This is a genomic window from Bacillus sp. RZ2MS9 (genome assembly GCF_001816185.2).
Classification (GTDB): domain Bacteria; phylum Bacillota; class Bacilli; order Bacillales; family Bacillaceae_G; genus Bacillus_A; species Bacillus_A cereus.
Map to the genome: position 1 here is coordinate 2,886,347 of NZ_CP049978.1, position 57,671 is coordinate 2,944,017.

Consider the following 57,671-nt stretch of genomic DNA (forward strand, 5'->3'; position numbering starts at 1 on the left):
GGGAAGAAGCAGGACTCACAAAGAGCCCATTCGTTGCTGTTTTTGATAATATCGGTATTCCATATGCAGCTGATATTATGAACTTTGTTATTCTTACTGCTGTTCTTTCTGTTGCAAACTCAGGACTATACGCTGCTACTCGCATGCTTTGGTCTTTATCAAAAAACGAAATGGCTCCAGCATTTTTAAAGAAATTATCATCACGTGGGATTCCTCTCAACGCTTTAATCATGACAATAGCTATTTCTGCTTTTTCTCTTTTAACAAGCGTCGTAGCTGCTGAAACGGTTTACTTATGGTTAATTTCCATTTCTGGAGTCATAACAATTATTGTTTGGATGTCAATTTGTGTTTCTCAATTCTTTTTCCGCAAACACTATTTAGCTGAAGGTGGAAAATTAGACGACTTGAAGTTCAGAACTCCACTCTATCCCCTTGTACCAATTCTTGGTTTTGGATTGTATGGCATTATATTAGTAAGTCTTATCTTTATCCCAGATCAAAGACTAGGCATTTATTGTACTGTACCATTTATCATCTTTTGCTATACTTACTATCACTTTAAAGTTAAGAAAAGAATTGCAACTAACACTCAAAGTGAAACTAAAATTAGCGAAACTTCGTAATATTGTACGATACAAAAAAGACAACACGTGGCGTTTCACTTCATGTGTTGTCTTTTTTTATTATTTAAATATGAGTTCACCTGAATTTAATGGATTTTTCTCTTCTCCTACAAAAGTAGTAAAATTTTCATTTGAACTTGCTACCTCAGTTGGATTTATCGTATTTCAATTTCGATATAATAATAAATAGGTATATCAGATATAGCTGTACATTATTAGAACTACATTCATTACTCAACTGGTAGTTACCAAGAAAGAAAGGAATGATCATAATGATACAGAACATATACGAGACTCATTTACATGTAAGAAATTTAGAAAAAGCGATAAATTTCTATCAAAACAAGCTAGGATTAACGTTAGCAAGAAAACTCTCCAAAAGAAGAGTGGCTTTCTTTTGGGTCGGAGAAAATAAAAAACAAATGCTTGGACTATGGGAAGTAAATAATATCGAAGACTTTGAGCTGAGACATTTTGCTTTTGGTGTAAATTTAGAGTTTTTAATGACTTCTAAAGCGTGGTTAGAGGAGCGTGGAATAGAAGTGATAGGAAGTCAAGGAAAAGGAAATCAAGAGCCAATTGTCCAAAGGTGGATGCCCGCTGCAAGTGTATACTTTCTAGATTGTGATAGAAATAAATTAGAATTCATTTCTATGTTACATGACAATCCAGATGAATTAGAATATGCATCCTATTTAAGTGTATGGAATGCGGAACACCAAGAAAAATGAATGAAATTTCCGTTCAAGTCTTTTCTAATTTTTTAGATATACTGTTGTACGATCCCCCTTTTGCTATTAATTTTCGTCGGATTTATGAACAGTTATCGTAATGGAACATTCATGATAACTCCAATTGTTAACATAATGCATTTATTGCCACCTTGTATTTGTACTTACGTACTAGCAATTCCTAACCTGCTTCCATTACAATTTGAAACATTTAATTTTTCTTCTTATCTGGCATCTAATCTTTAAACAAAAACTCCCCTTAAATCGAAAATGATTAAGGGGAATTTTATATACGATGCAATTATAGTTCAGATTTCACCCGAACAGAAACATTATTTTTAATTATATTTTTGACATCTTTAAAGCTAACAAAATTGTTACTTTTCTCATCCCAAAGACGGAAACGGAGTGAACGCAAGCTTGTAGCAAGCGTAATTGTTGGTACATTTTTTAAAGGAAGGGTATTGTTGTGTGCCTCTTCTAGTTTATAGTTAGGTACTCTTGGACTTAAATGGTGAACATGATGAAATCCAATATTACCCGTTAGAAATTGCAAAATTTTTGGAAGTTTATAAAAAGAACTTCCCTCCACTGCCGCTTTCACATATTCCCATTCTTTATCTTCTTCAAAATAAGAATCCTCGAATGTGTGCTGTACGTAAAACAGCCAAATCCCTATTGAACCTGCTATTAAAAATATAGAACCATGTACTAAAAGAAACGATTGCCATCCAATTGCCCAGCAAAGCATTCCTACAATAGCAACGATTAAAATATTCGTTAAATAAGTGTTCATACGTTCTTTTTTTCTAGCACCTTTTCGGTTAAATCTATTTTTAAGCAAGAAAACATAAATCGGGCCTAACCCAAACATAACGAATGGATTGCGATATAAACGATATGCTAAACGGAGTCTAAATGGTGCTGCTACATATTCATCTACTGTAAGCGTCCAAATATCCCCTGTACCCCTCTTATCCAAATTACCACTCGTAGCGTGGTGAATAGAATGCTCATGCCCCCACTGATCAAATGGGAATAATGTTAAAACACCCATACACGTTCCAACTATTCTATTTGCACGTCGACTTTTAAAGAATGAATAATGGGTACAATCATGAAAAATAATGAAAATCCTTGTCATAAATCCAGCGGCTAACAGTGCTGGAACTAATGTTAACCAATAAGAAACTGACAAACTTTTATAAGCAAGGTACCATAAAATAATAAATGGCACGATTGTGTTGATCAGTTGCCAAACACTTTTTTTAATCGTTGATTTTTCAAAAGGAGCAACTTGTTTTTTTAAATTTTTAGTATTTTCTAAGGTCATTGTTCTAATTCCTTTCCTTTTTGTTGCTAATTCATATTATAGCACACTATTAGTATCAGGTGTTAAAAGTAGCTATAATAAATATTTTATACTATGAAAATCTCTTTTTTCTTACTCATTACTTACAAATTTCTTACGTCCAAAATAGCTTCTATAATTGGACAGACGGAGCATTTTATGTATCAAAGAAACTTCATATTTTTCCAATAAGTACATAAAAAACAGCGAGTTTTTTCACAAGAAGAAAAAAGCTGCAATCAGTCAGTTTCACCGACTTATCGCAGCTTCTCTTCTTTTTACCTTATTTTATCGATGAAGCCAAACTGCACCTGCAGACTTGTCTTCAGCTTGGCCTACCACTTCAAACTTCAGTCCTAGCTTCGGTAACTTACGTCCTGCATCAGGAATAACGCTGTTGATGTATTGCTTAGAATCATCAAATTTTGTCACTCCTGGTAATCCTTTATAATCAAAGATACCGCGTGTTGGTGAATTTACTTTCCATGCTGGTGTTTGATCAAATGAGAATGCCGCATCGGCAATTTGATAACGCGTACTGCTCTTCACAGTAGGTTGTCCGTTTAATGTCCCTACAATTGCCTCTGGATGAGAATCTACTACTCCTAAGAACCCTTCACCTGGATGAACGCCTACCCAGTTATCTGTAAAGCTTTGATCCGCATACCATACAACCATTCCTGTATTAAATACTGGGCCACGTGCATATTGTAACGCAGTGTCAGAACCAGCGTAATTTCTCCACTCTACATAGTAATTATGTTTTTTCTGTTCAAATCCGTTAGACACAGTAAAGCCTTTTAACGTCATTGCAGGCTGACCTTCTGCATCATCAGAGAAAACAACTTTTCCATCTACAGTTAAGGCTGCATTATCTAACGCAAATCCTTTATAAGCTACTGCAATATCTGTTAAGTACTCAAATTGCAGTTTTACTTTTTTTCCTTTGAATTGGCTTAAATCGTATGATTTATCAACCCACTTACCATCAGTTGTATCCGCGCCGCCTTTTATATCTTTTTCGCCCATTCTATCAATGCGTGTCTTCGTTCCATCTTCTGCAATCGCATATACGTCAAGGAAATCATACTTCGCTTCAAGTTCGTAAAATGCCTTATAATCGAACTTAGCATCCTTTGCATTTGTTAAGTCAAATACTGGTGTCTCAAGTGTTGTATGAATGTCATTTCCTTTTGTACTGTAATAGAACTTCTTACCAAACGCTGATTCGATATTTTTTATATCTTTGTCCGGCAAGTTAACACGAACAATTCCAGGTCGTTTAGATTTTGTAGTACTTTGATCTACATATGTTGCAACACCGATTCCTTTGCTAAGTTTGTCATAATCTACTTCAAGAATATTCGCCCAGTTCCCCTTCATATTCTTTTGGAAAAACTCTTTATTTTGTGGCGAGAAACTCGTTGGCTCTGTTCCTGCAATTTTTCCAGCCCAGCTACCACCACTCATAATAGACCATGACTCAACAGGTTCACCTTGTCCTGAGTACTTTGTATCATATTCATCTGGTAAGCCTAAATCATGGCCATACTCATGTGCAAACACACCAACTGCTCCGTCTTCAGGCTCGATTGTATAATCATATGCAGCCATCTTTCCGCCCCAGTTCGAAACAGAAGATTTCGTGCCATCAATTGCATATGGTTTTGAACCTAATTTTGAACGATGTGACCAAATCGCATCATCTTTCAATTTACCGCCGCCAGCTTCTTGACCAACACCAGCATGTACAACCATTAAATGATCAATAATGCCGTCTGGCTCGTTTTTATTTCCATTACCATTTTGATCGTACTGATCATATTGATCAAAGTCTGCTAAATTTATCCCTTTTGCTACCGCTGCTTTTAATGCTTCTTTCACAAGATCTTTTGGTCCTAAAGGTCCCTTGTTATCATGACCAGTACCCGCATCAGCACCATAATCTGATGCTTTTCCTGGAACAGTAAGCCATTCTGTTACAGTCCCATCAACTGTATAGCTACCACCAGATTGTTCTTCATAATATTGCTTAAATGTGTTAATCTTCGATCCATCAAATAAAGTAAATGGTTCATCACCAAATAACATTTTTTGATAATGTTCACGATTAAAGTCCTTAGAATACATGTATCCTGGCTCTTGATCAATATTGTTATGCTTAAAATCGCTAAATTCTACAAGTAAAACAAGTACTTTATCTTTTCGAACAGCTCCATTGTATTCTTCTTGCTTCGCTGATGTAGTAGGTACTTTTCCATTTAATTTCCCAGGGTTCAATGCTGCACCTTGTCCAGCTACTGGGCCTACTTCAGGCTGCTGCGCCTGTTCATTTTCCCTCATTTTTGCATCTTTTACTTTTTTCATAAAGTCAGAGGCTTCTTGCGTAAGACTATCTCCTGTTAAGATTTCTTTCCCAGGGTTTTCCCCTTTCTTTTTCTCAACATATTTTTCGACAGCTTTTGAAGTCTCAGCTTGTGATGCAGATTGATCAATTACCCCCCGTTGTTTTAGCGCTTCAGCCAAACGCTCCTCCGGTATTAAGTGCTCATCTATTGGTAGAGATGATGTTGGTGTCTCAGCATACGCTGCGTGACCTCCAAAAGCAAACGTACTACTTAGTACTGCTGCTGTTGTTAATACCGCTAATGGTTTTAATTTCTTTTTCTTTTTCTTTTTCAATGTATTTCCTCCCCAGTGTCTGCAAATTATCGTTTTTTGCCGATAACAACATAATATTCGTTATAATACGAATATTCAATCTTTTTCAACAAATAAAATGTTGAGAAATATTTTTTTATGCAGGGTGAAATACATAAGATATAAAAACAAACAGACTCTTCTATAAATAACAGTGAACTTTTATATGTTCTTAGTTACAATCAAAATCCAGTAAATCTGGGATTCATACTTTTTTAATAAAAATAAGAATTAAATATTTTCTATACTATTTAATCTATGGATTACCATATTACTCACTATTCTCATTATTACAAGCTAATAGTGGTTCGTACATCATTATAGCGTGATTCTCTGTTACATATTGATCTTCTATTAACTGTTTCTGTTGATTATATACTTTACGTTGAATCACATTATGTCGTATATAACCGCCCCAGTATGCAGGTTGAATTGAGTGTTCTTTCTCATACACTTCATATTGATAAAGTTGCGGATAGACTGTTCTCCATTCACCAACTAAATGTTCATCTGTCATATAAAGGTGAAGTTGATACAGTTGGTCCGTTTCATTTTTAATTTGTAAATCCAAATAGTTATAGGAACAAGTCGCCCCACTCCCAAACGGTTGAGTGCGCCTAGAGTCAGGAAAGACATCAAAGCTATGACGATATCGTTCTGTTACTGTCAGTGGTGTATGTAAAGTCATCCAATATATTAAATTCGAAAGCTGACAAAGACCTCCTCCAATACCTGTTTGAAAAGATCCGTAATGTAATACCATACCTTCTACATACCCTTTTTTCCTCGTTGGCTTACCTATTAAACGCCAGTAAGAAAATGTTTCTCCCGGTCTAATGACGATACCATTTAGTTTTTTAACAGCAATTTTCAAATTAACAACCTTATTCTGTTGATACCACATATCTACATCTTTGAGCTTACGAAGTAATATCGTTCGGTGCTGAATTGCTGTACAAGGTAGCTTTTCTTGTTGAAACCTTTTTGCATATGTTTTTCCGTCTGCTAACCACTGAATGTACCTCTTTGTAGAGTAATACCACTTCCCTAGCATAATGCGATACTTAGACCGCTGTTTAGGACGTAAGTGCACTATATTCATTTTATTCCCTCTCTCTTTCTTCAACTAAATTCTAATATATTTCTAATTCAATAAATTACAGTTTTCTTAGCTGCATAATAATTTCCGCAAAAAAATAATAAATTTACTCTAGTGGAGATTTTATTTTGATGATTGCTTTATAATTATATAAAACTGAGCTTCAATACAATAAATTGAAATAAACATATTATAAATATAACGGATAACCTTAAATAAAAAATAATGAACATTAAAGAAATTCTAAAGTATTAATATATTTTTCGTAAATATTAATTGATAACACATTAGACTTTACTATATGTATAACTTCTTATTCTACAAAACGAAATTTTTTAATGTAAGAAAAAAATATAATTTCCCTTTAACATTTATACAAGTCTCATATGGAAAACTTTACAAAACAATTCGAACACTTATATTTAGAATAAACACAAAAAATTGCCACCAGTTAACTTAACTGGTTGGCAATTTTTTAACGAGAATGCTTTACAAATAGTTGAATTGCTTCTTCTGGTACATAGCACTTTCCATTGCTCTCTACAATAATACTTCTTAATTCATACCCTTTACCATTGATACGAATTATATTTTTGTTACCAAATAATTGTGCTTCTACTTTATTATGTTTTACTACAAGTAACGGGTTTGCTCCTTCGGTTTTGTCGGCTGTTACAGTTGCACCGATTTTCTTAAAGGCTTGTTCACTCTCTAAAAATATTTTATTCGTTACTTCTTCTAAGTTAAAGCCCATCGCTTTCGCCATCGTCTTCGCAATGTCTGTATTTTGGATTAAGCCTTCTGGTTTTTGAGGTCCATAAGAATGTAAGAATACATCCTCACCTGTATGTCCTCCTGTCGTAAAGCCGATATTTGCACGATTAGCCAATAATGTAGTAAAAATTCGTCCTACATCCATTTTCTTTTTTGCCACTTTTAATTGTTCTTTTTCATCATGAGTTAGATTATCCAAACCGTATAGTTTAGCTACATCTTCTACATTTGATAAATCAGATTTCAGTTTATTTATAGTTCCTTCAAGTGTCATTTTCGCCTTTTTCAATGGATCAATGTATACAGAAACCGGTGTAGTATTGTATCCTTTTGTCGTATTCCTATTCCCTATAGAGATGCCGCTGTTACCATGATCAGTTAAAGCGATGAGCATCGTATCCCCATCTTTCTTCGCAAATTGTAACGCCTTTGCTACCGCTTCATCAAATGCTAATACATCACTAATCATCCCAATTGGATCATTAGCATGAGCTGCCCAATCAGGCTTACTACCTTCTACGAATAAAAAGAAGCCATCTTTATCTTTTGATAATGTTTGAATTGCTTTTTCTGTCATTTGAGAAAGTGTTGGTTGTTCTGGATTTGTTGCTATACGATCCATATCAAACGCAAGAGCATGATGTGAGAAAGAGCCCCAAATTTTATTAGATTTGGAGTTCAATAACGCATCTTTCGTTTCAACGAAATCGTATCCTTTGTCTTGAATCACCTTTACTAAATTTTCACCATCTTTTCGGATTCCATTACTTTTCATAGGTAACAGCGCCGCTTTTCCCCCGCCTAATACGACATCTATATTTTGATATACTTGCTGCTTCGCAATTACGTCAAAATGTTTGCGATTGACATGGTGAGCAGAGAATCCGGCCGGAGTAGCATGCTGAATTTCAGATGTAGCAACAATGCCAGTTGCACGACCAGTACATTTTGCGCCTTCTAATACGTTTGCGACCGGCCGTAACTTTTCTTCTTCTTTTATTGGCTGTAAGCTAGGCGAACTTACAATAGAAGGTAATATACCTACATATCCTGAATTCGATTTATTTCCAGTTGCTAAAGCTGTTGCTGCTGGCGCTGAGTCTGTAATAGCTGATTCCGCCGAAAACGTACGAACACCTCCTGTTACAATTTGATCTAACGTAAGCGGTGCCCCTTTATACCAGCGAGCCAATGTTGTCGCCGTTGAACTCGTTCCGTCCATAACCATCATAATTATATTTTTAGGCTGGTGTTCTACTTTTTTCACCTTAGCTTTGGCCGCATGATAATTCATCATACTTTCCGTACTTAATACGCTTACTATTATAGCTCCCACTAATAGTAACTTTTTCATCTTCACACCATAATTCAACATGATTGTTCCTCCATAAACTTTGCATTCATTTCAATACACCTTATTTCCTTTTCCATACCAAAACCTACATATGTTTTATTAGTTCCCAATTCTCATAAAGCTAACAATAGTTACTTTCTCTTTCTTTAATTAAATATCGATATGTATCATTTATCTTATAAAAAAGATTTAACATCCTTTTCATTAATTACTTGTTTAACAATAAATCCTCGATTAAAAGAAATAAAAATTTATTGTTAAACAATAAATTTCATGTTAAATTAATAAGATATTAAATAAATGAGGTGCTTTTTATGAAACAAGGATCCACACTCTTTTTAAAGACCGTTGTAATTCTGATCGGAATCCCCGTTCTTGCTATGTGCATTTTTTTAGTCCCTAAAATAGGAAATTTCGCCGCAGAATTATATCCAGATATTGCATATATTAAATATCTTGTATTTATCAATTTATACGCAACAGCAATACCTTATTACTTCGCACTGTACCAAACATTTAAGCTTTTAAACTATATTGATAAAAATAACGCATTCTCAGAGCTATCTGTTCAAGCTTTAAAAAATATTAAGTACAGCGCATTGGCAATTAGTGTATTATATGTATTAGGTATGCCACTTTTCTATCTCGTGGCAGAGAGAGATGACGCCCCTGGCATTATTATTATCGGGATGATTATGATTTTTGCTTCAATGGTAATCGCGGTCTTTGCTGCCGTTCTCCAAAGACTATTAAAAGATGCTATAGATATAAAATCAGAAAATGATTTAACGGTCTGAGGTGAATAATATGGCAATTATTATTAATATTGATGTAATGTTAGCAAAAAGAAAAATGAGTGTAACAGAACTTTCGGAGAAGGTTGGAATTACAATGGCTAACCTTTCTATCTTGAAAAATGGAAAAGCAAAAGCAGTCCGTTTTTCAACTTTAGAAGCAATATGTAAAGCATTAGAATGCCAACCGGGTGATATTTTAGAATATCAACCTGAAGATACCGAGTAAAAAGAGTCCTTCATACGAGAAGGACTCTTTTTATTACACATTACGGCGCAAAACTAATTTGACCAGTAAACAATAGGATAATTGCTATGATCCAAAATATAAAAAATGATGAGGACAGTATTAATGAAAGAATAGCAATTCCCTTCTTCTCTGTTCTTTTCGTCATTGTGATTATTGAAAGCATGATACCTACACCTGTAAGGGCAATTGTAATATAATCCCCAACTATATTACCTGCATTGGCTATCCTTGTTGGCGTTATAAAAACGAATAGAAAACACAAAATGCCGATGAGTAAAGATACATAGCTTATTATACTGTACTTCTTTTTAGGAACTATTTCAGTTTTCATACTAACCCCACCCCTTCTATATAGCTATGAGTTCATATTAACATGAATAACCATAATTTAGTTAAAATAAACTGGCCACTTCCTTAATAAAGATGGACGATTATCCTTTAATCTCTAGTAATTATTATATACAGAAAATAAAGTGAAATTTTAATCAGTGGAGGTTTTGTTCACCCTCCACTGATTATTAGTTGAAGCAATCAGGCTGCCCGTTAATGCGGAATAAAATGAAAGAGTTCTAAAAAATAAAGACTGTACCTTTAAAATAAAAGATTCAGTCCTTATTAATAACTTTTTTTATAAAGAAAACTCTCTATCACTCACTATCTTAAAAAACTCCGAGTAATGTGATAAAGAATAATCCGCTACATCACAATTACCTTGAAACATACATGTTGAAATACCTAATTCTTTTGCAGGTAATAAATCTAATTCTCTATCTCCAATAGCTAAATCAATATTATGCTTTTTATGTAAATGATTATAAGCTAAAGAGTTGGGCTTTCGGGGAAAGCCATCGTCAATTGTAACCATATCTACAAAGTATTTTTCCCAGCCGTAATATTTTAAAATGTCCATAACTCCTGCCCTATGTTTATGGGTCATAATCACATTTTTATCTGCAAATTTCAAAACCTCTTCGACACCTGCAAAAGGTTTCATATCTTTTGGCGTGAATTTTCCCTTCAAAACTTTAATCTTTTCTTCCTGCTCGCATGAAATATTATAATACTGAATTGCATGAGAGTATGATATTTTTAAGTTTTTGTATATTTCTTGTTTTTCTACTGAGTCACCTAATATTTCAGAAAGCATTATTGTATATGCAGGATACGTATCAAATAACGTCCCATCAAAATCCCATAAAATATTCATTCTATTCACCTTCTATTTTCAAATCATTGGATGACTAAATCCGCCCTATCCCTCGGCAATTCCGTTTCTAAGTAATAATCCTCTGCTTTCCAATACCTATTTTCAAACTTTGAAAGGTTCTTCTGTGTCTCCTCACTCTCACGTAGAAACCTTGTCTCTCTTGGACAGTCCAAATAGACCATATAATGAAAGAAATCTCTCCATTCTTTTCGCTGCAGAAAAACTCCTTCAATAACAATTACGCCTACAATAGGAATCTGTACTTTTTCCATTTCACATATATCTGTTTCTTCATGAAAAAAAGGTAATTTCAATTTTGTTTCGTGTTGTAGCTTTTGAAAAAATTTCTGCCTTAGCCATTCAATGTCCCATTGTAAATAATAATACTCGTACCATTCTTCATATCCAGTATGATATCGTTTATTACGCTCCACTATATGATCATCAATATGGAAAATATGAAACGGAATGCCTTCTTGTTTCATATTTTCTTTTAAATTGGCTACAAATGTTGTTTTTCCAGATCGACTTAAACCATCTATACCTAAAATGAATCTATTTTCCCTATGCTTCTTCATAATCGTTATAAGTTCGTTTGTACTCATTACTTCTTCCACTCTTCTTTTAATAAAGAATATAAAATGGTATCATGAGCAACTCCATTTTGAATCATATGTTTTCGAAGTAATCCTTCTTCTTGAAATCCTGCTTTACTTAATAATTTTTGAGAAGCTTTATTTTCTACATATACAACAGCAGCAACTCTAATAAGTTGCAATGTTTCAAACCCGTAAGTTAAAATTGCCTGTAACGCTTCCGTTGCATACCCTTGTCCCCAATATGTATCGTCTAATTCATAACCAATTTCAGCTCGTTTATGATGATTATTAATTAAATGAAATCCGCACGTTCCGATTAATTGGCCCGTCCCTTTTTTCTCGATTCCCCAGCGAAATACACTGCCCTCTTCATAACGATTTTTAAACGTTTGAATCGTTGTTTTCGCTTGCTCAATATTTTCAAAAGAATCCATTCCGAAATAACGTATAACTGATTCTTTCGAGAAATATTGGAACAGCGTTTCTGCATCTAATAGTGTAAGTTCTCTTAGTCGTAAACGTTCTGTTTCTAGTTTCGGAAATCCCATCTCTCTTTCTCCCTCTATTCTAATGAACTGCAAATTTCAATATAATTTCCATCTGGATCAGCAATGTAGGCAATTGTTTGTCCCCACGGTTTTACAATAGGTTCAACTAAAATCTTGATTCCTTGTTCTCTAAATTGCTCAATCGTTTCTTGTACATTCTCAACAACGAATCCTAATTCGAAATGAGAAGACTGTAATTCACCTTCTGTAAGCGGTAGTCCTGTTAATTCTTTCACATCTTGCCGCGTATTCATCGCTAAAATGGTAGTTCCAGTATTAAATTCAATATATGTTCCGTGCTCTGCTTTTATAGGTAACTGTAAAATATCTTTATAGAACCTTAAACATGCCTCAAACTTTTCTACATATAAAATGATGTACTTCATTTTCAAATTCATTTTACATCCCCCTTTGTATCTATTCCTAAAATTTCGACAAAAGTCTCATAAAAACCTTGTTCCTTGTAGTAATGAGCAAAAAAAAATGAGGCCGATTTCTCGGCCCCCCAGCTTATTGGCATAAAACAGGAGATTTGGTTTGGACATAACCAGTTCGTACTTTTATTATATTTTATTTTTTCTGAATTTTAAATACATTAAACACCTATTTATATTGAGAAAGTTTTTTGCTTGCATAAAATTAAAGATTTTAAGAAATGATACAAATGGAGGTGTATACATATGGAACCAATGCTATGTCCAAGTTGTAAAACAAACCGTACCCGCTTTAATATTCTTGAGCAACAAGTAAAACCAGTCAAATTAAATCCACAAACTGGTCAAGTAGAAGAAGAATACACAAATGAAACGATGAATGCTTTTCATATGGCCTATCAAGGACCTACATACCGTGTCCAATGCGCTGTATGTGGGCTTGTTGAAAACCCAGAACAATTTATTAAACCTGCTCAAAATCAGTCTTTCTAATAAAAACATGATTATCCCTTATAGAAATAGATTTTTCTATAAGGGATTTTTTCGTTTAATACGGTAAAAAACGTATTTCTTCCTTATTACATGTTAAACTTCGCACTCTTTTGCTAATATTCAAAAAAGGGCAATACATCAAGTAATATTAATATTTAGGATTTCGGATCATTTTAACTAGTGGTTTATTATTAAGAATCATTTCTTATTCATTTATGATTTTTATTTGGTTATAAGATTTTAATACTTAACTAGTAGTTCTACACCTTAATTGCATAGTTTTTATTATGTAAAAAAGAGTGAGCAAATTACGTTTATATAGAAACAAAAGAAGTTGATCTCGGTTTTCCCTCTCATCAACTTCTTTTAAACTCCACTCTTTATTATAATATTTCACTTTTTAATTTTTTGATTTTCCAAGAGAGTCTTATAAAAAAGTACATCCACATACAACCTGAAAGACCTGTCGTAACTTTCGCCCACATTGGCAATCTTGATTCCATCGGGCTTAAAAATAGGTTATACATTGATGGTAATATACTTGCTGATATAATAACAAGGAATAGCAATAATTCATTTAGTTTTTGTATCCTCGTCTCTTTTTCTGAGTAAATATCAGGCAATTCATTAACCTCTTCTACCTCTTTACAAAAATAATTCCATCTTGTGAAACTTGTTACGCGTTTCCAACCTGACATTTCGTATATTTCGAAATACTCTTGTTGTTGTTCTTTCGAATCTCTATAAACCAATCTAAAATCAGCTTTGTATATTACATCTTTTGGCTCAGTTTTCTGAAACGTATACATTAAATTATATTTTTGTAATGCCCAACCTTGCTGATGCATCTTTCGTAAAAAAGCTTCTTCTTTTTCTAAATTCCATGCCGTAAAAAATTTTAATACCCTTTTTATCTCCATCTTCCATTCACTCCCCTAATATACTATTTCCATTCCTTACAGATCTCTGCAATCTGTTATATTCTAGCTCTAACACTTCTCTCCCAAACGGCGTTAACTCATAGCACTTCTTTCTATCTGTAGAGGCAACTTCAACAATTAATTTTTCTTTAAGTAATTTCGTCGTATTCCCGTATAAAGTACCAGGACCGAGCTTTACTTCCCCATTTGTCATCTCTTCTACCATTTGCATAATTCCATATCCGTGCATTGGTTTCACTAGTGATAACAATATGTAATATGTCGCCTCAGTTAACGGAATATATTTTTGCGCCTTCCCATTCATTATAACTACCTCCGATACATCGCCTTATGATATATCGACTTACGATACATCGTATATCGATATTGTATAATCATATTCCAAAATATGCAAGAGTAATTTAATAATTAAATATCCATTTCTTTGAATTAAAAAACCATACAAATTTTCTGAATAATTTGTTAAAATATAGAAATATTAGCTCTTTTATAATGAAAGGAATGGTACATATGATAAATAAATTGAAAGAAAACATCGGATCTGTGTTTGTTGGGAAAGAAAATGTTATTGATCTACTGCTCGTTTCACTTCTTGCTGATGGACATGCACTACTCGAAGACGTGCCTGGTACTGGGAAAACGTTACTGGCGAAAACCATTTCCAAAAGTATTGGTGGTAGTTTTTCTCGCGTTCAATTCACCCCCGATGTACTTCCAAGTGATATAACAGGTATTGAATACTTCAACCCAAAAACAAGCGAATTCGAATTAAGAATTGGACCAGTTATGACAAACATTTTGCTGGCAGATGAAATTAACCGTGCAATGCCGAGAACGCAGTCGAGTTTGTTAGAAGCGATGGAAGAACGACAAGTGACACTCGAAAAACAATCTACGCCTCTGCCGAAACCGTTCTTTGTTATTGCGACGCAAAACCCAATTGAATCACAAGGGACTTTCCCTCTTCCAGATGCACAGCTTGATCGCTTTTTAATTACGATTTCAATCGGTTATCCTACTCCTGAAGATGAGCTACAAATGATGCGACGTTTTCGGAACGATTTACCATTAGAAAGTGTCACATCTGTCATCTCATTAGAAGATATTTTAGAATCTCAAAAACGAGTAAAAGAAATATTTGTTTCGGAACCGTTAGAACATTACATTATTAAACTTGCTCATGCTACAAGAAATCATGATTATATCGCTAACGGTGTAAGCCCACGTGCTACATTAGCTTTAGTACGTGCTGTTCAAGCTTTAGCCTTTTTACGCGGGAGAGAATATTGCACACCAGAAGATATACAATTGTTAGTTCCTTCTGTTTGGAATCACCGTATCGTCTTATCAATGGAAGGTGCATTACGTACGACAAAAAATGATATTATGAAAAGTATTTTAAAAGAAGTTGACGTACCTGTGGAGATTGAGCAAGCATGAATGGACAGCGTGTTGTAACTGTGCCTTTATTTTTTCAACTCCATATTATTCAACTAACCGTTCCAATCGCGTTACTTTTCACATTCTTTTTCCCGCAACGAATGCTTATGTTTCTCTTTTTCTTCTATTATATATTTGCGATTTTTATTTATAAATATGTCGCTTTCATAGAGAAGAAGTTTCAAATCATAAATGAGAAACAAACTACACGGCTTTTTCCTGAGGAATCTGGACAGTTTTTTATTCATTTAAAAAATGGAGCCAGCATACCGCTCGTTAATGGTGTTTGTTACTTTCATTTAAATTCGTCCCTTATACCGCATAAAGAGCAAGGCATTGAACAAATATCAAAAACATTATTCTCTTTCCCATTTTCACAACCCGCACATTCGGCACAAAAATGGGGTTTAACATTAACCGCAACGAAGCGTGGTGTGTTTCAAATTGAACAGTTTGAATGTGTATTAAAAGATCCATTTCATCTATTAACTGTACATTTACCTGTTTTTGATAAATTAAGGACTGAAATTATTGTGTATCCTTCTCCTAAAGAAGTAGCAGGTTTGCAAGAACTTCAGCAACTTTTGAATGGATTTTATCGAACGAATTTTTCTTTTTACAATGATGAAACATCTATTATCGGTGTAAAGCGATATGAGCGTGAGTCTTTCCGCTCTATTCATTGGAAGGCATCTGCTAAAATGCAACAATTACAAGCGAAGCAATATGAACCTGTAAAAAATTATAGTTGGACGATTTGTCTTTCTTTAGCTGCCGATCGTGGATTTGGTTGGAAAGATAATGTAGAAGAACTTATTTCATATGCAACATACATTTTCCAGTACACAACGAAGCACCACATTCCGTTTGAATTGTTTATTAGTGTATTAGCAGAAGGCGGTGCATTACATGTACCGTTAAATGAAGGACAAACACAATATGCAAAAGCTTTAGAAGAATTAGCCCGTATTTCAGATGATAGTACGTTACTTCCGAAACAAGGATTCCTTCATTATGTAAAGAGAAAGAGAGAACGATCGTCTACAATGATATACATTGGTTTACAAAGAAATGAACTCCCTCTTCTCTCGCAGCCAACGTTTCTCATTACTAGTGAAGGGATGGTGGAACCAGTTGAAAACTTGGCTATATCACATTCATGATTTCATTCTGCTCCTCCTGCTTTCATTATTAACAGAAAGAGATGAACTAATTAGTATTGCAATATTTTTAACAACAGGCTATATTGGAGTATTTCTTATTCATAAATTTATGCAGAAAAAAACAACAGGATTTGTAATACTTTTAGTTCTTCAAATCGTTCTTTTCTCTTTATTTTTACCTTTTTCTCTTTTTGGCACAATCATATTACCACTATTTTTCTTTATCGTACATGCGATCGGACCTGGATATCCAGTTCAAAAATCTTTAGGTGGTATTGTATGGTTTGTTGTTTCAGCTATATTTTATGCACCCTTTCCACCGTTGTGGAAACTATTAATGTTAGCCTTGCATCTTATGATTACATTTTGGTTAACCGGGGCAAATCGCAAACAACAACTATTACGTTTTGCTTCTATCATTATGATTGGCTTAATGAGTATATTAATTGTTCAAGTATTTCCTTTCATTCGACTTATTTTTGGTTTTATAACGGAAGTAGTCGCATTAGGCGTCGGCTATGCTTTAATGCCATTAATTAAAGCAGCGGAATTAAAAGATACTGAAGATGTTTGGGCAAATAAAGGACATCTCTTAAAACCCAAAATTGAAGACGGAAAAAAAATTCCTGATTTTGATCCAATACTCATAAATAGCGCTACAATAATAGTCTGTACAGCTATCACTATTTACGTCGTTTGGAAAATAGTAAAAAAACGAAAACATTTAAGTTTACCAAATATGCCCGCCTTCGAATCTACTATCATTACTGATAAAGAAGGAATAAGCCAAAATCGTTTTAAACGAAATAAACCGCCACATAACGAAATTCGGAAGGAAATTTTCAAGCTAGAGAGTAAGTTAACCCCTCCTTTAAATAGAAAACGGGGAGAAACTGTTGAGGCTTGGCTAGAAAGAATAAACGATGAAGAAGATGTAAATATTCAAAGTGATATTATTATAGATGCTTATAATACGGTGCGTTATTCAAATGGTGCAAACACTGTACTTCTACATGAATTTAAGGAAGAGATTCATAAGCTTTATGCATATCAAAAAAGTTTGAAGAAACGAAAGAAATAACGTAACAAAAAGACTCCTATATTTGAACTGAACCCAAAAAATTAGACAAATATATTAAGCAGCTACTAAGGATTGAACTCTGTATTGCACAGGGGACAATCCTTTTAGTTTTGTTTTAATTCTTTTGTGATTGTAGTAATGAATATAAGTTTCTAGTTCTTGCTTAAATTGTTCCATACTTTCAAACTCTTTAAGATAAAGTAATTCAGACTTTAATAAGCCAAAGAAATTTTCCATGACTGCATTATCTAAGCAATTTCCCTTACGGGACATACTTTGGATAACGTTATGTTTTTTAAGCGACTGATGATATTGTCGCATTTGATAATGCCAACCTTGATCCGAGTGTAAAATAGGAGTTTCCTTATCATTCAAACATTGAAACGCCTTATTTAACATTTTAGAAACAAGGGAATAGGCAGGTCTATGTTCTATATTGTAAGCTATAATTTCTCCGTTATATAAGTCTAAAATGGGTGATAGATATAGTTTTTTACCATGTAAGTGGAACTCCGTCACATCTGTTACCCATTTCTCGTTTGGTTTTGATGCGTGAAAATTACGTTTTAAAATATTAGGAGCGAATTTCCCGACAGTCCCTTTATATGAACGATATTTTTTAATCGAACAAGACATTTTAATCCCAGGATATTCATTAAACGTCGAACGGTTTTATGATTTAATGCATGGCCTCGATTACGTAATTCCAATGTAATACGACGATAACCATACCTCCCAAAATTCTCACTAAAAATCTCTTTAATTAATTCTTTAACTTTCTTATATTTATCTGGACGTTTCGCTTGTTTCATCCAGTAATAATACGTACTACGAGCGATATTAGCGACTTTCACAAGGTCAACGACCTTATATTTATGCCTTAATTCATAAATCAATTGCGCTTTGTCTTGGTCTGTGATGTTTTCTTCTTTTGAACTAAGGCATTCAACTTTTTTAAATAGTCATTTTCCATACGCAGACGTTCATTCTCTGCTTGTAGCGCTTCTATAGAACCTTCAAGAAATACTTCGTTTTGTTTTAAATGTTGTAGCTTAGCTTTTTCTTTGGCCATGGTTAGACGCCCCTTTTTCTTTGATTTTAGGGCATCTAATCCTTCTGTTTCATAAGCTACTTTCCATTTTCGGAGTGTTTCGCAAGAAGGAATATTAAAAAAAGCAGCTGTTTCTCTCAGAGATGTCCCATTTTCATTCATATAATGAATTACATCTAGTTTATACTCGAGAGGGTAAGTTGTATAGCGTTTTTCAAACGCCTTTTCCCCTGAAAATTCAAACCGTTTAATCCATTGATAAAGTTCTCTAGGATGAACCCCTATAGAATTAGCAATGGTTTTTCCGCCTTCCGTACCTTCTAGATATCGTTTTACTGCTTGTATTTTATCTTTTGAAGAAAATTTAGCCATAAAAAATGCACCTCCAATTGTTAGTTATGTGTCTAACAATTGGGGTGCACTTCATATTCATAGGAGTCTTTTTATACTTCTACGTTGCTTTTTAAATGGAAGCATTCTTCCCTGCTTCAATTTCTAATGACTCTTCATGCCACCAAAGTGTTTCTTCAGGATCTTCTTTAGCGATTTGGTGTGCTTCTTTTTTCGTTTCTACTGTAGGATATGAACCTTTTAGCGCACGCCCTGAAGTCGTAACGAATAGTACACTAAATACAACTAATCCAATAATACTTACACCTGCTAAATAAAATGCCGGTGCGAGCGGGTTACCAGTTGCATGAACTAAGTATGAACATACGAGCGGTGTTGTTCCACCGAATATCGATACAGAAATATTAAATGAGATCGAAAGTGCTCGATAACGTACATCAGTGAAAAAGAGTGATGGTAATAATGAAGGTAATGTTCCTTCATATACACTTAAGAAGAAACCTAGTACGAAAATACCTGCAAATATAGCTGCAATATGTCCGTTACCTATTAGTAAAAATGCTGGAATTGCAAATACAGTTAAACCAAGTAAACCAATTTGCACAACGCGTTTATTACCAATTTTATCACTTAATTTACCGAAATATAGTGCTAGTGGAATCATAAGTGCCATCGTAATAGAAATAATTAATAAGCCTGTTGTTTCTTCGACTTTAAGTACTTGAGTTAGATAAGAAGGAATATACGAAAGAATCATATAATTTGTAATATTAAAGAAGGCGACAATTACTGTGCTTAATAAGAAGTCTTTTTTGTGATATTTAATAATATCCATAAATGAAAATTGCTCATTGTCTTCAGATTCCTCTTGTGCTTTTTCCATCTCTTCAAAGATTGGAGATTCATCTAGATGACGGCGTAAGTATAAACCGACCAAACCAATTGGTGCAGCTATTAAGAATGGAATACGCCATCCCCAGCTGAGCATTTGCTCATCTGTTAACAATAACGTCAAAATGGTAACAATTACCGATGCAGCAATGTAACCTGAGAGTGTTCCAATTTCAAGACCACTACCGAGTATACCACGCTTTTTATCTGGAGAAGATTCTGCGATATAAACCATTGCTCCTGAATATTCGCCGCCTGTAGAGAAGCCTTGAATCATTCGGGCAACTAAAAGTAGTATTGGTGCCCATACACCAATTTGTTCATAGGTTGGTAGTAATGCGATGAATAATGTAGAAAGTGCCATTAAAATAATAGTAGTACTTAACACGATTTTTCGGCCGTACTTATCTCCTATTCTACCAAAGAATACACCTCCGATTGGTCGAACGAGAAAGGCTGCTGCAAATGTACCGAATGTAAGTACAAGTTGCAATCCACTATTATCAACACCTGAGAAGAATAATTGACTTAAAATTACCGCTAAATACGCGTATAATCCGAAGTCAAACCACTCCATTGCGTTCCCTATACCAGTAGCAATTACTGCTTTCCTGGCTTGTTTAGGATTGACAATATTAACGTCTTGAGGTTCAAAATTTAAATCATTATTTTGTTGCATATAATAAAACAGCTCCTTATTTAATTTAACTTCTTTAAGCACACCTTCTCTTATTGAATAAAATTAATTCGAAGCACTTAAGGAAAAACAACGTCTCCTTATCTGTTATTATTATTTCACATAATTAATTATTTGTCCAATTAAATGCTCTTTTTATATAAAATTAAACCCTGTTTAACTTGTTATAAAATGACGTTTAGCTTATATAATATATACCTTTACACTACAAATGAAACTTTCATTTATTTATATTTATAACGTTTCTATAATTGCTTCCTCTAACTTAGAAATCAGTAACTTTTACTTAAGATTTGCATATATTTAAAAAGTGAACTCATTAACTCGAATTCTGTTTTATTACATTTAACTATAATATTATTATAGTTTTAAAGGAGGCTCTTTTATGTTGGAAATAATACTTTTACTTACTACTGTTTCTTTTCTCTTCATTATTTCTGGATTTTTCATTACCTTAAAACAATATAAAGAAATAAAAAATATAAAGACTATATTAACTACAAAAAAAGAAAATGAGAAAACTACATCCGAAAACTCAATCCCTATGCAATTAGACCTTAGCGTTCTCAATAATTTACTCGCGTCTGGAATAAATAAAGGTTCCAATTCAAGTAATGAAAATTCTAAGTCTGATAAAACTAAATAGTCGTTACGTATATAATAAAATATATATCTCCTATTTTATCTAACCTTATTAATAACTACCTCTGATTAAAAAGGAGACTACTTATGTGTAAAAATCCGATTTCTATTATTATTCGTATACAGCATAACATAAAAGTTTTACCTGAAATTTTGAAAGCCTGTGAACAACTACAGCCTTTAGAAATTATCCTTACTATTAACGGATGTATCGATGATTCCATTGATATTGCACAATCTTACAATTGTAAAATTATCACATTAGAAGAACCGACAGAATCAACTAATTGTTATGTAATTGGTGCCAAAAAAGCAAAAGGTAAGTACCTCTTATTTTTAGATGCAAATTACAATATCCCCCCTTCCTTACTTAAACAATTTCTTCAACCATTACTAGATAAATCAGCTGACTTAGTATTAAACAATTTAGATGATTTTTTTTATCAAAAGCAAAAGCCAACTATAGAAATGATTTGGCAGCAAGTTACGAATCATTTCTTTCATCGTCCAGATTTACATGTTAACTCACTATTATTTCCTCCCTACGCGGTAACAAAGGAAATTCTTGAAGCAATTACTCCAGAAAGTTTATTAAATCCGATATTAGCACAAATGAAAATTATTAAAAATAATTTTCGCATTAGCAATCATTTTAAAATTTCTATACCGCAAATTCCCTCCTTCCCCTCAAAACAACTCATTCGTTATCACCTAGAAGCAATTGAAAATTGGGTAAATATATTACAAGATTCAAGAGGAAACTATACTGATAATAATCGAAGGCGGGATATTATTTTAGAACTTCAAAACGGCGAACAAAGAGCTATATCCAAAATAATTACAGGTAAAGAGTTTTATTCAAATACTTATGGAAATAAACAATTATCCATCATTATCCCTGTTCAAAATGAAGAAAAAACGATAGAATCTATCATTTTTGAGGTGCAGAAATTAAAACCTTTAGAAATCATCATTATTGTTAATGGATCAACAGATAAAACAGAGGAATTGGCGAAGAATTGCGGTGCAACAGTTATTACTTACAAAGAAGCACTCGGCATTGATACCGGACGTGCCGTTGGTGCATATTTTGCAAAAGGTGATATATTATTATTTATTGATGGTGATTTCTTAATTCCTAGTTCTGATTTATTACCATTTGTACAATCTGTTCAAAATGGAACCGATTTAGCTTTAAATAAATTAGAGCACTACTACATGTATCGTGTTCCTTATACTATCGTAACTGCATGTAAGCATGTTGTTAATTTAGCATGTAATCGAAAAGATTTAGGTATGGGCTCCACAACTGCTGTCCCTCATGCTTTTAGTCGAAAATGCATTGATACAATTGGGTTTGATTCTCTTCTTTCACCAACCTTAAGTCAAGTTAAAACAATTTTAGCAGGATTGCATGTACAAAATGTTCATTCTATCGACGTTGACAAGATAAATCGAGTTCGACCAGAAAAACACTTCTCGCAGGAAGGCTACCTTTCATTAGCAACGCAACAAATCATTGGTGATCATATAGAAGCAATTTCTTACCTCATCGAACAAAAAAGAAACACTGAATGCTTTTAATTGTATATTCTTACCACCAAATAATATATGAATTTATTTTAAATATATAGCAAAATAAAAAAGATGGTTGTAACCATCTTTTTTATTTTCACATTAGATCAAAAGAAAAGTAGCAGGCAGGCTTTTCATTTCTGTATCTTTCTTAAGAAGTTTGAAAATAGAGGCTTGTTAATGAAGAGTCAACACTTAAATCATCTTTTAGTGCAATTGAGAAACATGCAACTAATGGTAAAGTAATAACAATTGATCCACTAGGACTAATTACAATAGTAGGACTTGTCCCACATGTGCCTCCACAATCGACTACTGCATCAATTCCACTACCAGGGGTAATTGTAATTTTAAGACACACATCTAAACAAACATTATTCGTAGTACATGCCATAACTCTCCCTCCTTTCTTTTAACAATATATGCAGTAAATTAAATTCGGACACGACTCTCTTACTAAGTCTTATAAATTAGATGTTATTTTATTATTAACTGCATAGAAAATTAACGTTTTATTAAACTATCTAAATCAACTAAAAAACTCAAATCATCCTTTACTGAAATAGAAACACATATAATAAACGGTATTACATTAAAATTAGATAAACATTCATCATTGCACCTTACGAATATTTCTGCCCCACCATTTGGATTGACTTTAGTTTCTAAAGAAATATTAAAACAACTTTTATTGATGCAAGACAAGATATTCCCTTCTTTCTTATATCTAATATCTATTTATCCAAAAATAAAAATACAACTTTATTTACCCTTTACCTTCCATACTTAAAATAAAAAAGATAAAGGCTTCTTCATATATAAAGAAGCCTTTACCTTTTAGTTACTTGTTCATTTACTATCAGTCAGTGAAACATGCTCTTCACTTGTACCTGAGCTAAAAATAATAAAAATTTTTGATTTTAGTTTCATTGCAATACTAAATATCGTCAAGTTGCATAAATGAAATGTTTAAGTTACTCATTCAATAGACAAATTTACCTTTTAAAATAAATCTTTAAAATCCTTATTCTTCAATAAATATGAAAGTCCTTCTAAATGATCCCCAGTAATTCTCAATACAGCTGGTGGATGTCCTATCGTCGCAAAATGCTCTTGTGGCCGAATACGATTTGGTTTCATTACATCTACAAAATGGACACATCCGACTTTATACCCTTCTAATATTGCCTTTACTTGTGCAACACACGCTGTGTGAAGAGTGTCCCAGCCAATTCCCTCTAAACATTTTCTACTAATAGCATGGGGAACAGCAATTGTAGATCCTACCCCTAAATCTTTACGGTTACAAGCAATATTCAAAATATATTTATATAAACTTACAATATATAGAGGAAATCTAAGATTTAAATTTAAATCATTTAAAACCATATCAACACCATCCGCAACAGCTTGCGTTAACGGATGAAGATCTTTTGCTGGAATAGCAAAATCAGCATCAATAAAGAGAAGTATATCCCCTGTGGCTTCTTGTGCACCAATTGCCCGTCCTACATCATGCCCTAATCTTTCTTCATAAACAATTACTGTTGCCCCTGATTGCTTAGCGATTACTTCTGTCTGATCTGTTGACCCATTAATGACAACAATTATTTCTTTCGGTTCAATTTTTCTTGCCTCAAGAATAACTTCTTTAATCGTTGCTTCTTCATTTTGTGCTGGTATAATAATTGATAACTGTTTTCCATTATAAATTGATGAATTCATTCCCCATCCTTTATGGAAACGTGAATAATTCTTTTGTTTTTTTAACTGCTCTATAATTTCTCTTTTTCTTCCTCCATCTGTATAGTTACCTCTATCATCTTTTCGTTGTAACCAACTCTCCAAAGCTTTTATATTTTCTTTAATCTCATATACTTCTAATTTAGTTAATTCATTTTTATAGAAAGAGGTTTCGTTTGCGGGCATATTATTCAAGGAGGTGTTAGTGATGGCTGACGAGGATTGTAGTCGCCACCCTTTCTCAATAAGAGTGACTTGGGACAGAATAGGGTTCTGCAAGATATCATATCCAATGTCTTCAATTGCTTTTTTAGTAATAGCATATGGCATAGATAACATCGAATCATATTTTAAATCCATACGCCCCAATACATCGTTTACTATTTTTCTATACACCATAGCAATACTTGGCCATTCTACTCTCATCTTTTCAAAACATACGGAGTCTATGTTATTTAAGATTACATCCTGTTCCTTTTTCAGTATCGGTTCTATAAATCGCTCTAATTCTACCGAAAAAATAACATCTTCCCCATCTAAAAATAAGACTACATCACCATTGGCGATTTTTGCCCCATGAACTGGTGCTTTCCGTTTACTTTTCTCCTCAATCACAACAACGTTACTTTCAACAAATGTTGGTATAGATTGTATCGCACTCATTCTATCATCAGCTACAATAATAATTTCTATTGGTTTTATATGCTGCACTTTATTTAAAATTTGATTCAATTTTGATTTTTCTTCTCCTAAAACTATAACGACTGATAGGTCCACTTCTTTTTGTTCTTCTTTTACAGTCTGATTAGGTTTTACTTTTTTTATATATTCAATTGTTTCACTCTTCCCTACAGCTGCATGCCCTGCTTTTTTATCAAAATATAAGTCAATTATAATTTGATTTACTTCCGTGTCTTTATCAAGTTGCTCTAATTCAGAAATAAATGGTAGTAAATGATTTTGCACATCAAATTCACACGCGAAATTTTGTAAAAAATAAATATTCGGTACATATTTAATGTGATTAAAAAATTTCACAACATTAATTCTTTCGCCAAATTTCTCCTCAATTTCTTCTCTTGATAAATTTGGATAAGACAAATCGAAAACTAGATTTATTGGTACAGGTATCCATTTTAATAAATTTGTTTGAGGATTATTAATTAAAGCTGTGGAGCCCTTAACGAATCCAGCTAAAATTAAAGACATAAATCCTCCCCCGGAACTGCCATAAAACAACACATTTTTCGAATCAACTTTTAACTTTACAAATACTATTTCTAAAATATTTGCTATATCTTGTAAATAAAATCTATTTAACTCTCCCTGTCCCCAGCCTAAAGATAATTTTCCAAGATATAACGTAGGGTCATTATAATATATAACAGTATCTTCAAATTCATCCATCCAAGAATGTCGATGAAAAATAGGTGGACCAATTGGCTGTTCTTGAAACCCACCTGCTCCGGATCCAAAAACAATAGTGTTAGAAGCATCGGGCTTAATACGAATTAAAAATTCATACGTTACTTTATCCCAATCAACCTTGAGTATAAATGGTTCTGTAATTTGAAAATCCATTTGCCATAATTGTTCATATGAAATGTTAATTTTTTTGTACTGGTCTAACAGTTTAATCACCCTTTCCATCTATTTCAAGATGTTCTATTAAGTAAGAGAGAGCTTCAACGTGATCACCAATTATTCTTAATACTGCCGGAGGATGTCCATTGTGACTTACATTCTCCATTAAACGAATTCTATTCGGTTTTACAACATCAACGTAATGTACACATTCTACTCTATACCCTTGTAATATAGCTTTTACTTGTGCAAGACTAGGGCATAGTAAGCTTTCCCAGCCTATTGCATCTAAACATGATCTACTCATAGCATGTGGAATTGCTACTAATGAGCCATTGCTTAATTCTGGACGATTATATGCTAAATTAAGCATATATTTTACGACGTCTACAACATAAAACGGAGGATGTAACATCGGATTCAAATCATTTAATGCTATGTCTACACCAGCTGAAACTGCTTTTGTAAAATGATGCAAATTACTTCCTGAAACACTAAAATCACCATCAATAAATAAAAGAATATCTCCTGTAGCTTCAAGCGCTCCAATAGCACGTCCAACATTATGACCAAGTCGTTCGTTATATTCAATAATAGTAACACCAAGTCTTTTAGCAATATTAGCCGTTTGATCTGTCGAACCATTTACAACGACAATTATTTCTAGTGGTTCTATTTTTCTCGCCTCAAGTATTACTTGTTCTATAGTCTCTTCTTCATTTTGTACTGGTATAATGACAGAAAGTTGTTTCCCGTTATAAATTGAAGAATGCATTCCCCAGCCTCGATGATACGAAGGATACTGCTTGCTTTCACCTAATCTTTGAATAATATCTCTTCTTTTTCCTGCATCAGTAAAACCTACTCTTCTTCCCTTTTTCTCTATCCATTTGGATATACCAATTAAATATTTTTCCACTTTCTCTTTTTCATTTTCTAATAATTCTTTTTTAAATAAATACCCTTCTTCTTCGAACATTTCATCTTTAGATAACGTTCTTATTGCATATTGATCGTTAATCCGCCAGCCTTGATTCACTATGTTCATATGAGCTAGAACGATATCTTTTATATAATCAAAGCCGATATTTACCACTACTTCTTTCGTAAGTGCATATGGTAATGAAAGTATTGAATTGCTTTTTAAATCTGGTCGACTTAAAATTTCATTTAACATTTTTCTCCAAATAATATCCATATTCGGACATTTACCAACTTCTATAAATTTATCTATTCTGTTTAATACTACATCCGCCTGATTTGTAACAACTGGCTCAATAAAATTCTTCATTTCAGTTGAAGATAATAAAAAATTACTATCTACAAATAACAATACATCTCCTTTTGCTGCCTTTACAGAAGCTTCATACCCATCATAATACGTACTATATTTATCCATCAAAACAATATGGCATTTATGTTTCTTTGCTATTTCATACAAATTACTTCTATCGTTAGGAACGAAAATTATAATTTCAAGAGGATTTAGCTTCCATATAGATTGAATTGACTCTTCTAATATTTGCTCTCTTTCACTATACAAAATAATAACCGTTAACGATTTCATTACACGCCCCCTTTACACATCATGTGACATAAAATATTAAGTATTACCATTTCCTGTGAATTCGCTACTTTATTAACATATTCAAAAGTGAATTATACTGTGTAAAAACAACCGTCTATTTTTGAAAATATAAGTTCTGCACTTACCTCTTTTCTCTTATCATTGTTTGTTACAACTCTCACCATTTAAAAATAAAAAAAGTCCTAATTTCTTTAGGACTCTTTTAAATAAACTTATCAATATTATTAATTTTATATACTACCTTTTTCCATGTTATACCGCGATCTTTTGTAGTAAATATTTCTTTTTTATTACACGCCCAACCTTTACGCCGATTAAAAAAATGCAAACAAAATACATTTTTTAATAATGGATTGCTTGATACTTTAATCCATTTTGCTCCTTTTTTTATTATTTGATACACACTCCCATTTTCACTATTTATAACCCAGCCATAATAGGAACTAAAAAACGAAACAGCCACTTTACTAGTATTTATTGTTTTATTTGAAATATGCCACGAATTCCCCTTATCAAATGAGTAATTCATTAAAAATACATCATCATTCTTTTTAGTTGGTATTACTAATAAGTTATTTTTATAGATTGCTTTATAAGCCATAGCAGTCCCATTATTAATTCCTTCAAGACTTGGAATATCTTTTATAGGATGCCAACTTTCCCCACCATTTATTGTTTTAAATACCGTTGATGTTTCATAATGTTTTTGTAGTGAAATAAACCCAATTAGATCGTTTATAAATGTTATCCCTGAAATACTATCACTAATACTTATATTTTTTATTACTTTCCAAACTTTCCCTTTCGTTTTCAAATAGTATAAATTATGTTCAAATTTATTTGATGCAAGCTTTCTAGATAATACAATCCATATACTATCCATATTCGTAGCATGCAATTGTACTTGAACATCAGTCGATTTCTCCCAATCTTCTTCAACCGGTAAAATAAACTCACTCCACCTTTCTCCTCTATTAACTGTATAAAATATAGCTGGCAATAAATCGTCATTCTTTTTTGTTAAACCATATGCCCAAGAGCTTCGAGCGTTTATTGGATACCCAAATAATACAATTGAATTAAGAGGATTGACAACATCCCATTCTACTCCTCCGTTTCGAGTATATAAGGTAGCCTGCTTTTTATTTGTATATTGAATACTAGCCCAACCATATTTATCCGTTCTCATTTGTAAAGAAGTAAATTGAATATCATTATTTTCCAATATATCACCTCATTCTTATTATTTATATATTCGTATGCTATTATTTTCAAAACGTTCTATCATTAGTTATTTAAACCACCCGCTTTATCTACTATCTTTATACTTTCCCTTTTCTTCACCACTCAAATATAACGAAATTCCTTCTATTTTTCCGTTATCATATACAAACGACTATATTTTACAAAATTCAACTATAAAAAATGCACTCCAATTGTAAACTATCCCCAACAATTAGAGTGCACTTTATATAAAATATAGCTTTTAATTTTTAAGCACTTACTACAGTAGCAACCTTATCCATACAAGTAATAAATTGAGTAATAAATGTATCAATTTCTTCTTTTGTAATTATATATGGAGGAAGTAAACGGATGATATTCCCTTGTGTTACGTCAACTAATATCCCTTTCTCCATTAGCTCTACCTGTAATTTTTTCACATTTTCATTTGTATCATTTAAACTAATTCCAAACATCATACCAGCATGACGTACTTCCTGAATATAATAAGAATTTTCTTTCTGAATTTCTTGTAATTTATCATTTAAATATAGTGACGTTTCATACGCTTCGTGCATTAAACCATCTTCAATCAATGTGTTTAATACCGTTAACCCTAAAGCCGTTCCCATTGATGAATGAGCAAATGTTGTTCCATGATCTCCAGGTGCAAATACATCACATAGCTTTTCACCTACAATAATTCCTCCTAGCGGTATCCCGCCTCCTGCTCCTTTACCAATTTGAATAATGTCCGGTGTGATATTAAAGTTTTGATACGCAAACAGTTTCCCGGTTCTCCCCATACCACTTTGAATTTCATCAACGATAAGTAGTAGATTGTATTTCTCACATAAGTTTTGAACGCCATGTAAATATTCACGCGATAAAGGATAAATCCCCCCGCTTCCTAAAACCGGCTCTAGCATAATCGCAATTGGATTTTCATGAATAATTGTTTCTTCTAATTGCTCTATATTTTCGCGCTCTACTTCATATACAGGAATCGATGTTTTAGGGAAATTTTGATATACACTTTCTTGTCTCGTAAAATGAAGTGCCCCTAACGTACGCCCATGGAAACTATTCTTCAGCACTACAATTCCTTCACGTTCTTCATTCTTATTAGCTCTATATTTATCAATTAATTTCAAAGTTGTTTCTGTCGCTTCCGTACCAGAGTTTGTAAAAAAGACCTTTCCGTTTTTTAATGAGCAATCCACTAATTTCTTTGCATACTCAATCGCAACTGGGTTTAAAAAATGAAACGGTAGATGCAACGATTTTGTAACTTGCTCCATTGTCGTTTGTACAATTTTAGGATGATTGTATCCTAATACATTTACTCCTACGCCAGAAAATAAATCTAAATACTCTTTACCATCTACATCATATAGTTTACATCCTTCTCCTCTTTCTATCGCAACCTTCGTACGACAATACGTAGACATCATATATTCTTTATCTAATTGAAACCAATCCGACATGTTAAATTCCTCCTATTTATTTTCCCTGTTTATTTCTGTTCATTCTCTATAAACTCATGTATAAATTCATTTTTCAGATTAAAATTTTAATAGTAATTTTCTTCACGATATTCATTTTTCCATAATTTCTTCTATTTCAACAGGTCCACTACATACACGTTTTTTTCATCTAGCGGTCTGTTACTACTTTGCATATCATACATAATCAAGATTATAAAATCATATTTAGTAACAATAGACGAAATAAATTTGGAGGCTATATCGATGAATGAAAACTATGATAAACAGGGGCAATCTTTACTAGGGAATCACTTTAATGAAAAAGGCGAACGTAATGAACAAGCTACCCTTCACTCACAAACAGTTGGTTCACGTGGACCTGTTCTAGAGCAAGATAGTGTACTTCACGAGACGTTACAAGAATTTATTCATGAAAAAATTTTAGAAAGACCTGTTCATGTAAAAGGATTTGGTGCGTTCGGTTATTTTCAAACGATATATTCGATGTCTGAACATACTAAATTAAGTTTTTTACAAAATTCTAATGAGAAAGTTCCTGTTATGGTGCGATTTTCGTTAGCTGTTAGTACGAAAGGAACACCGGATACTGCTAGAAATGTACGCGGTTTTTCTACAAAATTTTATACAAAAGAAGGCATTTTTGACCTTTTATGTAATCACATTCCTGTTTTTTCTGTCCGTGATCCGATGCGTTTCCCTGAAACGATTCAAGCATTATTGCCTTCACCTAAAAATAACTTAATAGACCCTAATAGATTTTGGAGTTTTGTCGCTAAAGCACCTGAATCTATTCATTTTGTTGTCCGTTTATACTCTAATAATGGTACGGCCAAAAGTCTTCGCCACATTCCAGGACATAGTGTTAATACATATGTATGGAGAAATGCGGAAGGTAATCGAAAGTATGTAAAGTATCATTGGTACCCGTTTGAAGGTGTACAGTACATTACTAGTAAAGAAGCAATTAAACTAGCTGCCGAAAATCCTGATTATAGCGGGAAAGATTTATATGATGCTATTGAAAATGGTAAACCAGTGGAGTATGGTTTATACGTCCAGCTCATGGATCCGAAAGATGAAGCGCACCTTTCTTATGATCCTTTAGATGACACAAAAGTATGGGATGAACAGACGTATCCTCTCATACCAGTCGGGAAAATGGTATTAAATAAAAATCCTGAAAATTTTATGGAACAAGTAGAAAAAGTCGCATTCTCTCCTTCTAATTTACTGGATGGTGCAGAACTATCAGATGATAAAATGCTGCAAGGGCGCGCTAACATTTACAGTGATTCACAAAGAAGAAGAATTGGTCCAGAATTTCGCAAATTAACGATTAACCAGCAGCAAGATTGGACACCTGCTAATCAAATTACAACCGGTGAAGGAAGGTACGTTGAAGGTAAACTTGAAAGAGCTTCTATAACGAAACAGGATGACTTTACACAAGCTGGTGAATTTTATACGAAGTTACAGCCAATAGAAAAAGAACATCTCGCCGAAAACTTAGCTAGTGATTTGAAAGTTATATCCGATGATATTAGGGAGATCGTTTTGGGGTATTTCAATCAAGTATCAACTGATTTGAAAACAAGCATTGAGACAAAAATGAAAGAGCATTAAGAAGATTAAAACATGCTTTACGAATGAGAATTCAGATCTATATTAATTATTTTCTTATCAAAATCCAATGAGGTTATTTAATTTAAAAATATAAAGCCAACATATCCCTGTTCTATAATTAGAACAGGGATATGTTGAATTAGTTTAATGTTTAACATTACATACTTTATTTCGCTAAAAAATGTAATAAGTAGCCTTTCAAAACAAACTATAGTAAACTATTTTACTTGTACCGTATAATTCCCTGTTCCACCACCATACTTATATACACTTAAGTAATATTTCCCTGGCTTTGCATTATAATTTCCAAGCAATTTGTTCCCATCACGTTTTGTTGCATAAGCTACATAATTATTTAAATCTGATTCAGAATATAATACCCAGTTCAATCCAAGATTTTGTTCGTTCGTAACAGAAATTTGTAAATCTTTTTGATCCTTTACATCAATAACAAATTTATCCCCCTGATCTTGATCGCTCAAGGTTCCTCTTAACAAAATATTCAAAGATAGTGGGTTTGCTGTTTCAAATGAATTATTCGGTTCTTTTTCTACAGCCGTACCTTCTTCCGTATTCACTCCGCTAAACACAACATCATATTCAAATTGCCCAGCATTATTTACACGGTAATTTACAAAATAAGCAGTCAATGTTTTATATCCAGTCCACTCTTTTCCTGAGAGACGTTTCAACATATCATTTGTTGTTTCATTCATCACTTTCCAGTCCTCAACTTCTCCTTTAGCCGCACTTCCTGTATATGTCCCCTGTAGTGTAAATGTATTAAAGAATTGTGATTTATTCTTTGTTACTTTCACATCTTTTAATTTCGCTTCATTCGTAATATCTGACGTAACGTCCGAAAGCGATTTTGGATCATGCTGAGTTAAATACTCATCTGATACTTGTGGAATTGTATACTTATCACGATTATCAATAAGCATTTGCATATAAGATTGATATTCTTCATTTAACTTATTATCTTTGCTTAATGTAGCACGGTATTCATCGTAACTTGAAACATCATTTGCGCGAATTAAATCATGTACTTTATCGAACATTTCTGGGCGCTTATTATACATATATGATTGCAGTGCAAACGAATAATTATAAAAATCCCACGTTCCATATTTCGCATTTAATGTTTGTGATGCTGTATAACGTTTTGCAGGATCATTAGATAACCCACCAATTATACTTTTTCGTGGTACTACACTATCTAATCGCGTTGCACCTGCAAAGAACTCTGCATTCCCTTCTTCAAACCATGTTAAACGTTCATTTTGATACATTTCCCCTTGGCCCCATAATCCCTGAACTTCGTACCTTCCCTGTAAGTAGTGCGTAAATTCATGGCGGAACAATTCTTCCAGACTATAAATACTTTGCTCTGGTGTACGTTCATATGTAAAGAAAGTCCCTGTCCCTTCAATATAAATCCCACCATTATTCGTTTCATATCCGTACAGTTGACGATTAAATTGATACTCATCTGGGCTATTATAAATAACCATCGTTAACACATCATCAGCATGTCCACTTTCAAGTGGTTTATCGCTACCAACTGTACGATAAAATTGAGAACGCACCTCTTTTGCCGCCCAGTATAGACGTTTAATTTTCTCTTCGCTAACTTTATCCCCAGCTTTAAAGACAATTGCACCATCATCAAACGTATACGTTTTCGGTAAATATTTCTTTTTACCCTCTTCTCGAATTTGATCTAAATTTACAGTTTTTCCATTCGCATCTATTCCTCCATAATTTGTAGTAATTTGTTCTGCCGCAACAAAGTATTGCTCTCCTAAATATGGATAAATTCGCATTGCATCTGTAACAACTTGTTGTCCTTTTGTGGGCGTGCTATGAAGCTTGCCCAATCGGCCAGCATAGTAAATTCCATTATTAATTAACCATCCGTTTTTATTTGTTACTGTACCAAGTAGTGCAAAACGATTTATTTCATTAATAAAGTTATCAATATTTCGATACCACATCGTATCTTTTGGCTCTTTGCCAGTCGTGTACATATCCGTCTGAATATCAAAGTCAATTCCCTTCATCAACTCATATATAGCGTCTCCTTTTGTTCGGTCTTCAATGAAAGTTGCAAGATTATCGTTATATTGTTTAAAAATTTCACCTGCATATAAAACCGTTTCAACATCTGCTGATGCATTTCCAATTAATTTTCCATATGATGCAATTACTTTATTTTGTTCTGATGTACCAAGTTTGAAATTTGGATTTTTTGCAATTGTTTTTAAAGCTGGTAAACATTTATCATGGTAGCTACGCTCATTTAGTTTGCTTAATTCATCATGGTAAAAACCTAAATAAAACGCTGCACGTAGAGCTTCTACTAATGTTTCAATCCCTTTTGAATCATCTTGCGTATAAGCTTGTCCTTGTTCTGCTAGTTTATTAATAATCGCTTGCATTCGGTTATCATCTTGATAGAATTTAAGACTATCACTATTAAACTGAAATAATTCTGGAATTTGATACCATTTAATTGTCACAAGAAGATCAGTTAATTGTTTATTATTTAATTGATTTAACTCAGCCATCGAATACTTTTTTTCTTCAGCTAACGGCTTAATATTATCGGTTGGTGCTAGTGGACGCTGCGATAAATCCGCTAATTTTAACCGTTTTGTAAAAGATTCATTTTCTTGTACTTTTGAAGGGTGCGCCAATTCATCAACAGATTTCTGTATTCCTACCGGCTCCATTTGTAATACGTTCTTCACATTTTTCTCTTTTGTCTCTGCTTGAATTTGCAAACCATTACATGTTATTGTCACTAGTCCAACACCAAGAATCCACTTAGAAATTTTCGAATATTTAACCATACCATTGCCCCCTAATGATTTAAATGAAAATTCAGAATTTTAAAATCAAAAAAACCACTTATTTGTATGTATTTACAGTTCCCCTATAAATACAACTATGATTAATAATGCAATAGTAGCTTGTTTTATACTATTACGAGTACAGATTCCTTACATACAATCTCCCTTCCTTACATGTAATACAAGCAAAAACCGTGCCAATCATATTTCTTATGAATAGCCAACATTCTTTTATAAATACTGTAGAATAAAATATACATAGGTGTTTCGGCAATGTATAAATCATTTGACACAAAATCTAATGTTTATGAAGAACAAATTCATTGAATGTTATAAATTCATTAGGCAGTAAATAATCCCCAATTATTAAATCTCTCAAAAAAAGGTAAACAAACATATTCCATAAAGCTAATATGTTTGTTTACCTTTTTCTATTTCAAATCAACAGCAAACTATCGTTGAATAAAATAGCATGAATAAGTATTTTGTTATTCATTTCTCTTTTTCATATAATCTTTTTCACATTGCAACGGCTTGAATTTCACTTTTTTCCCTTTCTTCTTTTTCGTTTTTATAACGAGCCATTCCCCTTTTTCAACGTCTAGTTTTAGGCTTTTCATTACATTGATATTATCTTGTTCTTTATAAAGTAAAAATGCTTCTTGCGCCCTCACAAATAGGCTGGGCTGTTCGCTAAATCTACCACTATCATAAATTTTAGTTAGCGAAGTATAATAAGAATCATTTTCCTTTCCACCATACATCAAATGGGCAGCCTCCAGATCTCTTTTACTTACTTCCCAAAAACTATGTTCATCAATATTTAAATTAAATGTGGATTTAATGTCCTGTATTATATTCTTCACATACTTTTCATCTCTAACTTTTCTTTCTTCGAGACAATCCGAAGATAACTCTGGTGCATCTGATTGGGAATGTACAACGTGTTGTATCGATACACACAGAATAAATACGCTTAAAATGTAAAATATTTTTTTCATATTTACATATCACCTCAAATGATTTAGATACTATATCATTTGAGGCTTACAATATTCTTATGCTAATAATAAGAAAGATCCTATAAAATAAAATTTTTATAGGATCTTTCCTTTTAATATTGCTTTATCAAATTCACGGGCGGGGCAACTACCTTACTACTTTTCACATCATATAATCCTATAGGTGTTACTCGTATAAAAGGCAAGTGCGTCGCAGAAAAGAATAAAATTGTAAATGCTGGATCATCATACGCGTAGCCACGCTCTTGTAGTAATTTCACCATCTGTTTCTCTTCCTGTATTAATTCTCTCATTTTTAAATTAGACATAATCCCGAGCAATGGTAATGCTATTTCGTGTAACACTTCATTGTTTTCTACTATGACCATTCCACCACCGAGATCTTTTACTCTACGAAAAGCTGTAAGCATATCTTCTTTTCTTTTTCCTATAAGAATGATGTCACCTGTACCAGAATAAGAGCTAGCAAGCCCACCTAGTTCTTTTGCAAAACCTTTCACAGCTATATTCACTTGCCAACTGCCATCACGAGCAATCATCATAAGGAAACATTCATCATGATCTGTGGACAATTCATCACAGTCTATATTGATTTCACTAGTGTATGGTTTTGTAATAACGTTATTTAATAAGTGTATCCCCGTTTTATTAGAGAAAATCATATCCTCTTTTTCTATTGACCAATCTAATGATAATGGAGTTACTTTATGTTTACTCCAGTCTATATGTAATGCCTCATGTGTATTTACACCGTCACGCTTCACCCATTTCCCCTTTGCAAGGACACTAATTGGTACTGGGTTTTCTTTACTTTCTAAAATATTGATATTAGCAATTCTACCTGTCGCAATCGAACCATGTACATGTTCCATATTATAATAACGAGCAATATTATAACTTGCCATATCGTATGCATCTATTACTGGCACTCCTTGTTTTATCGCGGTAGAAATCATAACGTTTGTCATTCCATTCTCATAAAACGAAGGATGTGAGCCGTCTGTTGTAAAAAAGAATCTATCAAACTGCTTTACGCCTAGTTCCAACAATTCTTTCAGTAAAACTTCTAAATCTGGGCGGATTGAAGAATTTCTTAGGGAAACAGTGTAACCTTGCATAAGACGAGTGAAAGCTTCCTGCCCTGTCATCGCTTCATGATCACAATCTGTACCTAACAGTTTTAACTTCGCTAAAGTCGTTTCAGATGCACCTGGAAAATGTCCTTCTACTTTCTTCTGCAATCGCTTCGTTTCCTGCATCCAAGTTAACATTTCATCATCGCCATGTAATAGTTTTGGCCACGCTGTTAGTTCGCCGCCTTGAAGAACTGCTTTATGCTTAAGCCATTCTATTATTTCTTCACGATTAAATAAAGTTTCCCCATTTTGCAATTCAGTTTGTCCATCAAAACGACACCACCAATACATACTTGCTGGAATCTTTTCAAATTCATCTAATAAACGAAATGCTTCTTCACGTTGTAATGTGAAAAATAAAGTTAAATTATCATTAATAAAAGTTGTTGTCCCAAACTGCATCGCATGATTCGCTAAAGTTTCAGGGTTATATAATTGATATGGATGTGCATGAGGTTCTATGTAACTTGGAACTACATACTTTCCATCACAATCAATGACTTCACATTCATGCAGTTGCACTGGCAGCTTTTCCCCTACATAAACAATCCGGTCATCATAGATCCAAATATTTGCTTGCATCCACTCGCGCATATAGGAATTTAAATAAGTTGCGTTCTTACATAAAATGTGCGGACTTCTTTTACCATCTATTACTTCAACATGCTCTCGTAATTGTTTATTACTCCATTTATAATGATTTTCTCCCATTGTATTCAACTCCAAATCAACTCATAATTATTTTGATTAAAACGAGAAATAATTAACTAACTAAAGTATTTTCCATTCATAACTCCCCTATTGGCGCCCTTATATCCTTCATTATATTTAATAATTTTAAAAATAACAATTTTCAGAACTACATACCTTTTTTATCCAAAATAAAAAGAATGTCATGTAACTGACATCCTTTTTATTTTTATCGTAAGCATTAAGATTGATTTTCACTTTGAAATACACTTGATGCCATATCATAAATGCAACTACTGTCCATAGTTGCGAACTTAAAAAAGCACCTCTTTTAAATATAACTATAACAAAATTCCATTCACTTTCTTTTCATCTATTTATTAAATTCAATTTGCATCATTTTATTAAACTGCGGAACAATATCGACCCCACCTATAGAGTTGAGACTGATAGCCAATGTATGTTTGCCTCCAATTACTCCCCCAGCAAAAGTTGTAAATCCAGGAATTCCTCCTCCATGCCCCCAAACTGAAACACCGTTTGGAAGTTTAGTCTCATAGATTCCAAGACCGTATGCGTCACCAACCCCTTTTCCTTCTATAGGAACTGTAGTAAGCATTTCTTTTAGCTCGCGTTCCTTCAGTAACTTACCACCGAGTAAAGATGAAAAGAACTTATTTAAATCATCCGCATTAGAAATCATATCTCCAGCTGCATTAGCTAAACTCGGATTATAATAAGTAATATCTTTCAACTCGCCTGTTCCTTCCATTTTTACATATCCACGAGCATGATTCTTTCCTGGGATGACGGGTGAATTTCCTGGTAAAAACGTATTTGATAGGTCCAAAGGTTCAATAATTCGCTTTTCGATTTCTTCCGCATAACTATTTCCAGTTATTTTTTCAATAAGCATTCCTAGTATTACGTATCCTGTGTTTGAATACAACCAGTCTTTTCCCGGCGAAAAATCTGGAGGCAGCGAAAGACCTATTTTCACTATTTCTTCTGCTGTATACGTTTTTTTCGAATTCATTATGTCCGCGTCTTTTGACTTTAAGTATTCAGCGATACCACTCGTATGATTCAAAAGTTGTCGTATCGTAATTTGATTACCATCATACCCATTTCCTTGCACGAGACCTGGTAGCCACTTTTCAATTGGATCGTCAAGTTGTAAGCGATTTTCTCCTACTAATTGAAGCACAGTCGTCGCAGTAAACGACTTCGTCACACTACCAATCCGAAAGCGATAATCCGAATTCACCGGTTTCTTTGTACTTAAGTCCGCCACGCCAGCAGTAAAACTACTAGTTTTTCCGTTATTAGACGCCTTAGCTAATATTCCTACAGCACCAAGCTGTACTGTTTCCTGCATTACTTGTTTCCAGCCATTACGATTCTTTTGATCATGTACTTGTGACGAACTAGAAATATTTTGAGTTGACTCTGCAGTCACAGTAAAACCAGGTGTGAATAGAGCAGTACCCGCTAATAAAACTGCAAAACTTGCTAACTTAATTGAATTACATTTTTTCATAAGGCTTTCTCTCCTCCATTAATATCGGATTGATTCAAGCTATACTTTCATCCTATATGATAAATCTCTCTTTTTTCTTATCCATTCCTTACGAAATACTTACGTTTAAATTTAAATACGGTAAACTGAGGAAGCGTTATGCATGCAAATAAAAAGAGAACATGTTTTCATTTTTTATGTAAACATGTTCTCTTAAACATTTAAAATTCTATATCAACTTTTCATCCTATTCTTTACACAACTAATTTATATTCCTTTTTACCAGCCCGCACTAGCATTCATACCATTTCCAATAATAGAAAGTAATAGCGGCCATAATACTGGTCCTAGTGTAAGAAATACATTTAGAAGTATGAGCATTCTATATCCAACGGTGAAATTGTGATTTTTACGATTAACAAATACTAAACTGATTAATGATATTATAGTTGTTAAAAATAATACTAACATTAGCAACCAATACCACACCATTAAACTAAGACTCCATGGTGTTAATAGCTCATGTATGATACAAAATGAGATTCCTAATACAGAAAAACTAAAACTAGTCACCGCTGTTTTTATAAGCCATTTATTTATTTTTTTATCGTATGTATTTTTACAATATAAATCTATTAAAGTATATAAAGATAAATATGCCATTAATACACCTATCCAAGACAATAACCAGTCTCCGTCCCCTTTGAATAATACGTACAGTAACCAACACATACCTACTGCTGAAAAAACAAAGGAAATAAGTATGCTTTTTAATACCGATTTCATTACATTTTCACACCCTTAAAAAATCAAAAATTAATTATAATTTATAAAAATTAAGTATAGGTTAACATGTAATGAAGTATAAGTAAATAAAGTTAATTTTGTTTATCTATTTAAATACGGTTTCATATAAGAAAATAATTCATGTTAATCAAATTTCCATATAAAAAAGAAAAGGTGAATATTTATGTATCCACCTTCCCATCTCCCTCTACCCACTTCATTATTTCTTCCACATCTAAATCCGTATACGTCTTTTCACCATAACGAACAGACTCATATAACGAGATAATATCCCTTGTTCTACAAATTCTTTTTAACCATTGTTGCATCGTTTCATAGGATCTTCTCTGTTCATGAAATGGTAATGTTCTTTCCCATTCAACTAACGTTTTTCTTATCTTATCTGTCGGTAACGGCTGTTCTAACTGATGAATGACTTTTTCATTCTTTATGCTTCTTACCGCAGTTTGCTTTGTAATCAATTCTTTCTCCTGTACTATTTCTGTTTTCGTCAAATTTTTCCTAATATACTTGTAGATGGCATATATAATTGATATTGCAATTATCACATAAAAAGCTATAGTAATCCATATATTTGAAAGAACAGAAAGCACGTCACTCCATAGACTTTCTCTTTCGAAAGGTTGAAATTTTTTACCCGTTTTCGTTCTTATACCTGTATCTTCTACTTCTTCATATTCATCTTCATCTATTTTGGAATCATCGAAATTTTCACCTATACTAGTAAAATCATAATTTCTTTCCGATATTGTCTTAGTCTTACTGAAAAAACGCTCTTTTACTATGTCTTGTACATACACAACACCTTGTGATAACGTTATCGCACTAATCGCAAAGAAAAGTATGATTAAAGTTCTTACACTCCATAACTTCACTTTCATATGCCGCTTCTTATTCACCATGACATAAGCCCCTTCTTATTCTTTCATTACAATCCATTTATTCGTTCTACTGTATTTCTTTGGTGAAGTACCGATAATTAAAGGAACCGCATCCAGTTCCTTTCGACGAAAGCCTGCTGTGTAAAAGTAAGAAGAAGATATAGGCGTATCTTGGTCTGATATCGAGGCAAGTACCTTTAATACATTTTGCAAATGTTTCCGATTATCCCCATTTTTTATATGTAGCAAACCGTTATCTTTTACACTATTGATCCATACTTCAAACGAACAGTTTTGCATAAGAAGTTGTTTGCATATACCTGCTGTTAATTCAATTAGTTGCTCTATATCATTTCGCAAAGAAACACCACTTTTATTTTGCAAGTTGAGATAAATCGCGTATTTATCACATTGTGTTCGCTCATACTTTTTCGCAGTTATCGTCCCTGTTTTCGCTGTTGCACTCCAGTGGACGGAACGAAAATCTTCATTTTCATAAGACTTTACTCCCATTACTTTCGTTTCATCATATAAGGGTGAAGACATCGCTTTTCGAAATCCTCGTGACCATTCTTGTAATTCAGGAACTTGTATTTTCGGAACAGCTGGTAAGACTAAATAAGAGGGCGTATCAACTTGTTTATATGTTATATGGTTCGTTATAAATCCAAAGAGATCAGTAATAACAATTTCAACTTCTTCCCATTTCGCGATGCCTCTTTTTAACGCTACAGCTTGCAAATCAAATGAAACTGACTCCCTTCCTTTTAAATTAAAATTCATATAATAATTTGAACCTGTACTATGATTTTTGTTTATTTCATCATGATTCCAAGTTAGCTTATTTTCACATTTAAATCGAAATACGATATTAAGAATAGGAAATATCGACTTGTTTGAAATTTTCATTTTGCACATATTCGTTTCACCTATAAAAACATTCGAATTCCCTTGACTGTATTCCCATTCAACACGAGATACTTTACGTATATATACATGCATAGCACCTATTAAAATTACATATAAAAATACGAGAGATAAAAACAGTAGATTACTTGAAAATACACTTAAAATAACGGCTACAACTGACATAACCCCCATTACGAAAGGCTCCGCTAAAGGTGTATACACAAGCTGTTGATTCATCGTACATTCTCCACTGGCACACTAATCGTATGAAGAATTTCTTTCATAATTTGTTCTTTCGTCGTTTTCATCTCTCCCTCAATCGTTAACGTTAAACGATGAGCACAAACTGATGCAGCGAGCGTCTTAATATCATCTGGTGTACAGTAATCTCTTTCATTTAATATTGCCCGTGCTTGAATTGCTCTCATAAATGCCAACGTTCCCCGAGGGCTTACACCAATTTCAATTAACTCATGGTTACGAGTTGCTTCAATAATTTCAAGGAGATAATCTTGCACATCATTCCCTACTAACACTTCTCTTGCACGCTTTTGCATCGTAATAATTTCTTCACTTGAAATAATAAAATGTAACGTTTCTAATGGATCATTCATTTGAAACCGATTCATCATTTCCTTTTCAGCTTCTCTCGTAGGATAACCTTGGCGTATTGTGAGTAAAAACCGGTCTAACTGAGCATCTGGTAACGGAAATGTGCCCGCTGATTCGAGTGGATTTTGCGTTGCTATAACTAAAAAAGGTTCTGGTAATGAATGTGTCTGTTTCGCAATTGTAACAGTACGCTCTTCCATAACCTCAAGTAACGAAGATTGTGTTCTCGGTACAGCTCGATTAATTTCATCCACTAATACGATATTTGCAAAAATGGGTCCTAACCTTGTTTTAAAATCCGATTCCTTTACATGAAAATATTCAAGACCAATAACATCTCCAGGCAAAGTATCCGCTGTAAATTGTATTCTTTGAAATTTAGCGTCCACACTTTTAGCCAAACTTTTCGCTAATGTTGTTTTTCCTGTCCCAGGTACATCTTCTAATAAAATATGTCCCCTTGCTATAAGAGCTATAGCTGCCAGTTCAATCGATTCATCTTTTCCTATGATAACTTTCGAAATATTATTAGTAATCTTCTTTAATGTACTCATATAGTATCTTCCACCTTTTAATTATCTAAAAATTAAGAATTTTTTCAAATTATAACATGTAATTCGAAGATGAAATAGAGTGAAAATGAATCTTTTATTTTTTCTTCATTGCACGCAAAAAAGCACCTATTGTCGTATATTGACAATGAGGTGCTTAACTCAATCCAACACCCTTCTTTCCCTCTAATTTTTAGTAACGATACATCCTTTTTTCTGCCACGCATGCATTGTTTTCAATTAACTAGTAAAATGCATTCTAATATTACATATAATAAAAAACATTTCGATTTGTTCGTTATAGAACTTCCTCTACATCGACACTCTCTATCTTTACTTCATACATATTTGGGATACTTGCTTCTTTTGGTACCCATGCATAATAATTTTGATCATTTTCTAATATAAATTGAACTAACTTTGTTTCTGAAACATTCCAGAAATTTTTAAGATTATCAATGTAGTCTTCTAAATCTTCTTTATAGTCCAGTTGTAATATATAATCTCTTACCGTCAGGGCAAACACAATTAAACTTCCTAATAGATTTTTTTGCTCATTTTCTTCTTCATACTCTTGTGATAAGAACCACACTTGACCTATTCCTATCGTTTTTTTGTATTTTTCATAAAAACTACTATCATCCATATTCTCATAATCATGTATTAATTCATTGACCAATGAATGCCATTTTGGCGGAATAATATTTTCCAATGCAGGATTATGTTCAATTCCTTCTACTATATCCTCGATTTCTTCTGTCTCATCTTCATAGTGATATTCACTTAGGTCTATATGCTTGAATTTCATTTCATTTTTGTAATGTGCCAAATCATATGGATAGTGATTATTATCTTTTAAACATGTATCATCAAGTTCCAAAATTTTCGCAAGCGCCGCCGTTTCAAAACTCCAATATCCTACATATCCAGGTTCTTTATGGGCATTTTTCCATTCATAATCATAATGGCCTTTAAACCATTCTTTCTCCATATACGTTTGCAATCTTTTAGACGCTTCTTTTTTATCTGTTTGTGCAAGTTCTATAATCTCTCTCGTTTTTGCATATGGATTTTCTTTATAATATCTATTCGTCACTTTTGTGTATCCGATATCACTAGCGTATAAGAGGAAATCAATTACTGCGTCATTCATATTTTCCTTCTCAACTAGCTTAGCTAAACTTACAAGATTCTTTTTCTCCGTCTCTAATAAAATCCCTAGAGATATCATCCAAATTAGATTTAAATATCCAACTTCTTTTTTTCCTATATGCTTCAAATTAATAAGAGCGTTGTCAAAATCTCCTTCTATTGTATGGATAGCTTCTCCTAGGGAATATTTTGCATTAACATTATCCAAATCGTATATAAAATTTGACTGATAGAATTCTTCTATGATACTTATATTATCATTAGGATACCTTTGAATACCTTTTTTTTCATCTTCTTCTAAACTTTTAATTTCAACTCTATTTTCCTCAATAAACTCTTTATTATATTCTATTACTTCTCTACATTTTTTTTCTATACATAAATGATCTCTCATACCTTTCAATTCCTCCTGGCTTCTAAACTTATGGCCATTCTCCAATAATGTCTCCCTTTGCATCTATTCTATAAGTTTTAACGTTCCCAGTACTATCAACTTTTGATAGTACTCTTTCCACTTCACCTTTTTTCAATGCATTCGTAATTTTTATTGATAATTTCATATCTCCATCAACAGCCTTCAATATCCTACTTTTTCGCGTCTTCGCACCATTCAACCAATCATTTGACATTTGTCGTCCATCTTTAGTTTTCCCCAATTGTGAACTACCAAACTTAGCTTCATCTATAACGTATTTGATCTTTGATTCTGCATTTGCATTTTCGTATAATCCATCAATTCCTTTTACTATTTTATCATTTATGCCTGATGGTGCACTTTTTCCGACTGGCTTTAAATCAAATCCAGCTTCTTTTAAACTTTGATTATTCAATAAATTGTCACTAGATTTTATTTCACCATAATTACCTTTTTGCTTATTTGTAGCTGTTTTTGCATCAAAATTATCTACAGTTGTATTTTTGTTACTGCTAGGTTTACCGTTAGCCGCACCTCCACCAGAAGACCGGATTTTTTGAATAGTATCCTTAGTATTTTGAATCGATTTATTCCAAACAAATCCACCATGTACAAAAAGACTTGCCCCAGTAGCTGTTGCTGCTATATCTAATGGAATAACAATTGGTGACGCTAACCCACCAGTTCCTACTTCTGCCACGATAGTTAAGAAATTAGATCCGCCTATGAGCGAAATACCTTCAAATATTTCTACAATGGACCCGGCTATTTAATAATTTTGCCCTGTTTTTTTAATGTTTTTTGACATTGAAAAACATACTATATAGCATCAATTGAAGCCTATGTGCCTGTGAAATGTGAGGTACGAAAGTGCATTCGCTCAAATAATAATTTTCAATTTAAATCAACAAAAGAGACCTCAAATGTGAAGTCTCTTTTGTTGAGTCTTTTTCATCTATAACTTCCTCTTTACTTATTCAATATCAGACAATCTTCCTTATTGAAATATAATAAAATCCTAATAAAAACGCGTTCTTCAAAAAGTTCTTTTTCTGCCCTACGAATCTAGTAAAATGGCTATAAGATATTACAAATTTAAGCTACGCTTAACTTGCACCAATAAATCCATTAATCCATTTCTTTCTGGATTTTTTTCCACTTCTTTTTTCACATGTTCTTCCAAATAATTATAAAAAGTTTCAAAGTCCAAATACACTTGTTGTTCAGACTCAACAGCTGGAGAATCTAATTCAACTAACACATGTTTATCATCTAAAGGTGTAGGTAGCTGTGACATATCAAATTCATCTAAATCAGACTAAAAATGAACGAATACTATTTCTTGTCCAAACCCCTCTTTTTTTACAAAAAAACTCAAAGCTCTTTCCAAGTACTTACCGTTTATAAAGTTAAAATATATTGACATCAATTCATCATTTTTCTCTTTATCTTCAATAAATTCAAAATTACTATTCATTTTATCCTCCTATAAATATTGTATCTTGATAATATCAGTCTAGAATTGGGAAAAAGTTAATTATCTCCCCAGCATCATTTAAATAACCTCTGAACTTCAATCCATTTATTAATTCCTAATTAGTTCTGCATCAATCTTACTTCTAGCTCACTAGATCCCTTACCAACATTACCCTTATAGCTACTTTAACACAAACTAAAAAATCCACAGTGTAAAAAGTTGAACACTGTGGATTTTTACATTTATTTTCCTTGATAATGCACCATATCATAAGGGTAGTATAAAGTATTTTTTAAACTTGAATCATCTAATTTTAAAATCTTTACGATTGCTCCGCTTTCGTAACTCCAATAACCATTGTAGATATCATTTTTATTTTCATGTGAATCATACCAGCCTGTATCACTATGCCCCTTATACCATTTTCCCTCTAAATATTCTTTCAATTCCTTTACTGATTCTTCTTTATTCTTTGCATTGACCACACGATAAATTGATTTATATGGGTCTGCAAAGATAAATTCTGTGGTATTCCCTTCCCAATTTTCATCTTTATAACTAAATAAAAAATCAATCAAATAATCATTCAATTTCTCTTTTTCTACCAACTTTTCTAATTCAATTATATAATCTTTTGAAACATCTAGCATTATCCCAATAGAAAGAACCCACAATAAATCTATATATCTATATTTGCCACTCCACCCCTTTTTCATCGCCTCAATTATTTCGGGGTAAAAATCTCTTAGTACTTCCATAGGTCTTCCCATTGAATATAAACAATTAAATTTATCAATACAAATTGATTCAATATATCCATAAGCTCTTTTAATACTACCTAAATCATTTGGTCTTTCATTTTTTACTTTCATTGCTAATTCTTTATACTTTTCTATTCTATTATTTTGTCTATTTAAATAATCCTCGAAATAATCTTCATTTTTTAAAATATCTCTCATTTCATTCTCCTTACTCAATTATTTTCTTCCCAGAAGAATCCAAAATGCTTTTAACCACATTACCATCCTTATCAACATTAATTAGTATATTTTGTACATTTTCAGGATTCAAAAACATTTCTTCTCCAACAGTTGATTCCAAACGTCTAGAACCATCTATCCATGTTTCGCTCATTTGCTTTCCATCTTTTTTATTTGAAAGTTGCGCAGTATTATACTTAGCCTCCGCTATTACATACTTAGGCGGCGGAGATGAATTTTCATATATACCATCTATTCCCTTAACAATTTTTTGATCTAATGTTAATACACGATCATCACTAATTCTAGTATATGTTTGACTTTCAAAAAAGTCATCCATCTTCATTTCACCATAATTCCCTTTACGCTTCGTTGTTTTTAAAGCTACTTCGCCACTTTCTACTGATTCTATTACCGTACGTTGTTGTGCTCTAGCTGCTTCTAATGTTTGGGCTACTTTTCCAGATTCCTTAGATATTTCACCAGTTTTACCCGTACCCTTACCACCATCTTTAGACTTCGCAAACTTATAATAACCTTCTATTAATTCGCCTTGAGGTATTTTGGTTACGTTAGTTCCACCAATACTAGAGAATGCATAGGAAGCCTCTCTCTTAAATGATTGTAACATTTCAAGCGTAGGCTTCAATTCTTTTGCTAATTTTACTACATTAGCAATTATACTTACTCCATTTGACGCTTTTGCTCCTTTTGCGATATGGCCTATTGAAGATTCAGTTAGACTCTTATATATCTATATAAACAAATAATAAAAACAACATGTTGATGAAGTTGCTAAAAATCAATTAGATATTATGGAAGGTTATACAAAATCCCGAAATGTGGATATTCGAATAAAAAACTCCAGTCATGATTCATAAAATCACTGGAGTTTTCATCTTAATACATACTATAGTTTTTATCATTCATCCGATTACAAAAGCCGTTTCCTAATCGAACGAGCTTCTACCCTCTTTTCAATAAGACTACATTCTCGAACTATGATTATTTGATAAAATATTTCTTCTTATTTCAATCAATTAAATCCATATAATATAAATCATTTTCTGATATTTTTGCAAGAAAATCTTCTAGTGAATCGGCAATTTTAAATTCATCATAATAAATCCCATTATTTTCTTCTGTTGTTAATTTAATTGAAATTAAAACTGTTTCATTACCTTCAAAAAAGATTATTTCTTCTTCAAGATCATCATAAACTTCAATGTCTGGAAAAAATTCATAATCATTTTGCTTTAATCGAAAATCTCTAATAGAATAAGGATCCATAATACGATTAATATTGTACTTAGAACCTTTGATAAAGCCATACCCAACATTTAAGAAGAAATCTTTTAGTTCTTTTGGAAATTTCAAACCTAATACCTCTTCCACTTCTTCTATCTCTTCTAATGCTACTGGATAAAAGCTATTATGTTTATTTGATACTAGATAATCATACTTCATATTATTTACCTCCATTAAAAAGTTTATTTCCTGGTGAACCCGAACCATGAATACCAGCTTGATGCTCATTAGGAAATTTAGCAGGATGGATATTCCACCACTCATGTTCCCCACGATAAGAGTTTTCAATTATATGATGAGCATCATAAGGTTCTCCTTTTTTTCTTAAGATTTTTCCTGTTTTCTCTGAAATCACATCTTCTGTATAAGTTGGCCATTTTTGACCAGTTTGTTTTTCCCATTCATCAATTAATGAATTCTTAATTTTATTAAACTCTCGTCTATATCTCTTTGTTTCTGAAGACGTCATCTTTTTATATTCTGTATTTCTTAATGCACTTTTTAATTCTTCCATTTGTTTTTTTGGTATTTTTCTATTTGTCTGTGTTTCAATATCTCGTACATATTTTCTAATTAGTTCTCCATCAATCTTACTTCCAGCCCCACTGACGCCCTTACCAACACCACCCGTACCCTTACCACCATCTTTAGACTTCGCAAACTTATAAAAAGCTTCTAATAATTCGCCTTGTGGTATTTTGGTTACAATAGTTCCACCAACACTAGAGAATGCATAGGAAGCATTTCTCTTAAATGATTGTAACATTTCAAGCGTAGGCTTCAATTCTTTTGCTAGTTTTACTGCGTTAGCAAATGTACTTACTCCACTTGATGCTTTTGCTCCTTTTGTGATATGGCCTACTTTATTTAGTGCCCTATCGCCTAATATTGTGGTAGCTATTTGTGTTAATCCATAGGTAGTCAATTCTGTACGACTCTCTGCATCTCCCTCTATCATATCTCGTTTTATTTTATTTGAAAATGCATGCCACATATTTTTTGCAGTTTCATCCAAATGGAAAAGTGCATAGGTTACATTAATAAAAGTTCCTATGTCCATATTACTTAAAGCTATTGCGGACTCGATTTCATCACCAATAGCTTTCCCCGATCCTCTTTGAATAGCTTCCCACATCTTTTTCGCTGTTTCAAACGTGCTAACTATACCGTCTGCCGCATCGTCCCAAGCATTTCTAACCGGAGATTTCTCCTCAATTATGTTATTTGTTTCTATATCTTTAATTGACTGATCGTTTTTTCGAGCTGTTTCTTCTATAATCCCCTGAATCGAACTCACCCAATCCATATTCAACCCTTGTGTACTAAACGTACCACTCACAGGGCTAAATCCTTTCCCGCTTTGCACTTCAGCGAGTCCGGCTGTGATGCTAGCCGCTAATTGGAGGGCGGTGCTGTAGTTGTTGCTGGATGAATGATTGAATTCATATAAATGCTCTAGTTTTTCTTCCAGTTTTTTTCTCATTGCACCTAATACCGTTACAATTGCACCTACTCCGGGCATTGGTGTAAGTACTTCTATTGCTTCTATACTTGTAATCGATTGATTAATTCCCCTTATTTGTTCTCTTATTTCTTGTTCAATCACATCTGTCGAAGCAACTTTCGCTTGGAACTCATTTGGAAATGCTTCATTTTGGCGAATTAATTCTTCACATAAGCATATGATTCCTTGCGCTAATGGCCGAAATGTTTGGACAAGGTAGGCTTTTGCACTACTGTATGTTTGTCCTTGTAATACTGTGTCTATCGCAAATGCATCAATAGATTGAATGGCTTGTTCCATACTTTGAATCGTAGCATTACATATAGCGTTCATACTTTGAGTTTGACTTTGTACTTCTCCCAAATACATGTTTAAACTCATGTATTGGCCTCCCTTTGTAGTTGCTGCTGTTCATAGGAAAGGTTGTTTTCTTTCTCGCTGAGATGCCGTTTTTCTTTAAGCAACGTCTCTTTTTCTTTTTCTAATTCGAATGTAAGTTTTCTTTCGTACTGCCCGATCTCTTGCCGCATATTCGTAAAAAGGTGAAACACTTCTTTGTCGTCGTGCCAAGTTTCTAGTATTCGGTTAAATAAACGATTGCTTCTATTTTTCCATTCATGAAAACTAGCCTCAGCTCGTTCTTGATTTTGCAGCGCGATTCGGTTTTCATTTTGTTCTTCAAATATAATTCGTAATTTTTGATTACATTGACTGATTCTCGTTTCAATTTCTTGACTCATCTTTTCTCCCTACCTTTTCCCCTTTACGTAGGTTGTTACATTATTGAAAAGTCTTTTGAAGTCCAGTATCCATTTTCTCAAATTCATTTGCTACGGAATGGATATTATCAATCGTTTGTTGAAAAGCAGCGCAAAATTGTGTCGTGATCTGTAAATTTTGTTGATTTGCTTCTTGCGCTTTAAAGTTCACAGATAGTGTCGTACGCGTTGCCTTATTTATAGAGCGACTAGTAGCACTTTGCATTCGATCTGAAGCATTTCTCATTTTCGTTGCAAGTTGCGTTGCCCTATGCAAATTACTTTGAAATTCTCCCATCACTTACTCCCCTCTACCTTATATTTTCAAGAAAATTATAACATGGAAAAATATTCCAATAAACCGAATGTTCGAATTTAACACGTAATTCACTGCTATTACTGAATATGAAAGCAATACTTATCTTTCAACATAACTGTGTCGAAAGTAGGTTCTACTTATACAAAAAAAGATGACCTCAGCTATACGCTAAAGTCATCTTTTCTACCTTATTATTTCACTAACTCTCCATTATAAGCTTTTATATCTAATGGAGCAGTTAAATACTGTGCTGCTTTACTAACGAAAGATGTGAAGTGTTCACTCGTATTATGGCTCGCAACTGCTGCTTCATCTTTCCATACTTCTACCATCGTATAAACACTTTCTTTTTCTGTATCTTTATATAAATCATAAGATACATTTCCACTTTCTTCTCTTGAACCGTGAATGAGTGGCTGAATTTCTTCTAAAAATGATTGTTGTTTTGCTGGGTCTACTTGAAATATTGCGTGAATAATAATCATGGTGTTTCCCCTTTCATATTCCATATATTTCTATGACCTAATTAGATTACTTCCACTCAGCAACTTTGTCAATTGGAAGACGTACTGATTGGTAACCACTATCAGCAGCTTTTCCGATTGAAATTAACATTACTGGTACGTAACGTTCTTTATCTAGTCCAAATGCTTCTGCGATTTGGTCTTTTTCAAATCCACCAATTGGACAAGTATCGTAACCGTGAGCACGAGCTGCTAGCATAAATTGCATTGCTACAAGACCACCGTCAATTAGCACTGTATCTTTCATGACTTCTGGTGTAACCATTGAGAAGTAAGCTGAAAGTTTTTTCATTTGATCTTCTTTTACTTCTGCTGGCATTAAACCGCGCTCTACTGCTGTACCATAAATTTCTTCTGCGTTATCAAAGTTATTTAAATCACCAAATAAAGCGATCATCGCTGAAGATGTTTCTACTTGTGATTGGTTGAATTTCGCAAGTGGCGCAAGTGTTGCTTTCGCTTCGTCACTTTCAATCACTACGAATCTCCATGGTTGCATGTTTACTGAAGATGGTGCAAGTGTTGCTTCTGTAAGAATTTCTGTCATTTCTTCTTTGCTAATTTTCACTGAAGGGTCGTACTTACGAATTGAACGACGTCCTGTTAAAATTTCGTTAAAATCATTTGTTTTTACTGAGTTAGTCATAGTTGTATTCTCCCTTTTTTATAATTCTTTTATATTTTCTTGAATGTGATTTAACATATTTAAAAGATTATCGCGTTCTTCCTCACTTAATCCTTTAAATGCAGATGCTGCAAAACGTTCTTTTTCCTCTTGAAATGCTTGAATTTTATTTCGTCCCTCTTCAGTAAGAGAAACTAACGTAATTCTGTTATCATCTGGATTTTTACGTCTTACAATCATTTCATTGGCCTCAAGCTGCTTTAAATGCCTTGTTATCGCAGCATTATCAATATTCACTTCTTGTTGAAGTGCTTTTTGACTAATTTCACCTACTTCATATAACTGAAGTATAAGCTCTAATCGAGACTGGCTCATACCCGTACACCCTTCAAATTTCGAACTTACTTCTTTATTTAGAAAGTGTAATTTATATAAAATAATCGCTTCTTTTGAGCATGAACTTGTCAAATTAACCCTCCTTTACAATCAAAATAAAAGCATTTGATGTATCAATAGTTGATATGTCAATTAATATAATCTATATCGATTTAGAATGCAAGCATTTTGTTTTCATTTTATTTTTTCCAAATTAAGGCGCTTTGTAGCGTTACAAATAATGTTAATTGCACTATAATAATACTAATTTAAAGAACTGGAGAGTGATTGATAATGCGGCAATATACAAATAGAAATGAGGAATTGAAAATGGAAAATGAAATGAGGATATTCACAAATGACAACAATAAATATAGGGATTGTCGCGCACGTAGACGCTGGCAAGACGAGTTTGACTGAGCGTATTCTTTATGAAACGAATGTGATTAAAGAAATTGGCCGAGTAGATAGTGGTAATACACAAACTGACTCAATGGAATTAGAAAGACAACGCGGAATTACGATTAAAGCATCTGTCGTTTCTTTCTTTATTGATGCTGTAAAAGTAAATGTCATTGATACACCTGGACACGCTGATTTTATCGCTGAAGTGGAGCGATCATTCCGCGTTCTAGACGGTGCGATTTTAGTTATCTCTGCCGTTGAAGGTGTGCAAGCACAAACAAAAATTTTAATGCGAACATTACAGAAACTAAACATACCGACTATTTTATTCGTTAATAAAATTGATCGTAGTGGCGCAAACAATGAAAAAGTTATGAAACAAATAAAAGAGGTTCTTTCAAATGAAGCATTCCCCTTCTATTCTGTTCTAAACGAAGGAACGAAAGAAGCCCGGATCATTGAATACAAATCATATGACGATTGTATGGAACTGTTAGCACCATTTAATGAATCATTACTTGAATCATATGTAAATAACGAAATAATACCGGACGCACTATTAAGAGAAAAACTAGAACAGCAAATACAGCAAGCGAATGTGTATCCAATCTTTTTCGGTTCAGCAATGACTGGTATGGGCGTAACAGAACTTCTTGAAAAACTTCCGGCTCTCATTCCAGCTCTTACATCGGCACAAGAGGAACCATTATCCGGTGTTGTTTTTAAAATTGAACGTGAACCTTCTGGAGAAAAGGTTGCTTATATAAGAGTTTTTTCAAGTAGCTTACATGTTAGAAAATATGTTAATATACAGCGCAGTAAGTCTCTATTTCATAAAGAAAAGATAAAAAAAATGTGCCTATTTCATAATGGAGATACCGTTCAAACTTCTACCGTTCCTAGCGGTGAGTTTTGTAAAGTGTGGGGGCTGAATGATATTAAAATTGGTGATATTATCGGTGAACGTACGGATTATATAAAAGATATTCACTTTGCCGAACCACAAATGGAAGCTGCCATTGATGCGGTACCTAAAGAGCAAATTCATAATTTATACGCTGTTCTTATGGAACTATGTGAAGAAGATCCGCTCATTAAAGTTTGGAAAGACGATGTTCATAATGAACTATATATTCGCCTTTTCGGTGAGGTACAAAAAGAAGTAATTGAAACAACACTTTATGAGAAATATAATTTGCAGGTTAATTTTTCAAATACGCGAGTTGTATGTATCGAGAAACCAATTGGCGTAGGCAATTCTGTTGAAGTAATGGGTGAAAAAGAGAATCCATTTTACGCAACAATCGGATTCAAAGTTGAACGTGGTGAACTTAATTGCGGTATAACATATAAATTAGGTGTTGAGCTCGGCTCACTACCTTTAGCATTTCATAAAGCGATTGAAGATACGGTATTTCAAACGTTAAAACAAGGATTATATGGGTGGGAAGTTACAGATATTATCGTCACGTTAACACATACTGGTTATGCTAGTCCTGTTACAACAGCGAGTGACTTTAGAAACTTAACACCGCTCGTTTTAATGGATGCTTTAAAACAAGCTGCAACATATGTATATGAACCAGTTAATGCGTTTGAATTAACTGTACCGGAGCAAGCAATTAGTACCGCAATGTATAAGCTCGCTGCCGTTCCAGCAACTTTTGCAGAGCCTATATTCAATAACAATTCTTATCAGTTAACAGGATCATTACCTGTTGCGAAAACAGAGAGTTTCAAACGAATACTACATTCATTTACAGAAGGAGAAGGCATATTTACAACGAAGCCAGCTGGTTTCACAAAACTTATGGCTCCCTTCCCTACTCGAAAACGTGTTGATTATAATCCGCTGAATCGTAAGGATTATTTACTTCATGTTTTGAAGGCTTATTAAAGTAAAAGAGGTGCAATTCGCACCTCTTTTGCATGTATTAATAGGTTAGTTTGTCCTAACAACTTCTTTAAGTTTTCCTATTATTTTCGCTATAGCCTCAATTGAATTTTCCGTTTCATATCCCCCAACATTTACAGAATGATTTGCATTTTTGACAACTTCAATCTGTAAATTCGTTTTATATAACTGATCAATTTGATCTGCATTGTATTGGTGATCTTTATCCCCAATAACTAAAAACCCTTCGTGTCGACTATGTAAGATAGAATCAAAAATTGTATCAAACGTCAGTAAAGGTGTAAGTAGTATCATTTTTGACTGCGCGAATTCTTCTCTCTTCACTAAATCATTTGCAATCGGAATTGTTCCGAGTGACTTCCCTAAAAACATAGTCTCGTTGTATTGCTCATCTTTTAATACTTCATTTATTACAGGATTAATATCATCCATCATTACTTTCGTTACTTCTTCCATTGGTTTATTCATTAATTGTCCATCATAAGAATAATGAATATGTACAACATCTATTTTATGTTCAAGCATTAACATCGTTGCGTAATAAAATAACGGCTTATCATAATTGTATCCTGAACCTGAAAACATAAAACAAACCGTACTAGAACCTTTTTCGATATGTGTGTAACGAATTACTTTGTCATTTATATGTACCTCTTTTTTAGTCCCCTTCACCGTTTTCTCCTCCGAATACGTTTACTTTTGTAATACGTTTACTTTTGTAATACGATATGTTCTGTGTGAACTGATACATCCTTTACTTTCTCTTTTATAAATGCAGGCTGTAAGTTATATGTATGCAGTTCTTCTACTGGCACCCATCTAAACAAATACGTTCTACCCTCTTCTTCCAAAATATATTGATCCGCTCCACTCGCAGGTAACTCATGTAGCTCTACTTCATAATAAAAACTAATTTCATGAAACTTTCGCTCAGAAAGTGTAAAGAAATTTTCTACTGACCATATTAATCTCTTCCCTTTAATAGGAACACCTAGTTCTTCTGCAAGTTCTCGTTGTAACGCATCCTCACTATTTTCTAGCATTTTCACTCTTCCGCCTGGTACATACCAATAATGTTCCCCTTTGTTTTGAAGAATAAGTATTTTATTATCCAGTTTACAAATTGCTCCGACGCGGTAATTAAAACATGTTTCCTCTACTTTAAACGTAAGATCCAATCTTAACGCCCCCCTTATACAAATATTGAATTATTACAAAACAATTATGTAATTGCTGTACAAATAAGGTTACTAAATTTATTCACTTCATTCAATCATTTCCTAATTTTCTGAACCATTACTTTTCATCGTTACAAGTGTATATACATATGTTACAATCATATTGCACACTAGAAAACATTATGGGGGTACGGATGGAAACGTTATTAATCCAGCAAACTGAGAAATCAAATAAGTTTTGGAAAATCGTTGTGAAAGAAAAAGACTATGTTGTGTTTTACGGAAAAATCGGCACAGCTGGCAGTGTGAAAGCGAAAGAGTTTGAAACAGAAGAAGAATGTATGAAAGAAGCTAACAAACTAATTGCTTCCAAACGTAAAAAGGGATATACAGACCCGTTGCCTGGGGAAGATTACATAAAAGAAAAAACGATAACAGAAGAAGAATTTTGGGAACTACTTAATCGTGCAAAAAGGAAAGGTGAAGACCAAGAAGAACAAATAGAATGGCTTACTTCCCACCTTGCTAAACGTACAGTACATGAAATTGTAGCTTTTGATACGCATATGCATCGTCTTTTGAAAGATTCCTATACCTCCCGTTTATGGGCAGCAGCCTATATTATTATGGGTGGTTGTTCAGATGATACTTTCGATTACTTCCGCGGATGGTTATTATATCAAGGAAAAGAGACATACGAAGCTTGTATTGAAGATCCAGAACGATTAATTCCTGTATTAGAAAATTTGAGTGAGTATGACGTCCCAGAAATAGAAGAACTTTCTTTATATTTCGGTTTCACTGTATATGCAGAAAAAACTGGTGACGAAGATGATACTTACTTTACACTTTACCATGTCTTATCTAATGAAGAATTCGACGATGTAGATTTTGAATTTGACTGGAATGAAGATGATGAAGAAGGTTTAAAAAAGATGTTTCCTAAGCTATGGGAGATGTACGGAGAAGAACCGATTGAGTGGTAGATTAATTATTCGTGAAAAAGTGCCTTGTTTCTTTAGTAACAAGGCACTTTTTTTGATACTATATTTAAATTATCATCTTTCCACTCTCCCACCACTCCATAAAAGTCTTTAAAGAAGGAGCAACCCACGTTCTACTATCATTTTCATGGTTCCATACATATATATCATCTCTTTGTACTTTTCCATTCAAAATGGAATAGCCAAACAAATCACCATTTCCCCCATCAGCAAAAAATAATAAACAGTCAAAAGGCATGTATAAATCCTTAAAATCAACTATATTTCTCATACTCATATTTTCAGTTTTAATTTTTGAAGCAGACCATATAAAGTCACCGTATTCACCTTCTATACCGTTTGTTTCCTGTAATAATTGATATAAATCATTCGGTAACTCCACATGTAAACATTTTTGTATATCAGTAAGTTCATCCTTCGTAGCTGGGTTTTTCAAGCTTAAATTTGATGAGATACTGTGAATGGTGTCTTTCCACATCACCTTTTCCTCCTTATGTGCAATCAAGCATATTCAAAGAACTCCGCTAAATTTATTGATACCATCTTTCTAACAATTCCTTCTCCCTCTCGCCTGAAATACCTGCTTTTAATTCCCATTCTTCCGTACTCTCCATCCACTCATACACATCTGTAACTGTCTCGTCTATTCTTCTAAAAGTAAGCCCTTCATTAACCGCACTTTCGATACA

Annotated in this window: 53 protein-coding genes and 3 pseudogenes (2 of these 56 running past the window's edge); 13 read left to right on the forward strand and 43 right to left on the reverse strand. The window is 33.3% G+C overall.

What is annotated here, in order from left to right; all coding sequences use genetic code 11:
* Positions 1-626, forward strand: the final stretch of a protein-coding gene (locus BHV55_RS14815; protein ID WP_000079967.1) for an amino acid permease. Its footprint begins 799 nt before the window's first position; 626 of the gene's 1,425 nt are visible here — the last part of the coding sequence; its start codon lies beyond the left edge, outside the window; it ends in the stop codon at positions 624-626.
* A gap of 272 nt (positions 627-898) precedes the next feature.
* A complete protein-coding gene (locus tag BHV55_RS14820; RefSeq protein WP_000615639.1) occupies positions 899-1,357 on the forward strand; it encodes a VOC family protein in 459 nt (152 codons plus the stop codon).
* Positions 1,358-1,658: 301 nt separating this feature from the next.
* Here the strand turns inward: BHV55_RS14820 and desA are convergent, their stop codons facing one another.
* The 4 genes from desA to BHV55_RS14840 form a co-directional block, all read right to left on the reverse strand.
* Entirely contained in the window at positions 1,659-2,690 is a 1,032-nt protein-coding gene (gene desA, locus BHV55_RS14825) for a Delta(5) desaturase DesA (protein WP_000171499.1), read from the reverse strand.
* 306 nt (positions 2,691-2,996) lie between these two features.
* Positions 2,997-5,390 (reverse strand): immune inhibitor A domain-containing protein, encoded by a 2,394-nt coding sequence (locus BHV55_RS14830; protein WP_070757970.1) that lies wholly within the window; start codon positions 5,388-5,390, stop codon positions 2,997-2,999.
* A 289-nt stretch (positions 5,391-5,679) separates the two neighbouring features.
* Positions 5,680-6,510, reverse strand: a complete 831-nt coding sequence (locus BHV55_RS14835) for a VanW family protein (protein WP_009327106.1) — start codon at positions 6,508-6,510, stop codon at positions 5,680-5,682.
* A gap of 472 nt (positions 6,511-6,982) precedes the next feature.
* Entirely contained in the window at positions 6,983-8,656 is a 1,674-nt protein-coding gene (locus BHV55_RS14840) for an alkaline phosphatase (RefSeq protein ID WP_000935923.1), read from the reverse strand.
* 293 nt (positions 8,657-8,949) lie between these two features.
* Here BHV55_RS14840 and BHV55_RS14845 point away from each other — a divergent pair, with 293 nt between their 5' ends.
* Together BHV55_RS14845 and BHV55_RS14850 are read left to right on the forward strand one after the other, a co-directional pair.
* Complete coding sequence (locus tag BHV55_RS14845) at positions 8,950-9,432, forward strand: DUF2975 domain-containing protein (RefSeq protein ID WP_000809118.1); 483 nt, start codon at positions 8,950-8,952, stop codon at positions 9,430-9,432.
* Between the two features lie 10 nt (positions 9,433-9,442).
* Positions 9,443-9,658 carry a helix-turn-helix domain-containing protein gene (locus BHV55_RS14850; RefSeq protein ID WP_000974619.1) on the forward strand — a complete coding sequence of 72 codons (216 nt, stop codon included), beginning with the start codon at positions 9,443-9,445 and terminating at the stop codon, positions 9,656-9,658.
* Positions 9,659-9,698: 40 nt separating this feature from the next.
* Here BHV55_RS14850 and BHV55_RS14855 read toward each other — a convergent pair whose 3' ends face one another.
* The 5 genes from BHV55_RS14855 to BHV55_RS14875 all read right to left on the reverse strand — a co-directional run bounded on the left by BHV55_RS14855 (position 9,699) and on the right by BHV55_RS14875 (position 12,431).
* Positions 9,699-10,010, reverse strand: a complete 312-nt coding sequence (locus tag BHV55_RS14855; RefSeq protein ID WP_000845560.1) for a hypothetical protein — start codon at positions 10,008-10,010, stop codon at positions 9,699-9,701.
* A gap of 297 nt (positions 10,011-10,307) precedes the next feature.
* Positions 10,308-10,886, reverse strand: a complete 579-nt coding sequence (locus tag BHV55_RS14860) for an HAD-IA family hydrolase (protein ID WP_001024220.1) — start codon at positions 10,884-10,886, stop codon at positions 10,308-10,310.
* 23 nt (positions 10,887-10,909) lie between these two features.
* Positions 10,910-11,491, reverse strand: a complete 582-nt coding sequence (locus tag BHV55_RS14865; RefSeq protein ID WP_000106112.1) for a kinase — start codon at positions 11,489-11,491, stop codon at positions 10,910-10,912.
* Positions 11,491-12,033: a GNAT family N-acetyltransferase gene (locus BHV55_RS14870; RefSeq protein WP_000506676.1), complete on the reverse strand. Its 543-nt coding sequence runs from the start codon at positions 12,031-12,033 to the stop codon at positions 11,491-11,493. Before BHV55_RS14870 ends, BHV55_RS14865 begins: the two co-directional genes overlap by 1 nt.
* A gap of 14 nt (positions 12,034-12,047) precedes the next feature.
* Positions 12,048-12,431: a VOC family protein gene (locus BHV55_RS14875; RefSeq protein ID WP_001049847.1), complete on the reverse strand. Its 384-nt coding sequence runs from the start codon at positions 12,429-12,431 to the stop codon at positions 12,048-12,050.
* A 282-nt stretch (positions 12,432-12,713) separates the two neighbouring features.
* On the opposite strand from BHV55_RS14875, the gene BHV55_RS14880 reads away from it, so the two are divergent.
* Positions 12,714-12,959, forward strand: coding sequence for a hypothetical protein (locus BHV55_RS14880; protein ID WP_000433609.1), 246 nt, complete (start codon positions 12,714-12,716; stop codon positions 12,957-12,959).
* 383 nt (positions 12,960-13,342) lie between these two features.
* Here BHV55_RS14880 and BHV55_RS14885 read toward each other — a convergent pair whose 3' ends face one another.
* On the reverse strand, positions 13,343-13,879 hold the full coding sequence (locus BHV55_RS14885; protein WP_065703833.1) for a DUF2812 domain-containing protein: 537 nt from the start codon (positions 13,877-13,879) through the stop codon (positions 13,343-13,345).
* Between the two features lie 7 nt (positions 13,880-13,886).
* Positions 13,887-14,204: a PadR family transcriptional regulator gene (locus tag BHV55_RS14890; RefSeq protein ID WP_001013435.1), complete on the reverse strand. Its 318-nt coding sequence runs from the start codon at positions 14,202-14,204 to the stop codon at positions 13,887-13,889.
* A gap of 206 nt (positions 14,205-14,410) precedes the next feature.
* Here BHV55_RS14890 and BHV55_RS14895 point away from each other — a divergent pair, with 206 nt between their 5' ends.
* From BHV55_RS14895 to BHV55_RS14905, 3 genes are read left to right on the forward strand one after another with little or no spacing between them, the layout of a single operon-like run.
* Positions 14,411-15,340: an AAA family ATPase gene (locus tag BHV55_RS14895; protein WP_070757972.1), complete on the forward strand. Its 930-nt coding sequence runs from the start codon at positions 14,411-14,413 to the stop codon at positions 15,338-15,340.
* On the forward strand, positions 15,337-16,503 hold the full coding sequence (locus tag BHV55_RS14900) for a DUF58 domain-containing protein (protein WP_001014390.1): 1,167 nt from the start codon (positions 15,337-15,339) through the stop codon (positions 16,501-16,503). The genes BHV55_RS14895 and BHV55_RS14900 overlap by 4 nt, the downstream gene beginning before the upstream one ends.
* Positions 16,475-17,584, forward strand: coding sequence for a DUF4018 domain-containing protein (locus tag BHV55_RS14905; protein WP_070757973.1), 1,110 nt, complete (start codon positions 16,475-16,477; stop codon positions 17,582-17,584). Before BHV55_RS14900 ends, BHV55_RS14905 begins: the two co-directional genes overlap by 29 nt.
* 54 nt (positions 17,585-17,638) lie before the next feature.
* Here the strand turns inward: BHV55_RS14905 and BHV55_RS14910 are convergent.
* Positions 17,639-19,007 (reverse strand): annotated as a pseudogene (locus tag BHV55_RS14910) (IS3-like element ISBth167 family transposase).
* A 91-nt stretch (positions 19,008-19,098) separates the two neighbouring features.
* Complete coding sequence (locus tag BHV55_RS14915) at positions 19,099-20,556, reverse strand: MFS transporter (RefSeq protein ID WP_001186926.1); 1,458 nt, start codon at positions 20,554-20,556, stop codon at positions 19,099-19,101.
* 403 nt (positions 20,557-20,959) lie between these two features.
* Here BHV55_RS14915 and BHV55_RS14920 point away from each other — a divergent pair, with 403 nt between their 5' ends.
* Together BHV55_RS14920 and BHV55_RS14925 are read left to right on the forward strand one after the other, a co-directional pair.
* Complete coding sequence (locus BHV55_RS14920; protein ID WP_000889747.1) at positions 20,960-21,220, forward strand: hypothetical protein; 261 nt, start codon at positions 20,960-20,962, stop codon at positions 21,218-21,220.
* An 83-nt stretch (positions 21,221-21,303) separates the two neighbouring features.
* Positions 21,304-22,800, forward strand: a complete 1,497-nt coding sequence (locus BHV55_RS14925) for a glycosyltransferase family 2 protein (RefSeq protein ID WP_070756592.1) — start codon at positions 21,304-21,306, stop codon at positions 22,798-22,800.
* Between the two features lie 142 nt (positions 22,801-22,942).
* Here BHV55_RS14925 and BHV55_RS14930 read toward each other — a convergent pair whose 3' ends face one another.
* The 6 genes from BHV55_RS14930 to BHV55_RS14955 form a co-directional block, all read right to left on the reverse strand.
* Positions 22,943-23,185, reverse strand: a complete 243-nt coding sequence (locus BHV55_RS14930; RefSeq protein ID WP_000752474.1) for a hypothetical protein — start codon at positions 23,183-23,185, stop codon at positions 22,943-22,945.
* A 110-nt stretch (positions 23,186-23,295) separates the two neighbouring features.
* A complete protein-coding gene (locus BHV55_RS27500; RefSeq protein ID WP_002103272.1) occupies positions 23,296-23,496 on the reverse strand; it encodes a hypothetical protein in 201 nt (66 codons plus the stop codon).
* 297 nt (positions 23,497-23,793) lie between these two features.
* Entirely contained in the window at positions 23,794-26,115 is a 2,322-nt protein-coding gene (locus BHV55_RS14940; RefSeq protein ID WP_139147406.1) for a glycosyltransferase family 2 protein, read from the reverse strand.
* Between the two features lie 52 nt (positions 26,116-26,167).
* Positions 26,168-27,685: a glycosyltransferase family 2 protein gene (locus BHV55_RS14945; RefSeq protein WP_070756598.1), complete on the reverse strand. Its 1,518-nt coding sequence runs from the start codon at positions 27,683-27,685 to the stop codon at positions 26,168-26,170.
* A 223-nt stretch (positions 27,686-27,908) separates the two neighbouring features.
* Entirely contained in the window at positions 27,909-28,931 is a 1,023-nt protein-coding gene (locus BHV55_RS14950) for a hypothetical protein (RefSeq protein ID WP_070756600.1), read from the reverse strand.
* A gap of 268 nt (positions 28,932-29,199) precedes the next feature.
* The gene (locus tag BHV55_RS14955; RefSeq protein ID WP_070756602.1) at positions 29,200-30,417 is read right to left on the reverse strand and encodes an aspartate aminotransferase family protein; all 1,218 of its coding nucleotides are present in this window, start codon (positions 30,415-30,417) and stop codon (positions 29,200-29,202) included.
* Positions 30,418-30,681: 264 nt separating this feature from the next.
* On the opposite strand from BHV55_RS14955, the gene BHV55_RS14960 reads away from it, so the two are divergent.
* Entirely contained in the window at positions 30,682-32,061 is a 1,380-nt protein-coding gene (locus BHV55_RS14960; protein ID WP_044584581.1) for a catalase, read from the forward strand.
* A gap of 218 nt (positions 32,062-32,279) precedes the next feature.
* On the opposite strand, the gene colA is transcribed toward BHV55_RS14960, so the two are convergent.
* The 20 genes and pseudogenes from colA to BHV55_RS15060 form a co-directional block, all read right to left on the reverse strand.
* A complete protein-coding gene (gene colA / locus BHV55_RS14965) occupies positions 32,280-34,916 on the reverse strand; it encodes a collagenase ColA (RefSeq protein WP_070756604.1) in 2,637 nt (878 codons plus the stop codon).
* A gap of 488 nt (positions 34,917-35,404) precedes the next feature.
* On the reverse strand, positions 35,405-35,917 hold the full coding sequence (locus BHV55_RS14970) for a hypothetical protein (protein WP_070756605.1): 513 nt from the start codon (positions 35,915-35,917) through the stop codon (positions 35,405-35,407).
* A gap of 113 nt (positions 35,918-36,030) precedes the next feature.
* Positions 36,031-37,785 (reverse strand): adenine deaminase C-terminal domain-containing protein, encoded by a 1,755-nt coding sequence (locus tag BHV55_RS14975; RefSeq protein WP_070756606.1) that lies wholly within the window; start codon positions 37,783-37,785, stop codon positions 36,031-36,033.
* Positions 37,786-38,137: 352 nt separating this feature from the next.
* On the reverse strand, positions 38,138-39,304 hold the full coding sequence (locus tag BHV55_RS14980) for a serine hydrolase domain-containing protein (RefSeq protein WP_070756607.1): 1,167 nt from the start codon (positions 39,302-39,304) through the stop codon (positions 38,138-38,140).
* Positions 39,305-39,562: 258 nt separating this feature from the next.
* Positions 39,563-40,069, reverse strand: a complete 507-nt coding sequence (locus BHV55_RS14985; RefSeq protein WP_000843833.1) for a DUF3902 family protein — start codon at positions 40,067-40,069, stop codon at positions 39,563-39,565.
* 182 nt (positions 40,070-40,251) lie between these two features.
* Positions 40,252-40,992, reverse strand: coding sequence for a hypothetical protein (locus BHV55_RS14990; protein WP_070756609.1), 741 nt, complete (start codon positions 40,990-40,992; stop codon positions 40,252-40,254).
* A gap of 15 nt (positions 40,993-41,007) precedes the next feature.
* Positions 41,008-42,117, reverse strand: a complete 1,110-nt coding sequence (locus BHV55_RS14995) for a DUF58 domain-containing protein (RefSeq protein WP_048568602.1) — start codon at positions 42,115-42,117, stop codon at positions 41,008-41,010.
* Entirely contained in the window at positions 42,114-43,046 is a 933-nt protein-coding gene (locus BHV55_RS15000; RefSeq protein ID WP_070756611.1) for an AAA family ATPase, read from the reverse strand. Before BHV55_RS15000 ends, BHV55_RS14995 begins: the two co-directional genes overlap by 4 nt.
* A 295-nt stretch (positions 43,047-43,341) precedes the next feature.
* Complete coding sequence (locus tag BHV55_RS15005) at positions 43,342-44,589, reverse strand: PoNi-like cognate immunity protein (protein WP_070756613.1); 1,248 nt, start codon at positions 44,587-44,589, stop codon at positions 43,342-43,344.
* A gap of 28 nt (positions 44,590-44,617) precedes the next feature.
* Positions 44,618-45,379 (reverse strand): annotated as a pseudogene (locus BHV55_RS15010) (hypothetical protein); the annotation flags it as partial.
* A gap of 318 nt (positions 45,380-45,697) precedes the next feature.
* Positions 45,698-46,087: pseudogene (locus BHV55_RS15015) on the reverse strand (hypothetical protein).
* Positions 46,088-46,329: 242 nt separating this feature from the next.
* Positions 46,330-47,046, reverse strand: a complete 717-nt coding sequence (locus tag BHV55_RS15020; RefSeq protein WP_001204727.1) for a PoNe immunity protein domain-containing protein — start codon at positions 47,044-47,046, stop codon at positions 46,330-46,332.
* A 10-nt stretch (positions 47,047-47,056) separates the two neighbouring features.
* Positions 47,057-47,698: a hypothetical protein gene (locus BHV55_RS15025; RefSeq protein ID WP_000941898.1), complete on the reverse strand. Its 642-nt coding sequence runs from the start codon at positions 47,696-47,698 to the stop codon at positions 47,057-47,059.
* Between the two features lie 401 nt (positions 47,699-48,099).
* Positions 48,100-48,534, reverse strand: a complete 435-nt coding sequence (locus BHV55_RS15030; protein WP_000872947.1) for an SMI1/KNR4 family protein — start codon at positions 48,532-48,534, stop codon at positions 48,100-48,102.
* Between the two features lies 1 nt (position 48,535).
* Positions 48,536-50,260: an LXG domain-containing protein gene (locus tag BHV55_RS15035; RefSeq protein WP_070756615.1), complete on the reverse strand. Its 1,725-nt coding sequence runs from the start codon at positions 50,258-50,260 to the stop codon at positions 48,536-48,538.
* A complete protein-coding gene (locus tag BHV55_RS15040; RefSeq protein WP_070756617.1) occupies positions 50,257-50,619 on the reverse strand; it encodes a DUF3958 family protein in 363 nt (120 codons plus the stop codon). The genes BHV55_RS15035 and BHV55_RS15040 overlap by 4 nt, the downstream gene beginning before the upstream one ends.
* Positions 50,620-50,659: 40 nt before the next feature.
* On the reverse strand, positions 50,660-50,935 hold the full coding sequence (locus BHV55_RS15045) for a TIGR04197 family type VII secretion effector (RefSeq protein WP_000503629.1): 276 nt from the start codon (positions 50,933-50,935) through the stop codon (positions 50,660-50,662).
* Positions 50,936-51,147: 212 nt separating this feature from the next.
* Entirely contained in the window at positions 51,148-51,441 is a 294-nt protein-coding gene (locus tag BHV55_RS15050; protein ID WP_044584585.1) for a putative quinol monooxygenase, read from the reverse strand.
* 46 nt (positions 51,442-51,487) lie between these two features.
* A complete protein-coding gene (locus BHV55_RS15055; protein ID WP_000185390.1) occupies positions 51,488-52,126 on the reverse strand; it encodes a nitroreductase family protein in 639 nt (212 codons plus the stop codon).
* Positions 52,127-52,144: 18 nt separating this feature from the next.
* Complete coding sequence (locus tag BHV55_RS15060; RefSeq protein ID WP_000204172.1) at positions 52,145-52,573, reverse strand: MarR family winged helix-turn-helix transcriptional regulator; 429 nt, start codon at positions 52,571-52,573, stop codon at positions 52,145-52,147.
* A gap of 265 nt (positions 52,574-52,838) precedes the next feature.
* Here BHV55_RS15060 and BHV55_RS15065 point away from each other — a divergent pair, with 265 nt between their 5' ends.
* Positions 52,839-54,782: an elongation factor G gene (locus BHV55_RS15065; RefSeq protein ID WP_070756619.1), complete on the forward strand. Its 1,944-nt coding sequence runs from the start codon at positions 52,839-52,841 to the stop codon at positions 54,780-54,782.
* A gap of 45 nt (positions 54,783-54,827) precedes the next feature.
* Here the strand turns inward: BHV55_RS15065 and BHV55_RS15070 are convergent, their stop codons facing one another.
* Together BHV55_RS15070 and BHV55_RS15075 are read right to left on the reverse strand one after the other, a co-directional pair.
* On the reverse strand, positions 54,828-55,472 hold the full coding sequence (locus BHV55_RS15070; protein WP_070756621.1) for an alpha/beta hydrolase: 645 nt from the start codon (positions 55,470-55,472) through the stop codon (positions 54,828-54,830).
* Positions 55,473-55,510: 38 nt separating this feature from the next.
* Positions 55,511-55,978: an NUDIX hydrolase gene (locus BHV55_RS15075; protein WP_000366240.1), complete on the reverse strand. Its 468-nt coding sequence runs from the start codon at positions 55,976-55,978 to the stop codon at positions 55,511-55,513.
* A gap of 194 nt (positions 55,979-56,172) precedes the next feature.
* Between BHV55_RS15075 and BHV55_RS15080 the strand changes: the two genes are divergently transcribed.
* Positions 56,173-56,964: a DUF4240 domain-containing protein gene (locus tag BHV55_RS15080; RefSeq protein ID WP_044584587.1), complete on the forward strand. Its 792-nt coding sequence runs from the start codon at positions 56,173-56,175 to the stop codon at positions 56,962-56,964.
* Between the two features lie 64 nt (positions 56,965-57,028).
* Here the strand turns inward: BHV55_RS15080 and BHV55_RS15085 are convergent, their stop codons facing one another.
* Positions 57,029-57,460, reverse strand: a complete 432-nt coding sequence (locus tag BHV55_RS15085) for an SMI1/KNR4 family protein (protein WP_000265342.1) — start codon at positions 57,458-57,460, stop codon at positions 57,029-57,031.
* A 52-nt stretch (positions 57,461-57,512) separates the two neighbouring features.
* On the reverse strand, positions 57,513-57,671 hold the 3' portion of the coding sequence (locus tag BHV55_RS15090; protein ID WP_000697753.1) for an SDR family oxidoreductase. It continues 867 nt past the right edge of the window; 159 of the gene's 1,026 nt are visible here — the last part of the coding sequence; its start codon lies off the right edge, out of view — the gene reads right to left on this strand; it ends in the stop codon at positions 57,513-57,515.

Excerpts from the sequence above, each read along its gene's own strand:
- BHV55_RS14820 (WP_000615639.1), top strand. The coding sequence starts at position 899 with ATGATACAGAACATATACGAGACTCATTTACATGTAAGAAATTTAGAA.
- desA (WP_000171499.1), bottom strand. The coding sequence starts at position 2,690 with ATGACCTTAGAAAATACTAAAAATTTAAAAAAACAAGTTGCTCCTTTT.
- BHV55_RS14835 (WP_009327106.1), bottom strand. The coding sequence starts at position 6,510 with ATGAATATAGTGCACTTACGTCCTAAACAGCGGTCTAAGTATCGCATT.
- BHV55_RS14840 (WP_000935923.1), bottom strand. The coding sequence starts at position 8,656 with ATGTTGAATTATGGTGTGAAGATGAAAAAGTTACTATTAGTGGGAGCT.
- BHV55_RS14845 (WP_000809118.1), top strand. The coding sequence starts at position 8,950 with ATGAAACAAGGATCCACACTCTTTTTAAAGACCGTTGTAATTCTGATC.
- BHV55_RS14850 (WP_000974619.1), top strand. The coding sequence starts at position 9,443 with ATGGCAATTATTATTAATATTGATGTAATGTTAGCAAAAAGAAAAATG.
- BHV55_RS14855 (WP_000845560.1), bottom strand. The coding sequence starts at position 10,010 with ATGAAAACTGAAATAGTTCCTAAAAAGAAGTACAGTATAATAAGCTAT.
- BHV55_RS14860 (WP_001024220.1), bottom strand. The coding sequence starts at position 10,886 with ATGAATATTTTATGGGATTTTGATGGGACGTTATTTGATACGTATCCT.
- BHV55_RS14865 (WP_000106112.1), bottom strand. The coding sequence starts at position 11,491 with ATGAGTACAAACGAACTTATAACGATTATGAAGAAGCATAGGGAAAAT.
- BHV55_RS14870 (WP_000506676.1), bottom strand. The coding sequence starts at position 12,033 with ATGGGATTTCCGAAACTAGAAACAGAACGTTTACGACTAAGAGAACTT.
- BHV55_RS14875 (WP_001049847.1), bottom strand. The coding sequence starts at position 12,431 with ATGAATTTGAAAATGAAGTACATCATTTTATATGTAGAAAAGTTTGAG.
- BHV55_RS14880 (WP_000433609.1), top strand. The coding sequence starts at position 12,714 with ATGGAACCAATGCTATGTCCAAGTTGTAAAACAAACCGTACCCGCTTT.
- BHV55_RS14885 (WP_065703833.1), bottom strand. The coding sequence starts at position 13,879 with ATGGAGATAAAAAGGGTATTAAAATTTTTTACGGCATGGAATTTAGAA.
- BHV55_RS14890 (WP_001013435.1), bottom strand. The coding sequence starts at position 14,204 with ATGAATGGGAAGGCGCAAAAATATATTCCGTTAACTGAGGCGACATAT.
- BHV55_RS14895 (WP_070757972.1), top strand. The coding sequence starts at position 14,411 with ATGATAAATAAATTGAAAGAAAACATCGGATCTGTGTTTGTTGGGAAA.
- BHV55_RS14900 (WP_001014390.1), top strand. The coding sequence starts at position 15,337 with ATGAATGGACAGCGTGTTGTAACTGTGCCTTTATTTTTTCAACTCCAT.
- BHV55_RS14915 (WP_001186926.1), bottom strand. The coding sequence starts at position 20,556 with ATGCAACAAAATAATGATTTAAATTTTGAACCTCAAGACGTTAATATT.
- BHV55_RS14920 (WP_000889747.1), top strand. The coding sequence starts at position 20,960 with ATGTTGGAAATAATACTTTTACTTACTACTGTTTCTTTTCTCTTCATT.
- BHV55_RS14925 (WP_070756592.1), top strand. The coding sequence starts at position 21,304 with ATGTGTAAAAATCCGATTTCTATTATTATTCGTATACAGCATAACATA.
- BHV55_RS14930 (WP_000752474.1), bottom strand. The coding sequence starts at position 23,185 with ATGGCATGTACTACGAATAATGTTTGTTTAGATGTGTGTCTTAAAATT.
- BHV55_RS14940 (WP_139147406.1), bottom strand. The coding sequence starts at position 26,115 with ATGGATTTTCAAATTACAGAACCATTTATACTCAAGGTTGATTGGGAT.
- BHV55_RS14945 (WP_070756598.1), bottom strand. The coding sequence starts at position 27,685 with ATGAAATCGTTAACGGTTATTATTTTGTATAGTGAAAGAGAGCAAATA.
- BHV55_RS14955 (WP_070756602.1), bottom strand. The coding sequence starts at position 30,417 with ATGTCGGATTGGTTTCAATTAGATAAAGAATATATGATGTCTACGTAT.
- BHV55_RS14960 (WP_044584581.1), top strand. The coding sequence starts at position 30,682 with ATGAATGAAAACTATGATAAACAGGGGCAATCTTTACTAGGGAATCAC.
- colA (WP_070756604.1), bottom strand. The coding sequence starts at position 34,916 with ATGGTTAAATATTCGAAAATTTCTAAGTGGATTCTTGGTGTTGGACTA.
- BHV55_RS14970 (WP_070756605.1), bottom strand. The coding sequence starts at position 35,917 with ATGAAAAAAATATTTTACATTTTAAGCGTATTTATTCTGTGTGTATCG.
- BHV55_RS14975 (WP_070756606.1), bottom strand. The coding sequence starts at position 37,785 with ATGGGAGAAAATCATTATAAATGGAGTAATAAACAATTACGAGAGCAT.
- BHV55_RS14980 (WP_070756607.1), bottom strand. The coding sequence starts at position 39,304 with ATGAAAAAATGTAATTCAATTAAGTTAGCAAGTTTTGCAGTTTTATTA.
- BHV55_RS14985 (WP_000843833.1), bottom strand. The coding sequence starts at position 40,069 with ATGAAATCGGTATTAAAAAGCATACTTATTTCCTTTGTTTTTTCAGCA.
- BHV55_RS14990 (WP_070756609.1), bottom strand. The coding sequence starts at position 40,992 with ATGGTGAATAAGAAGCGGCATATGAAAGTGAAGTTATGGAGTGTAAGA.
- BHV55_RS14995 (WP_048568602.1), bottom strand. The coding sequence starts at position 42,117 with ATGAATCAACAGCTTGTGTATACACCTTTAGCGGAGCCTTTCGTAATG.
- BHV55_RS15000 (WP_070756611.1), bottom strand. The coding sequence starts at position 43,046 with ATGAGTACATTAAAGAAGATTACTAATAATATTTCGAAAGTTATCATA.
- BHV55_RS15005 (WP_070756613.1), bottom strand. The coding sequence starts at position 44,589 with ATGAGAGATCATTTATGTATAGAAAAAAAATGTAGAGAAGTAATAGAA.
- BHV55_RS15020 (WP_001204727.1), bottom strand. The coding sequence starts at position 47,046 with ATGAGAGATATTTTAAAAAATGAAGATTATTTCGAGGATTATTTAAAT.
- BHV55_RS15025 (WP_000941898.1), bottom strand. The coding sequence starts at position 47,698 with ATGTTACAATCATTTAAGAGAGAGGCTTCCTATGCATTCTCTAGTATT.
- BHV55_RS15030 (WP_000872947.1), bottom strand. The coding sequence starts at position 48,534 with ATGAAGTATGATTATCTAGTATCAAATAAACATAATAGCTTTTATCCA.
- BHV55_RS15035 (WP_070756615.1), bottom strand. The coding sequence starts at position 50,260 with ATGAGTTTAAACATGTATTTGGGAGAAGTACAAAGTCAAACTCAAAGT.
- BHV55_RS15040 (WP_070756617.1), bottom strand. The coding sequence starts at position 50,619 with ATGAGTCAAGAAATTGAAACGAGAATCAGTCAATGTAATCAAAAATTA.
- BHV55_RS15045 (WP_000503629.1), bottom strand. The coding sequence starts at position 50,935 with ATGGGAGAATTTCAAAGTAATTTGCATAGGGCAACGCAACTTGCAACG.
- BHV55_RS15050 (WP_044584585.1), bottom strand. The coding sequence starts at position 51,441 with ATGATTATTATTCACGCAATATTTCAAGTAGACCCAGCAAAACAACAA.
- BHV55_RS15055 (WP_000185390.1), bottom strand. The coding sequence starts at position 52,126 with ATGACTAACTCAGTAAAAACAAATGATTTTAACGAAATTTTAACAGGA.
- BHV55_RS15065 (WP_070756619.1), top strand. The coding sequence starts at position 52,839 with ATGACAACAATAAATATAGGGATTGTCGCGCACGTAGACGCTGGCAAG.
- BHV55_RS15080 (WP_044584587.1), top strand. The coding sequence starts at position 56,173 with ATGGAAACGTTATTAATCCAGCAAACTGAGAAATCAAATAAGTTTTGG.
- BHV55_RS15085 (WP_000265342.1), bottom strand. The coding sequence starts at position 57,460 with ATGTGGAAAGACACCATTCACAGTATCTCATCAAATTTAAGCTTGAAA.